The organism is Microvirga ossetica (assembly GCF_002741015.1).
GTDB classification, from domain to species: Bacteria; Pseudomonadota; Alphaproteobacteria; order Rhizobiales; family Beijerinckiaceae; genus Microvirga; species Microvirga ossetica.
In genome coordinates this window covers 911333-968806 of record NZ_CP016619.1, presented here as the reverse complement: position 1 = coordinate 968806, position 57474 = coordinate 911333, and the positions used below count along the sequence as shown (strand labels likewise).

Here is a 57474-nt window from a genome sequence, read left to right as displayed (position 1 = left end):
GATATCCAATCCACGAGCGGCGCAGTCCTGCAAGACGACAGCCCCGTTGCTGCGAGCGCCCTGTGCCAGAACAGGGGCGGCGAGTGACGGCTCAGCCTTTCCGTCAGTGGGGGAATAGACGCCTCCGATCCAGTTTGCCGTGCTTCCCGGTGTCATGGCCTTGGCTTCGGCCGCACTCAGCATCCTGGTGTCGACGCCGAACTGACGTGCGACTGTTCTCCAGCGCTCCCATTGGGCCATGTTCTCGGGCAACGTCGTCGCGTAAACGAGACCGCTGCGGCGGAAGCCCAGGTCCTGGCCGATTTCCTCCCCCAACCGATCCCACAACTGCATCCCCTTCATGGCGAGGGGAAGTTCCCGGGGATCACGATTCTGCTGCCGGCACCATCCCCAGTTCCGGCTCGACTGCTCGCCACCAATCCAGCCTTTCTCGACGAGCGCGACCGTGAGCTTCCGCTTCGACAGGAAATATGCGGCAGCAGCGCCGATGATGCCCCCGCCGATCACGGCGACATCAACTGTCTCGGGGAGCGTTTCGTCGCTGGGGATTCGGTGAACGAGAGGAGACATGACTTTACTTATCCTGATATCCAATGCTGCGACGATATCCTTACCGCCATTTCCGGCATGATCCGCGAGTGCTTTGCGGAGCCGCTGTCCGGTTCATTGCGACTGCGACACTTGCCTTCTTCCGGTTCTCCAACGGGCTGCCTGTAGGGGCAGATCGATAGCGTCCTGGTTCGAGACCGGGTCAACATAGGCGTTCTGCCAGCCTCTCGAGAACCGCCTGACACTCGGCCAACTCGCTTTCCAGGATAAATTCGTTGGCCCGGTGTGCCCTGGCAATATCACCAGGACCACAAACGACCGCTGGGATGCCAGCCTGCTGGTAAAGTCCAGCCTCCGTCCCGAAGCTGACGGCTCCCGCATTGGGCTTACCGCTGATGCTCTCCGCCAATTCGACGAGCGGATCATCGTCGCGCAGATCGAGGCCCGGGTAGTTCGACAGGATCGTTGTCTCGACCTCGTAGCCCCCCTCGGCGACCAAACGCTTGGCCGTTCGCTCGACAGGCCCAAACAAAGACATCGGATCGACACCTGGGATCGCCCGAATCTCCATGTCCAACGTGCAATCCGCAGGGATGATGTTCACCGCAGAGCCGCCGGAAATAACCCCCGCCTGAAGTGTCGAGCATGAAGGCTCAAACATAGGGTTGAACGGACCGTCCTTTGTGTGCCGTGTGGCTTCGTCTCGGATGCAGGCAATGATGTCGGCCATCCCGTGAATCGCATTCAGTCCAAGCTCAGGCCTGGACGAGTGCCCGGATCGTCCGGTGATGGACAGGCGCGCCGCCATTTTGCCCTTGTGCCGCAGCACGGCTCGCATGCTCGTGGGCTCGCCGACGATGCATCCAGCCGGTGGGGCGCACAGCGAAGGCAGCCGCTCAATCAGGTGCGGCATGCCGCGGCACCCCGCTTCCTCATCATAGGAGAATGCAAGATGGAGCGGCTTATCCAGGCGCTTTTCCAAAAATCTGGGCACGGCAGCCAGCATGCAGGACACAAAGCCCTTCATGTCCACGGCCCCTCGTCCGATCAGCCGCTCGCCTTCTTGTTTGAGGGCAAACGGATCGCCCGTCCACGTGGCTTCCTGTGCGGGTACCACATCCGTGTGCCCCGAAAGGACATAGCCGCCAGCAACAGAAGGATCGCCTATCGTGGCAAAAAGATTGAAGCGATCGCCCTCCGGACCGGCGATGATGGTGGATGAGACATTGCGCTCTCCGAGCCAACGGCGAATGAAGTCCACGATCGCGCCGTTTGGGGTTCCGACGACCGACGGAATGGCGACAAGCTGCGCGAGTATTTCTTTTGCATTCATCCGGACATCCTCCAGCACACCTCGCTACTGTGTGAGGTTGATACAGTGTAGTGCGTTCGTGCGGCAAACGATGCTGAAGTGTCGCTTATGAACGGTAGGATATGCTTCTGCCAATATGTGAGAAGAGAAGCGCATTCCGGCTGACGCCGATTTGATCCTGTGCAGCGCCTCGTCGAGACGCTCGGCACTCCCAAATCACCGTGAAAAAAGCACTGTGTATCCCTCGCGATAGTCTAGGAGTTCAGGGCAGATGGTGCCCGCGCAACTCGGGAAGGGGAGGCCGGAACGACCGCATCGGGACCACGCTGAAGTTTGCGCATCGCAGCCCCTGCAAGGGAGGCCAATCATCCGTCGGCGCTGTAGAGCGATGTCAGCGGGTAGTACTGCTTGATGAAGGGTGACTTGATGACAACATAGCTGAAGTACTTCTCGATGCCGATATTCATCTCCAGAAGCCGCTCGACGATCTCCTGATAGTGCCCCACACCACGGGTGATGAATTTCAACAAGTAGTCGTAGCCTCCGCTCACAAGATGACATTCAACGATCTCATCGACGCGTTGAATGGCCGCCTCGAAGGTGCTGAAGTCGGTATGCCGGTGGTCCTTAAGCGTGACCTCCGTGAAGACCATCAGCGTGTCGCCGAGCTTCGCAAGGTTGAGGTGGGCGTGATAGCCGGTGATGAAGCCCGCTTGCTGCAGCCGCTTCACCCGCATGAGGCACGGGCTCGGCGAAAGGTTTACAGCTTCGGCGAGTTCGACGTTGGTAATTCGCCCGTTTTTCTGCAGCTCCGCCAAGATCTTGATATCGATACGGTCGAGACCATGCGACGGAGGCATCCAGATACCTTTCAGTGACGGCACGCCAGAGACGGAACCCGTTTCTAGCCGGGGTTCCGGGTCTCGTCAAAGGGACGAAACCCGAACTGGTGCCATATTCTGATAGGATCTACGTCCTGCCCTGAATCAGGCTGCCGCCTTGCGGATCTCGCTGACGGCAAGGAGGTCATCCAACGTCTTTCTCGTCCGCTCCAGGAGCAGAGCGATATCATCCTGCGTGCAGCAGAGCGGAGGCGCAAAGCCCAGGGTGCCGTCGGCGAAGGCGCGAATGATCAGACCGTTGGCATAGGCTGTTTCGAACAGCTTCTCGCCAACTTTGACAGAAGGATCGAACTTGGCCTTCGTGTTCTTGTTGCTGACGATTTCCAGTGCCGCAAGCATGCCGCGCCCCCTGGCCTCGCCCACAAGCGGGTGGTCCTCAAGAGCCTTCAACCCGGCAATCAGCGCTTCTCCCGACTGGCGGCCCTGCTCCATCAACCCACCTTCCGTGTAGAGCGCGATCGCCGCGAGCCCAGCTGCCGCGCTCACCGGGTGGCCGGAATAGGTAAATCCGTGGCCGACCGCCATGCCGCTGCGGGCCGAAGCATCCGCAATGACCGAATAGATGGACTCCCGCATCATCACGGCACCCATGGGCAAATAGCCTGAGGTGAGACCCTTGGCCATGGTCATCAGATCCGGCACGATGCCCTCGTGCTCGCACGCGAAGATGGGGCCGGTGCGTCCGAAGCCGGTGATCACCTCGTCGGCAACGAAGAGGATGTCGAGCTCGGCGCAAAGATCGCGCATGGCCTTGACCCACCCGTCGGGCGGAGCGATCACCCCGCCCGAGCCTTGGATCGGCTCGCAGTAGAAGGCGGCCACCTTCTCGGGGCCTCCGAGCTCGGCGACCTTCGCCTTGAGCGCCGCCAGTGACGCCGCGATGATGGTGGTGCCGTCGCTTCCAACCGGATTGCGGTAGGGATACGGCGAAGGGATGCGGTGCTGCCAAGCGAGCGGAACGTCGAAGCCGGCGTGGAACAGCGGGAGCGCGGTCAGTCCGGAGCCGGTCGATGATGAGCCGTGGTAGCCCTGCTCAAGGGTGATGAACTGCTTCTTCTCCGGCTTGCCCAGTGCGTTGAAGTAGTAGCGGATGAAGCGGATCGTCGTGTCAACGGCGTCTGATCCGCCAAGAGTGAAATACACGCGGTTGAGATCACCCGGTGCCAACTCCGCCAGCCGCGCGGCAAGCCGGATCGGAGTTTCCGCGCCGAAGTGGAAGTAGCCAGTTGCGTATTGGAGCTCCTGGAGCTGGCGGTTGATGGCCTCGATGATGGTGGGCTGGCCATAGCCGGCATTGACGCACCATAGGCCGGCGAAGCCGTCGAGCAGGCGGTTGCCGGCGGCATCACGCACGTAGGCGCCTTCGCCGGACGCAATGACGGTTACGCCTCGCGCCTCATGCACCCGGTAGGGCGCGACAGGGTGGATGAGATGCTGACGATCGAGTTCGACAAGAGAGTTGCTGAGCATGGGATCTGATTTCTGTGAGAATGACGCTTGGTGGGATCAGCCGAGCGCCTGGTTGATTAGGGAAAAGACGCGTGGCCCGTTTTCTTTACGATGAGGCTTGTGTCCCCGTACCATGGTGACGACCTCGTCGACCTTCGGCAGGCCCTGTTCGGAAAGCCATTCGGACAGGCCGGTCTCCACCGGGACATCCACCCGCAGGAACTCCGTGTGGTGCTCGTTCAGGAAAGAGCCGATCAACGCCTTGGCGTCGTCGATTCCGGTCGCAATCGTCGGGCCAATGGCATAGCCCCGGCCGAAGCGCCGGAAGAACGAGAAGCCCACGACCTGTCCATCCCGCTCCAGCACCAGGCCGACAGCGCTTTCGAGGAGGGCATCGAGGGCGGCCGTTCGATCCATGCCCGTAGCACGGGTATCGAGCCGTTGGAGCGCAGGTCGATCGTCTTTGGCCAGCGGGCGCAGCCGGGACCCTGCGGGAACCAAGACGTCCTGCGGCCTGCTGCCGGCGATCTGATGTTGGCGCACGGCGCCGACCGCTTCAAAGCCCAGTTTTTCATAGAGCGGCAGGCCTGCCTGCGTTGCGTTGAGGACGAGCGACCGCTCTCCCGCATTGCTCAAGGCGCGGTCCATGAGAACGCGGCCGATGCCGCGGCCCTGCAACTCGGGCGAAACGATGATCATCCCCACGGTTGCGAATGCATCGCCCTGGGGCCACCAGCACCCGGTCCCGTGCAGACGACCGTCCTCAATGGCGCCGATGCCGGATCCGAGTTGCATGACGAACTTCCAGTCTTCCAGCCTGTGCGGCCACCCGACAGCCTTGGACAGCGCATGGGCTTCCTCCAGGTCTGTGGGTCCAAGGGCGCGATAGGTCAGATTCGCCATATGTCGGGACCTTTCTCCTCATAAGGGCAGTTCCCCAGATCATACGAAATGGCTGAAAAAGATTCTTCCGGAGTTCAGGCAACAAAAGCATTTTTCGTGCCGGCGGACCGGAGCCACCGCATATTCTGCCAGCACTCGCGCCTTGAAATCCGACCGATGGCTGGGGTGTTGCCCTCATAAGGCCAACGGCGTGCCGGGGGAGGTGATCTGCTGTCTGCTGCGGCGCCTTAAGCCCGGGCGCGGCAAGCCTTAGATTCTGGACCGTGTTGCAGGAGGAGCGGACGCCTCAGGGCGGGACATCAGCGCGTGCGCTGATGTCCCGATGATTGGCGGCCGATGATCAGGCCGTCTTGAGCGACACCTGCACCTGCGGCGGCTGGGCGGGAGTTTTCTCCCGCCATGTGCCAAAGAAGCCGAGGAGGCGTAGGGCATTCAAGGTGACCAAAACCGTTCCGCCCGTATCGGCCACGATCGCCATCCAGAGCCCGGTTGTCCCGGTCACGGTCGTCACCAGGAAGATCGCCTTCAGGCCCAGAGCGATGCCGATGTTCTGGCGGATATTGGCCATCGTGGCCCGGGAGAGGCGAACGAGGGTGGCAATGTCGATGACACGGTTGCGCAACAAAGCGGCATCCGCAGCCTCCAGAGCCACATCAGTCCCGGAGCCCATGGCGACGCCAACGTGAGCCGCCGCAAGGGCAGGCGCATCGTTGATGCCGTCGCCCACCATCACAACATGCCGGCTCTGCGCGATCTTGCGGACTGTTTCGGACTTGTCGCTGGGCATCATCTCGGCCTGGACGTTCACGCCAAGAGTGCGGCCGATAGCCTGACCGGTGCGGATGTTGTCACCCGTCAGCATGAGGACGTCGACGCCGAGGCCTTTGAGTTCGGCCAGACCCTTCTGTGCGTCGGCGCGAGGCTCATCGCGGAAGGCAAGAAGGCCGGTGATGGCCCGTCCCTTCACTACGACCGCGACAGTCTTACCCTGCTCTTCCAGGTCGGAGATACGCCGCGCCAAGGCAGCATCGACGGCGGCGCGCTCGGCGGCAAAACGCGGCGCTCCGATGAAGACGGTTTCGGACCCGACGGAGCCCTCCATGCCTCGTCCCGGCAGGGCGCGGACATTGGCGGCTTCGACGAGCGAGATCCCGTCCTTCTCAGCCCGTGCTGCGACGGCTTGGGCAAGGGGATGGTTGGACTCGCGCTCGATGGCTCCCGCGAGGGCGAGGACCTCGGTTTCCGTGGAGCCCACAGGCACGACATCGGTCACGAACGGGCGGCCCAGGGTCAGGGTTCCGGTCTTGTCGAAGGCGACAACCTGGGCCTTGGCCAGGCTTTCCACGATGGCGCCACCCTTCACGAGGAGGCCGTGGCGAGCCGCGGTCGAAAGGCTCGACGCGATCGCGGCTGGCACCGAGATGACGAGGGCGCAGGGGCAGCCGATCAGCAGCAAGGTGAGCCCGCGATAGACCCAGCTCGCCCAGTCGCCGTCGAGAAGCAGGGGAGGGGCAACGGCCACGAGGGCGGAGAACCCGACGATGAAAGGCATGTAGATCCGGGAGAACTTGTCGATGAACCGCTCGGTCGGCGCCTTCGCTTCCTGAGCCTCTTCGACCAGAGCGATGATGCGCGCGATCATGTTGTCCTGCGCCGTGCGCTCCACCCGCACGCGGATCGCCGCGTCGTGATTGATCGATCCGGAGAAGATCTCGGCGCCCGGCTCCTTGAGCTTCGGAACTGACTCGCCGGTGATCGGCGATTCGTCCACGCTCGAGATCCCGTCGATCACCGTGCCGTCCGCCGGCACCCGGTCGCCGGGCCGCACCAGGACGACCTGCCCAATCTGCAGGGCTTCCGCGGAGACCTCGCGCAGCTGACCAGCGTCTTCGACGACGGCGGTCTTGGGCACAAGGGCGCCAAGCGCCTTGATGCCAGCCCGGGCCTTGTTGGCGGCGACGCCTTCGAGCACTTCGCCGACGGCAAAGAGGAACACGACGATGGCGGCCTCTTCCGCAGCGCCGATGAAGAGGGCACCGATCGCAGCGATGGTCAGCAGCATCTGGATCGTGAAGGGTGCGCCAGCCATGGCCGCCATGACGGCGCGCTTGGCGACGGGCGCGGTGGCGACGACGGTCGCGAGAATGAAGACCCAGTAGGATGCCTGCGGCACCACCACGCTTGCCGCATAGGCCATCACGACCAGCAGACCCGAGGTCGCGGCGACTTGAGCCTTCGGACTTTGCCACCAGCGCGGGGCGGGCTTTTCCTTACCCTTCGGAGCGATGGATTCGGCTGGAGCCGAGGCGCTACGAAGGAGGCTCGGCTGGTAGCCTAGATTCCTGATCTGGCTTTCAATGAGGGCGCTTTGTGTCCTGGTTTCGTCGAGTATCAGCGACAAGGTTTCGTTGGTGATCGAGACCTTGAGGCCGGAGACGCCCGGCAGACGCTCCAGGGCGGTGCGGATCGTGGCGGCGCAGCTGCCGCAATCCATGCCGCCGACTTTCCAGACCTGTGCATCCGCAGGTGACGCTTCATCGTGAGCATGCTCTTGTGCGGCATGGTGGTCGTGCCCGCACGTGCCATGGTCATGGCTATGATGATGGTGGCCACGATCGTGCTTCTGCTGTCCGTGACCGTGATGATCGTGTCCGCACGCCGAATGGTCGTGGTGATCATGGCCATGGGCGGCATGAGTATGAGAGGTTGGAGCCGTCTTCTTAGCCTGCACACGGCTGGGAGTGTAGCCAAGCTTGGACACGCGCTTCTCGATCTCGGCGACTTTGGTCTTCGTCTCGTCGAGTGCCAGCGTCAACGTCTCATTTGTGACGGACAAGGAAATCCCGGAGACACCCGGTAGACGCTCGATGGCGGTGCGAATTGTCGCAGCGCAGCTGCCGCAATCCATTCCCTCAACCTTCCATATCGCCGAATCCGCGGCAGGAGCAGCATGATCCTTGTGATGGGCGTGGCCGTGGTGGTCATGATGCTCGTGGTCATCGTGGCCGCAGCACGTGCCGTGGGCATCATCATGCTTGTGGGCGGCGGCGTGATCGTGAGGGGCTTTCATCCGATTCCTCATGCATGCGATAGGTTGCGGGTTGACATCGGATGCCCAACCTAATTCCTCTAGTAACTTCAGGTTCAAGAGGGAATTTCATGCCGGAGCGAACTTTTTCAATCGGCCATGTCTCGTCGGTGACCGGATGCAAGGTAGAAACGATCCGTTTCTATGAAGGTATCGGCCTGCTGCCTGAACCTGAGCGCACACAAGGCAACCAGCGCCGCTATCTTAACAGGCATATCAACCGCCTGAGATTCATCCTCCATGCGAGGGAGCTAGGCCTGGCTGTTGATGCGATTCGTCAGCTCATCTCGCTCAGCGAAAATCCTGCCGCACCCTGTGAGCAGGTGGATGAAATCGCGCGTCAGCAGCTTCTGTTGGTTCGGACCAAAATCGCGCGGCTCACGCAGTTGGCGGAGGAGTTGGAGCGCATCGTGGCAAGCTGCAGCGGAGAGCGGATCGCGGATTGCCGCGTCATGGAGGTACTGGCCGATCATAGCCACTGCGATCATGGAGATGGGGGTGGCAGGGTTCAGACCCAGGCATAAAAAAGCTGCAGGCCTTGGCCTGCAGCAAGTCACCCGATTGGGTCTCAGAGGACCAAACCGCCCCGCGAAACTAGCGGAACTGCCACCTGGAAGGCGGAGCGATAGGGTAGCGTGATCAGGCGTGAGCCGGGGTCGGAGTGTAGCCAGCGACCGTAATGATGTTGCTGATCTCGGCCAGATCGGCGGCGCCCTCGACGGAGACGAGGCGGGCCTCCGGATCGGCCGTCACCTTCGTGCCTGGGATCGAGCTCTCAATGGCGCTCTTGATCGTTCCAGCGCAGTGGCCGCAGGTCATGTCTTCAACCCGGACGGACAGGCCAGCGCTGGTCGCGGCCGTAGAAACTTGGTCGTTGGAATGCTGATGGCTGCTGCACATAGGGATGCTCCTTTGCGAGGTTGATGCCGGGACACTGCAGGTTTCCCACATGGGAAGGTCAAGCGTCTTTTCGTCGTTGCGGGCCGAAAATTTTCGGTGTGCCGAATTCCGTCTATTGGCGCTTGACCTTCCCCTGGTGGGAAGCTTTATGGATGTGTCCGTCCCGTGATCAAAGGATTATGCCCGTGGCGGACAAGCTGTCATCCCTCCCTGTCTCGACCTCGCAAACCCTAGGCATTCCCATTTCGGGAATGACCTGTGCCTCGTGCGTGGGACGCGTGGAAAAAGCCATCCGCGCCGTCGAGGGCGTCCAGAGCGTTGCGGTTAATCTCGCCACTGAGCGGGCCCAAGTGACCGCAACGCCAGGCATCAAGCCCGAGGCTGTCTTGAAGGCCATCCGGAACGCGGGCTACGAACCGCGCGAGGAGAACGCTGACCTGTCGGTTCATGGGATGTCATGCGCGTCCTGCGTTGGGCGCGTCGAGCGCGCTCTGAACGCAGTGCCGGGCGTGCTGGGAGCGTCCGTTAATCTCGCAACGGAGCGGGCGCATGTCCGCTACGCGGGTGGCACCGACGTGCTGGCCGCTGTTATCGCGGCGGCCGAGAAGGCCGGTTATCCCGCCGAGCCGGTCCGCACCGACGCCGCTCAAGGCGACCGGGAACAGGAAGCCCGCGCCGCCGAAATCACGCGTTTGCAGCGCTCTCTCATCGTGGCCGCCATCGCGACCCTCCCACTGCTCGTCTTTGAGATGGGCTCGCATCTGATTGAGGAACTACACCACTTCCTGGCCGGCAACATCGGCGAGGACAACATCAAGCTCATCTGCTTCGTCCTCGCCACTGTCGTTCAGTTCGGTCCTGGACGCATCTTCTATGTGAAGGGCTGGCCCGCGCTGCTGCGCGGGGCTCCGGACATGAACTCCCTGGTCATGCTGGGCACCAGCACAGCCTACGGCTACTCCGTGGTCTCGACCTTCGCACCTTCCGTGCTGCCGATCGGCATGGACTACACCTACTACGAGGCCGGTGCGGTCATCGTCACCCTGATCCTGCTCGGGCGCTTCTTCGAAGCGCGGGCGAAAGGCCGCACCGGCGATGCCATCCGGCGTCTCATGACCCTGCAGGCCAAGACCGCGCGAGTGATCAAAGATGGCCAGGAGCAGGACGTGCCGGTCGATGTCGTTCGCGTGGGCGACATCGTGGTGGTTCGCCCGGGAGAGCGCGTGCCGGTGGATGGCGAAGTGATCTCCGGCTCTTCTTTCGTGGACGAGTCCATGATCACCGGTGAGCCCATCCCGGCCCAGAAGGATGTCGGCGCCAGCGTCGTCGGCGGCACGGTCAACAAGACCGGCGCGTTCCAGTTCCGAGCCGCGAAGGTGGGCCGCGATACGGTGCTGGCCCAGATCGTGCGCACCGTCGAGGCCGCACAAGGCGCCAAGTTGCCGATCCAGGCCATCGTCGACAAGGTGACGATGTGGTTCGTCCCGGTGGTCATGGCGCTGGCCGTCGTCACCTTCCTGGTCTGGCTTGCTTTCGGTCCTGAGCCGGCTCTCAGCTTCGCGCTGGTCAACGCGGTTGCCGTCCTGATCATCGCCTGCCCCTGCGCCATGGGGCTGGCGACACCAACCTCGATCATGGTGGGTACCGGCAAGGCCGCGGAGTTGGGCATCCTGTTCCGCCGAGGCGAGGCCCTTCAGGCCCTGCGCAACACGAAGGTGATTGCCCTCGACAAGACCGGGACCCTCACCAAGGGCCGTCCGGAGCTGACGGACCTTCAGGCGGCCGCTGGCTTCACCGAGAACGACGTGCTGACGCTTGTCGCCTCCGTGGAGACCCGCTCCGAGCACCCCATTGCCGAGGCGATCGTCGCCGAGGCACATCGGCGTGGCCTTGCTCTCGTCGAGCCCCAAACCTTCGAGGGCAAGCCCGGCTTCGGCGTCGTGGCGAAAGTCGGCGGACGCGAGGTGGTGGTCGGCGCGGATCGGCTCATGGTTCAGCGCGGGCACGACCTCAGCACCTTTGCCGCAACGGCGGAGCGGTTGGCCGGGCACGGCAAGTCGCCTCTCTACGCGGCTGTGGATGGGCGCCTTGCTGCCATCATCGCCGTGTCCGATCCCATCAAGGAGACCACCCCGGCGGCCCTTGAGGCGCTCCGCGGGCTTGGTCTGCGGATCGTCATGATCACCGGCGACAACCGCCGCACGGCTGATGCTATCGCCCGGACCTTGGGCGTGGACGAAGTCGTCGCCGAGGTGCTGCCGACCGATAAGGCTGATGTGGTCAAGCGCCTGCAGAGCGGCGGCGCGACGGTCGCCTTCGTGGGCGACGGCATCAACGATGCGCCTGCGCTCGCGCAGGCTGATGTGGGCCTCGCCATCGGCACCGGCACCGACATCGCCATCGAAAGTGCGGATGTGGTGCTCATGTCGGGCGACCTGCGCAACGTGCCCAACGCCATCGCCCTCTCGCAGGCGACGATCCGCAACATCGGACAGAACCTGTTCTGGGCCTTCGGCTACAACGCCGTGCTGATCCCTGTGGCCGCAGGGGCGCTCTATCCCACCTTTGGGATTCTGCTCTCCCCAATGGTGGCGGGCCTTGCCATGGCGCTCTCCAGCGTGAGCGTGCTCAGCAACGCCCTGCGCTTGCGCAGCTTCTCCCCGCCGGTGAAGACCGGGGAGGAGCGGCGGGTGGTCTTGCGCCCAGTGCCGGCAGAGTGAGGGGAGAGATCGTCATGAGTTTCACCGTCACCGTCGCGAACACCTCGTCAACGTTGGAGGTTGCCGAGGACACCACGATCATCCAGGCCGCCGTAACCTCCGGTGTCGCCTATCCGTACGGATGCCAGGTTGGCCGCTGCGGGACTTGCAAGTCCCGCCTCATCGCGGGCGAGGTCGATCACCTTCCGCATACGCCCTTTTCGCTGACCGAGAAGGACAAACAATCGGGCTTCATTCTGGCCTGCCGGGCCCGACCGCGCTCCGACTGCACCGTTGCTTGGCTCGGGAGCGACACGGCCAACCATCCCCTGCGCCAGGAGGCGGGACGGGTGGTGACTCTGGAGCGGGCAGCGCCGGACATCACAATTGTCCACATCCGGCTCGAGTCAGCAGCTCCGCTCCGGTTCTCCGCAGGACAGTACGCCGAACTGACGTTCCCGGGCTGTCCGCCACGGCACTACTCCATGGCCAACCAGCCGGGCTCGGACACGCTCGAGTTCCACGTACGGCATGTCCCGGACGGTTCAGCCAGCAGCTACGTGGCTCGAGGCCTGACGGCGGGCGATCCGGTCTTCGTGCGCGGTCCTATCGGGACTGCTCACCTGCGTCCACGTCAGACCGGGCCCATCGTTGCGGTGGCCGGCGGGTCGGGGCTGGCGCCGATCCTGTCGATCCTTGGGTCAGCCGCCTCCCTGCGGCTCACCCAATCAATCCATTTGTATTTTGCGGCTCGGACAAGAGAGGACCTCTACCGAGAGGAGCAGATCCGCGCTCTGACAGAGAGTCATCCGAACATCGCCTATACGCCAGTCGTGGCCAACGAGGGCGAGGGCGGAAACCGGGAGCGCCTGCGGCGCGCCCTCGAGAAGGATCTGGCAGACCTCGGAGGATGGCAAGCTTACCTCGCCGGTTCGCCGCAACTGGTTGACGGTGTCACGGAAATTCTCGTGGGCCGAGGACTCTCCCCTGAGCACTGCCATGCGGATGCCTTCTTCACAGCGGCCGAGAAGGCAAGCATTCTACAGGCCTCCTAACGTCTGATCACGAGCATATACGATGAACATCGGTGAAGCAGCGCAAGCCTCCGGCATATCGGCCAAAATGGTGCGGTATTATGAGAGGATCGGGCTCATCCGCGCCGCGACGCGGACGGAGAGCGGCTACAGAGTCTACAGCGATGAGGATGTCCATACCCTGCGGTTCATCCGCCGATCGCGGGGTCTTGGCTTCTCCATAGAGGAGACGGCAGAGCTTCTGGCCCTCTGGCGCGACAGAGAGCGCGCGAGCGCGGACGTGAAGTCGTTTGCGCTCAAACACGTGAGGGATCTGGAGGCCAAGATCGAATCCCTGCAGTCCATGTGCCGGACGCTCCGGCATCTGGCAGGCAACTGCCACGGAGATGGGCGGCCCGACTGCCCGATCCTGGACGACATCGCAGCATTCGGACCCGGCGACAAGAAGGAGGCCAAGCGCACGAAGGCCATGACCACCTGCAACCATTCGCACTGACTCGCCTGCCGCCACTTTCGGGCGGCAGGAAGCGCCTCTGGCGGCCCTTCCGCTGGATGCGTGAGAACCGAGCAGGACAGTCCGCATGGTGATGTTGAGCCCCCTGCTGCGGCGATCACTGCGTGCCATGCGCGCAAGAGATGTAATGTTGATTCAGCGGGAAACCTGCGATCCTCTACTGCGCTCGACACGAATTACCTTTGCCGATGGGAGACGCTGCAGCAGCGGATCACGGGTAATAGGAGCAAGGTCATCTCCACCCGCGTCAGCGACAAATTCACTGTGCCGAAAGAGAGCGAGACCTGTTATCTCCTTCCACCACACAGACCGTGCATCAGTCTGCCTGTGGGCCTCACACATCTCGGCAGGACCCGGCAGAACAGGCGCAGACCCGTCTGCTATCCGAGAGCCCCAATCTGCTGAAAATTTAAGCGGCTTTCGCCCGTGTGCCTAAATTGTCCAAGCCATGTGCTGCTTGCATAAGCAAGCCGCATCCTGAGCGCTTCTTTTTTGCACTGCAGCGATTAGATCTCTGACCAGCAATTATCCACTCCAGGTCGGCAGTCCCGAATGCCCTATCCGGTGTTCCCGCAAGGCCGGCCAACAGTCATACAGCGTTATCAAAGGCAGCAGACATTATGTTTCTATCGGTCATCCTCGGCAGGATCCTCGCTTCGGCAAAGCGCTGGAAGGCGGCTCGCGAGCTGCGCAGCCTCAACTGCCGTGAACTGTCGGAACTCGGCCTCACGCGGGGGGACCATCAGGCCTCCGCGGGAGGCGCTGCATGGAAGAGCCTGCATCAGATCGTGCTGGAAAGCCGCTGATCCGGCCATTTGAGTTCGGCTCCCGGGGAGCCAACTTGTTAGAACGTTAGGGACACAACGAGTGGGAGGCTGCTTCGTCATCAGCCTCCCACTTCGTTTCTGTACCTTCCGAAAGTTCGCGGCGTCCTTATGAGATGCCGCCGATGTGGAAGGTTTTGGTCGCAAGATATTCCTCGATCCCGAGGTGGGATCCTTCGCGTCCGATGCCGGACTGCTTGACTCCCCCGAACGGCGCGACCTCCATTGAGACGGAGCCCGTGTTGAGGCCCACCATGCCGACCTCGATGCGCTCGGCGACGCGCCAGGAGCGGTTGAGATCGTTGGTGTAGAAATAGGAGGCCAAGCCGTAGGGTGTGTTGTTCGCCATGCGGATTGCCTCGTCCTCCGTCTCGAAGCGGAACAGCGGCGCAACGGGCCCGAAGGTTTCCTCCTGCGCCAACCTCATGTCCCATCCGGCATCCGTGAGGACAGTGGGCTCGAAGAACCGGCCACCGAGCGGATGGCTCCTGCCGCCGACCACAGCGCGAGCTCCCTTGTCCAGCGCATCCGCGACGTGCTCCCGAACCTTGGTCACGGCGGCGCCGTTGATCAGCGGACCGATTGTAATATCCTTGGCAAGACCCTGGCCCACCTGAAGGCCCTTGACGGCCTCGCTCACACGCTCGGCGAAGGCATCATAAATCTTGGCATGAACGAGAATCCGGTTTGCGCAGACGCAGGTCTGCCCACCATTCCTGAATTTGCTTGCCATCAGACCCGCCACAGCCGCATCCAGATTGGCGTCATCGAACACGATGAAGGCGGCATTACCGCCGAGTTCGAGGCTCACGCGCTGAATGTTGTGCGCGGCCTGCTCCATCAGCAGCCGGCCGATCTTGGTTGAACCGGTGAATGAGATTTTGCGCACCGTCGGATTGCCCGTCAGCTCCGCGCCGATCTCCTGCGGCATGCCGGTGACCACGTTGAAGACGCCGGCCGGAATGCCTGCCTGCTCAGCCAGGGCAGCAAGAGCCAGGGCCGAGAAGGGCGTGAGCTCCGACGGCTTCACGATGATGCTGCAGCCTGCCGCCAGGGCAGGTGCGCACTTGCGCGTGATCATCGCATTGGGGAAATTCCAGGGCGTAATCGCGGCGCAGACGCCCACCGGCTGCTTGAGCATGATGATGCGGCGGTCGGCGGTGGGGGCGGGGATGGTTTCGCCATAGACGCGGCGCGCCTCCTCGGCAAACCAGCGCACGAAGCTGGCGCCGTACTGGATCTCGCCGCGCGCCTCGGAAATGGGCTTGCCCTGCTCCAGGGTCATGATGGCGGCCAGCTCCTCGGCATTGTCGAGGATGAGCTGATTCCAGCGCAACAGCAGGTCCGCCCGCTCCGCTGCACTCGTTCCCCGCCAGCGGTCTAAGGCCACCTCGGCAGCGCTGATGGCGTCGCGGGTGTCGGCGCCGGAAAGGTCGGGAACATGCCCGACGATCTCTCCTGTGGCCGGATTATCGACGGGGATCGTGCGGCCTGATTTCGCTGAGATCCACTGTCCGCCGACATAAGCCTGGGTTCGGAATAGGGGCGTGTGCGTGATATCCATGTCGTTCCCGCTCCTCGAGGTCTCCCTATGCTACCGAGGTCGGACGAAAGAGAATTCTTAATTTGACCGTATGACAGTAGGAACACGACGAAATCACCGTCACTTCAGCAGATTCAGAAACTGCCAAGACGCGATCATGCGCGATCGGGTGGAATGTCCATGAACCACAGGATGACAATTCAATCACGGCAGGTCGAGGCCTTCCGTGCGGTTATGCTCACTGGCAGCATGACCGCCGCGGCCGACATGCTCTACGTCACTCAATCCGCCGTCAGTCGTCTCATTCGCGATTTCGAGGCCCATCTTGCCCTCCGGCTCTTCGAGAGGAGAGGATACCAGGTCATCCCCACGCCCGACGCCGTCACGCTCTTCGCGGAAGTCGAGCGATCCTTTGTTGGCCTGTCGCGCATTGCGGACATGGCCAAGGCGATCAAAGCCAACCAGGCCGGATCGTTGCGCATCGCCGCGATGCCTGTCCTGATGAGCGGCGCACTGCCTCGGTTCGTCGCTGCTTTCATGCGCAACAGACCGAATGTGCATGTCTCGCTGGTTGGTCTGCCATCTCATCTCGTCGTCGAAGCCGTGACGGCGGGCCGGGTGGATCTCGGATATGCGGACAAGCCAATCGACCAGCCGCTTCACGATATTGAGAGCTTCGAGGCTGCGGCGGTCGTGATCATGCCCGAGCATCACAGACTTGCGGCGCAGGAGATTATCGCGCCCGCCGATCTTGCCGGCGAGGCCCTGATTAGCGTCTCGACGAGAACGCTGTTCCGGTCGCGTATTGATGCGGCTCTCGCGGACGTCCCCTATCGCATCGTCGCGGAGGTGACACTCGCGCAGATCGCCTGCCTGCTGGTGAGCGAAGGGACGGGGCTCAGCATCGTCAGCCCATACGCGGCCGAGGAGTTCCTCGGACGGGGACTGGTGGCGCGGCCGTTCACTACACGGATCGAGGCGGGTTTTATCTCCCTGCGCTCGCAGCAGCGTCCCGCCTCGGCTCTCGCCAGTACCTTTCAAGCCGAGTTCGCAGCCCACGCCCGCCGGTGGCGGCCCTAGGAGTGGACGTGCCGGTCATCACATTCACGCATGCATGCAGAAGCAAATGAAAATTGACGGAATGCACGCGCGATGGGAACACAATGGACCATGGCACTTCAGGAGGGCGAACGCATGACCGACAGGGACGTTTTGGTCGTCGGCGGTGGTCTTTTGGGCGCATCCATCGCCTGGGGGCTCGCCCGCTTGGGGTTGCGCGTCGCCGTGCTCGACGAGGGTGACACCGCCTTCCGCGCCGCTCGGGCCAATTTCGGGCTGGTTTGGGTGCAAGGCAAAGGCTTGGGCAAGCCGGAATATTCGAACTGGACCCAAGCCTCAGCGGCGCTTTGGCCAGCTCTTTCCGATGAGCTGAAGCGGGAGACGGGAATCGATCCAGGCTTCAGTCAGCCCGGGGGTTTCTCCATCCGCCTCACCGAATTGGAACTGCAGCGTGGCATCGATGCCATGAACAACCTGCAGAGCCAGCCGAACATTGCCCGGTACCCGTACGAGATCCTGGACCATCGCGAGACGAAAGCCCGCCTGCTTGCGATCGGCCCCACCGTGGCGGGCTCGATCTACAGCCCGCTTGACGGCCATGCCAATCCCTTGCGCCTGTATCGCGCCTTCCACGCGGCGCTGCACAGGATGGGAGCCGCCTATCTGCCCGAACACCATGTCGAGCGGATCAGCCATCAGGACGGCGTCTTCACCGTAGAGGGGCCATGGGGCGCCCTGTCGGCGGGACGGATCGTGCTCGCGGCCGGCATCGGCAATACTCGTCTCGCGCCGATGGTCGGCCTCTTCGTGCCGCTGGTGCCGAGCCGTGGCCAGATCATCGTGACGGAAAAGACGGTGCCGTTCCTGCACCATCCGGTCGGCAACATCCGGCAGGTGGACGAGGGCGGCGTGATCATCGGGGAGAGCAAGGAGGCGACGATGGATCACCAGCGTCCGCGGGCCTCCGTCACAGCCGTGTTGGCCGACCGGGCCATGCGCATGTTCCCGATCATCGGCGAACTCAACGTGGTGCGGATCTGGGCGGCGTTCCGGATCATCACGCCTGATGGGTTTCCGATCTACGAGCAGTCCCGCAGCTGCCCGGGAGCCTTCGCGGTGGCCTGCCATTCCGGCGTCACCCTCGCCGCCAACCATGCCTTCACCATCGCGGGACACATCGCCCAAGGCGAAATCCCCGCGAGCTTGGCCACGTTCTCCTCGGAGCGGTTCGATGTTTCGGCGGCTGCCTGATCACCAAGGTGATCTCGTCACCTTCACGTTCGACGGGACGCCCCTCACGGCCTTCAAGGGCGACACTGTCGCCACCGCACTTCTCGCAGCAGGTGTCATGCGGTTCCGCACAACGCCGGTCTCGGGAGCCGAGCGCGGTCCCTATTGCATGATGGGGGTCTGCTTCGAGTGCCTCGTGGCGATCGATGGGCGCGGCAACCGACAGGCGTGCCTCACACCGGTCGAGGAGGGGATGCGGGTGGAGACGCAGCACGGAGCCGCCACTTATTCGATAGGGATTTCCGCATGAGCGTGCAACGCGTCAACACCGTGTCCGACTTGGCGGAGGTCTATGATCTGCTGGTCGTCGGAGCCGGTCCCGCCGGCCTCAGCGCGGCCGCCACCGCCGCGGAGTACGGCCTGAGCGTCCTTCTCTGCGACGAGAACGGAAGTCCCGGCGGCCAGATCTACCGGGGCATCACGGAGGCAAGCGCTGCCACCAAGGCGCGCCTGGGCAAGGACTACGCCGCCGGCGCGGGGCTCGTCACCCGGTTTCTGGCGTCGTCCGCGGAGTACGCCGCGCGGGCGAGCGTGTGGAGCATTGCACCACACGAGCCTGAAGTGGGCGAGGCTTCCGGCCTCGAGGTGGGCATTTCCCTCGCGGGGGCCGCGCGGATGATCCAGGCTCGCCGAGCCGTCCTCGCGACCGGCGCGTTGGAGCGGCCTTTTCCGATCCCGGGCTGGACGCTGCCCGGCGTCATGACCGCGGGCAGCGTCCAGATCGCCCTGAAGACGGCTGGACTGGTGCCAAGCGGACGCACCGTCATCGCAGGCACAGGCCCGCTCCTGTATCTTCTCGCCGCCCAGTTGATTGGCGCAGGCGCCTCCGTGATCGCGGTGATCGATACCACCCCGAACGGCAACAAGCGGCGCGCTCTGGCGCATGCCTTCGATTTTGCCCGCTCCGCCTACGGACTGAAGGGCGCGAGGCTGCTCGCACAGGTTCACCGCCAGGCCCGTGTGATCCGCAACGTCATCGCACTCGAGGCAGCCGGCGATGGCGGTCTGGCGGAGGTGGTGGTAACCCATCGCGGAGGAACCGAGCGCCTGCCGGCGGATCTCCTGCTGTTGCATCAGGGCATCGTTCCCAACCTCAACCTGTCCCTGGCCTCAGGCTGCGCGTCTGGATGGAACGAGCGTCAGGCAACGTTCACGCCTACGGTCGACGAATGGTGCCAGACCTCAATGCCGGACATCGCGATCGCAGGCGACGCCGGCGGGATCATCGGAGCGGAAGGCTCTGCTCTGCATGGCGCCCTCGCTGGCGTGGCGGCAGCCTGGCGCTTGGGCCGATTGAGCGAGGCCGAGCGGGACGAGCGCGCCGCGCCGGTCCGCGCCAGACTGCGGACGGCGCTTCGCGGGCGGCCATTCATCGATGAGTTGTTTAGGCCTGGTGACGATTTCCGCATACCAGCGCGCCCTGAGACGATCGTCTGCCGCTGCGAAGAAGTGACTGCCGGTGCGATCAGGGCGACGATGCCCCTCGGAGTGCGTGGCCCCAATCAGATGAAGGCCTACCTCCGGTGCGGCATGGGGCCGTGCCAAGGCCGTCTGTGCGGGCTCACCGTCACCGAGATCATCGCGCAGGAGCGCGGCGTCGCGCCAGGGGAGGTGGGGTACTACAACGTGAGGACACCCATCAAACCCGTGACGCTCAAGGAACTCGCGGCTCTGCCCCAGTCGGACAGCGCGATCAAGGCAGTGGCCGGCTTCGTGGAGCAGTCGGTCTCGGCAAGTCATCCTCAATCCCGTGGATAGAAAATGATCAACCGGCACATTCAAACACCCATCATGCACCGTGTCGTCGAGAAGGACGGCCTCGTATTCATCGCAGGGACGACGGCGGATGACGTGTCCGTCGGCATGCGAGGACAGACGGAGCAGATCCTCGCCAAGTTCGACGGATTCCTGGCCGAGGCTGGAACGGACAAGTCACGTCTTCTGTCAGTCACGATCTTCATCACGGAATTCGATCAGAAGCCGGATATGGATCTGGCCTGGAAGGCTTGGTTGGCGCCCGAGAATTTTCCCACGCGCGCGACCGTCGGCGTGTCGAATCTGGGAAAGGGCACCCTGATCGAAATGACCGCGACGGCCGCGAAGTAGACCGCCCGTGAAAGAGGCTGCATCAGGCATTCCTGATGCAGCCTGCTGCCCTTGCAAGTATCGAAGTGTCAGACCATCAGGGCCGCAATCACGGCCTGCGCGACTTCCTGCGTTGTGGCTTGGCCCCCAAGATCAGGGGTGCGCACCAGTCTCTGGCGAGTCACATCCTCAATCGCCTTGACGATCGCTTGCGCGGCGGAGGATTCTCCGAGGTGCTCGAGCATGAGAGCGCCGGCCCAGATCGTGGCCAGGGGGTTGGCAATCCCGCGCCCGGCGATATCCGGCGCGGATCCATGCACCGGCTCGAACATGGACGGGACGCCCCCTTCCGGATTGACGTTCGCCGACGCCGCGAAGCCCAAACCGCCCTGAATGGCAGCTCCGATATCCGTCAGGATGTCGCCGAACAGGTTGGAGGCAACGACCACGTCGAGGGTCTGCGGATGGGTGACGAACCGCGCTGCGATCGCGTCCACGTGGTAGCGCGTGACCTCCACGTCCGGGTACTCGGCCGCAAGGGCGTCCGTCACCTCGTCCCAGAACACCATGGAGTATTTTTGAGCGTTGGACTTGGTGACCGACGCAAGGCGCCTCTTGCGGGTGCGCGCCATTTCGAAGCCGTACCGGATGATCCGCTCCACGCCACGGCGCGTGAACACGGATGTCTCCACCGCCACCTCGTTCGGCGTGGCCACATGAACTCGGCCGCCGGCGCCGCTGTATTCGCCTTCCGTGTTCTCACGGATGCACAGGATGTCGAAGGATCCCGCGCGCAGGGGGCCTGCCACGCCGTCGAGAAGACGGTGCGGGCGGGAGTTGACGTACAGGTCGAAGGCCTTGCGGATCGGCAGGAGCAATCCGTGCAGCGAGACCGAGTCCGGCACCCGCGCGGGCCAGCCCACCGCGCCGAGATAGATGGCGTCGAACGCGCGCAGTTGCTCAATGCCGTCATCCGGCATCATGCGGCCGTGCTGGAGATAGTAATCGCAGGACCAGGGGAAGGTCTGGCTCTGCAATCGGAAGCCGAACCTATCCGACGCGGCTGTCAGGACGCGCCAGCCGCTATCGAGGACCTCCGTGCCAATTCCGTCTCCCGGAATGAGCGCGATCTTATGAGACTTCATTCGGCTTCTCTTAGCATTACGAGGGGATTCTCAGAATTCCCCAGACTTTGCGGACATGCTCTTCACTGAGCCAGCTGCACGTTGCGCCCTTCGGGACGAGGAAAATGGAATCCTGTCCGAACGTGGTTGCCCGTCCCTGGTCATCCGTGATGCGGACGCTGCCCTCAAGGATGTGCATCAGTTCGTAATGCGCTTAGACCATCGGCGCCCGGTGGTAGGGCGTCGAATCCCAAACTCCCGCGCTCCAGTGGCGCGTCGGCGTGGCGTAGAGCGTGTTGTTGCGGCAGGATGGGGTTTCGCTCAAGAGAAGCTCCGCCGCCGGGCTACCGGAAGGGGAGAGCGGGACATCCGGATCAACAAAGACCAGGTCGGCGCCGTCCTGCGCATCCTCAGCGCGATAGCGCATGAAAACAAGTTTCGCTTGGTCCGCTACGCTCCAGCGAAAGGATCCACCCTTCGGCACGATCAGACTGCTGCCAGCCCGCAAACTTGCGCCACCCTCCTTTCCCTCGATATCGATCTTGCCCTCGAGCACGACCAGCAACTCGTGCTGCGGGACATCATCGGACGCGCCTTCGCCTGCCGGAAGCAGGCACCAGCCCACGTCGAGATTCGGATCGCCGATGGCCAGGCTCTGACGGAAGGGAGCGAAGGAATCCGCTCGATTGGCGGGGTCATTCCGGGCGATCGTCGATGGATTGGGCGCCGATGCGCGAAGGTCGGTGTAGGTGGGATGCATGGCGGTGCGACTCGGGAACGTGGGGCGATGTGAAAGCGCCCGCGAGCGCGGGCGCCGGTTCAAGATCATGGGCACCGGCAGCACCAGAGAGTGCCGCCGGCCGATTAGCATGCTCGATCAGTTAAGCGACAAGGATGGAGTGAGCACATAGTAGTTGAGCGGGTGCGACTTGAAGTTCTTCACCTTGGTCGAATACGCGTCGTAGGAGGTCTCGTGAATGAGGAAGACCGTCAGCGCCTCCGACTGGACCTTCTTGGCGATGTCAGCATACATCGGTAGCCGCTTCTCTGGCTCGGGGGTCGCGTAAATCGCCTCGAGCTTTGCATCCATTTCCGGGGTGCAGTATTGCGAGATGTTGAAAGCGCCCTTGCATTTGTAGTCTGCGTTCAGGTAGCTCGCTGGCTCGGCCGCATCGGTCAGATAACCGCGGGACATCAGGCCCATGTCATAGTTGCCGGACATCATGTCGGGCTCGATGGCATTATATTCCGCAACCTTGATGTCGACCTGAATGCCGATGTTCTTGAGCATCTCCTGGATGACCGCGGCCACATCCTTCAACTCGGTCTTGTTCGAGTAGGCGAGGAGATTGAGCTTGAGGGTGCCAGGCTTCACCCCGGCTTCCTCGAGGAGCGCCTTGGCCTTCTTGACGTCAAAGGCTGGCTTCAGGTCCTTCGGCGCCCAGGGGTCGGTGGAGACGAACGGTCCTACGGCCGGTTGCACCGCACCTTCGTACACGGCGGCCGCGAGGCTGGCATTGTCAATGGCAGCCTGAACCGCCTGGCGCACCTTGATGTTGTCGAAGGGCGCCTTCTTGTTGTTCATTAACAGCATGGTGGTCCGCGGGGCGTTGACCGCCTCAAGCTTCACCCCCGGCGTAGTCTTCAGCTTGCTCACGATCCAGGGCGGGATCAAGCGAGCGATATCCGTTTCACCGGTGCGTATTTGCGTAGCACGGGTATTCGCATCCGAGATAAAGCGGATTTCCGCACCGTCCAGAGTGGGCTTCCCGCCCCAGTAGTTCTCGTTGCGCTTAACGGTCGCGCGGGTCGGATCCACCTCGGTGATGACAAACGGCCCCGTGCAGGCGTTGATCGGGTTGATCTTTCCGTCCTTGTAGGCAGACGGGGAGAGGATTGATGTAGCGGGGCTTGCCATCTGCAGGGGCAGCAGGACCGAGGGTTCGAGGGTGGTGATCTTGACGACCTTGTCGCCGACCGCCTCGACTGACTTGATCACCTTGGGCGAGAAGGCGCGGGCCGGCATGGCGGCCTTCAGGAGATTGTTGAGCGCGTTGGCCGCACTCTCCGCGTTCAGGGGCAGTCCGTCCTGGAACTTCACGTTGTCCCGAAGGGTAAACTCCCAAGTGGTCGGAGAGGTCTGGGTCCACGATGTTGCGAGGGACGGCTGAAGGGTGTTGTCGAAGCCGATCCGCGCAAGGCTCTCGTAACAGCCCGAGCGACTGCCGACGAAGGCATCGTCAGAGGCCATCTCCCAGCCCGTTTTGGGACTCCACCAGTCGACCATGCGGATCGTGTTGGCGCCGGCTGCCTGAGCAAAGGCCGATGTTGAGAGCGTTGCCGCACAGAGTGCGAATGTTAGGCGATGATTGCGCATGTTCCCCATTCCTTGTGTCGCTCCGGCAGATGCCCAGAGGCACCGTCCGGCGTAAGTGAACCGCATCGCTTCCACGTTCTGGCGCGTCCGTGTTGATCGGACCGTCTGTTCACCGAGGCTCCCGCCGCAGGTCGGCACCTGCACGGATGCGGGGGCGCACCGGATGACAGGTTCTTCGCAGAACTTCTATCTCTCCCGACGATGCGAACCGCCACTATTGAGCGACCTTCCCCTTTGGGAATGTCAAGTAACTTCAGCATCGTCTTCTTAATTCGGTCGAATCTGCTGCTGAGAGCTGCGTTCTAAGGCAGTTGTGCTAAAATATACCGCTGCCAAAGAGCACAAATACTTGATTGGCAGACCCCGAATGCGATCCGCCCTCGTCAACTCTGATGCAGTGGGCGCTCCGAACGGACCACCCAATCCGGCCGCCGCTTATGCCGACATCGCGTGTACAACAGGCTCCTTGCTCCTATCGTCGCTCAATCGAGCCGACTGCTGCGGAACCTCGTCCAAGTGGTCCCAGAACTGGCAACGCACCGAGTGGCTGTCTCCCGCTTGGAGGAGATCCTGTACGTTCTCCGAACAGGCCTGCCGGGCATAGATGCACCGGGTATGGAATCGGCATCCAGACGGTGGATTGAGCGGGCTCGGCGCTTCGCCTTTCAGGAGGCTCGCGGATGACTTCAGTCCTGTCTCCTCAAGCATCGAGGAAGCGATGAGCGCGCGCGTGTAGGGATGCCGTGGGTGCTCGAACAGTTCATCCCGCTCGGCGACCTCGACGATCTGTCCGAGATACATCACGGCGATCCGGTCACACATGTACCGCATCACGCGAAGATCGTGCGAGATCATGAGAATCGTGAGCGAGAAGCGCCGCTTGAGGTCCATGAGCAGGTTCAGGATCTGAGTGCGCATGGAAGCGTCCAACGCGGACGTGGGCTCGTCACAGACGAGAAACCAGGGTTTGAGCAGAAGCGCGCGGCCGATCACGACACGCTGCAACTGGCCGCCGGAGCACTGCTTCGGATAGCGGCCGTAGAACGAGGCATCCAAGCCTACGTCGTTCAACATCCGTAGGACGAGGTCACGGCGCTCCCGCGCGTGACCGATGCCGTGCTGCGCCAGAGGAACCTCCATGCTCTCGCCGATCGTCATGCGAGGATCGAGGGCAGCAAACGGATCCTGGAACACGAGTTGCATGGTGCGCCGCATGCGCCGCAACTCTTCGCCTTTCATCGCGAGGATGTTGCGGGCGTCTACCCTGGCGACGCCGCTCGTGGGTGGGGTCAGACGCATGAGCACCCGCGCGATCGTGCTTTTGCCGCAGCCGGACTCCCCGACGAGGCCGAGAATTTCGCCCTCGTTGATCGTGAAGGAGACGCCGTCGACGGACTTGACGGAGCGGCCTCTCGGAAAGCCGGGAACCGGATAGTGCTTAACCAGATCCTGCACCACGACGAAGGGTTCGCTCTGGTCGGTCCCTTTGTCTCGCGAGAGATTGCGCTCGATGGGATCATACAAGGTCATGGTCTGCGTTCCTCGTGGACGTCGGAATGGGCGCCATCGGGTCTGACGGCCCAGCATCGGGCCTTGCAGCAGTCGTTGTAGGAATCGAGTGCCGGCTCGAGACCGGTGCACCGCTCGTGAAGATTGCCTGACGCGGCAGTGCCGCACCGGGGAAGGAACCGGCACCCCTTGTGGAGGTCGCGTGCTTGGGCCGCGCCGCCTGGGATTGAGAAAAGATTGCCTTCCTCATCCGCCTTCAAGAGAGAGCACTGAATCAACGCCTTGGTATAGGGATGCTGAGGAGACTTCAAAATCCGCTGGGTTGGCCCTTCCTCGACGATCCGACCCGAGTACATGACCGCAACCCGATCGGCCAAGGCGGACACGATCGAGAGATCGTGGGTGATGAGCAGGACTGCCAGCTTACGCTTGCGCCGCTCGTCGTCCAGGAGCTTGAGAATCTGAGCCTGAACGGTGACGTCGAGCGCGGTCGTCGGCTCATCCGCGATCAGAAGATCGGGATTGGCGCTCAGAGCGGCGGCGATCATGACGCGCTGAGCCATGCCGCCTGACAGCTCGTAAGAGAAGCAATCCACGCGGGCGCGGGGGTCGGGGATGCCGACCTCGCCCAGGAGCTCCAAAACGCGCGCCTTGGCCGTGGTGCGGTCCACGTGGCGATGGATCCGCATGGGCTCGGCGACCTGCGTTCCGATGCGGGAGGTCGGATCGAGCATCGCCTGAGGCTGCTGAAACAGCATCGCGACCCGGCCGCCGCGGAGATGGTTCAGCTGCCGCTGAGACATCGTGAGGATGTCTTCACCGTCGAACATGATCGTGCCCGCGGTCGCCTTGAGGCCTGTGGGAAGGAGCTGCATCAGCGAAAGCGCGGTCATGCTCTTGCCGGACCCCGACTCGCCCACCAGCGCGACGACCTCTCCGGCGTTGATGCGCAGGCTGATCCCGTCGATGATCGGCTCGACGTTCGGAGCGTCGGGCACCGACACCTGAAGATTGCTGATCTCCAGCAACGGTTGGCCTGGACGAGGATGGGCCTCGGCAGCCGAAGTGCTCTTTTCCATAATCACGAAAGCCTCCTCTGGTTTGCTTTCGGGCGGTGGGTCGGTCAGGCGGCCTCTGATCCTTGCCTAACTGCATTTGCTTTGCGCAGGATGCGAATGGGATCCCCGAAGTGACGGGAGAGCTCCCGCAACGTTGCGGCGACATCATCGCCCGCGATGAGGTTCGCCAGAAGCTCGTGCTCCTCGACCAAAGCCTTGCTGCTCCGGTAGCCCCCCATGAGCATGTGCATGCACAGCTTCGTCTCCGCCTGAACCGTAGCGTACATCCGCGACAGGCGAAAACTTCCAGCGGCCTCGACGAGCTCACGGTGGAAGGCGAGATCGATGTCAGCCACCTGCATCCAGCTTCCCTGGGTGACCGTCTTCTCCATCTGCTTGGCGATCTTCATCAGAGCGAGATGGATATCCTTTCGGTCCTGACGAGCCATGATCCTTTGGACGGCCGCACCCTCAATCGCCTCCCGAACGTAGTAGACATCGGACAGGTCCGTATCGGTAAGCTCCGGCACGAACACACCGCGGTGCGGTTCGCTGTGGAGGAGCCCCTCCTGGATCAGGCGCTGCATCGCCTCCCTGACCGGACCACGGCTGACGCCGAACCTCTCCGCCAAGTCCATCTCGTTCAGCTGAGATCCCAGCGGGAAGGCTCCCGACAGAACCGCTTCCCGGATCTCCTCCGCGATGCGGCCAGACAGGGTTACCCGCGGCAGGCGCTTGATCCCCTTGCTGTCAGCTTTCATGGTTCCATCTTTCATCGTTACGGCCTTGAAAGCCATTATTGAGCCACCTTGGAGGCCTTGCGTCCCATCATTTCCAGGCCCTGGCCGATCCAGGTGACGCTGAGCGCGGTCAGGAAGATCGCGAGTCCCGGGGCGACGACCAGGAGCGGCGCACGCTCTGCGTAGGCCTGCGACTCCGCCAGCATCAGCGCCCAGTCTGCGTTCGGCGGCTGCACGCCGAGGCCGAGAAACGACAGGCCGCCGACCGTGATCAGCTTGTGGCCAAAGCGCAGGAAGCTGATGGCCGCGATGGGTCGGATTGCGTTGGGAATGACATGGCGGAAGATGATGAACGTCTTCGTACAGCCGAGGACCTCCGCCGCCCTGATGTACTCACGCGAGTTGATCTCGAGAGTCAGGCCTCGGGCCATACGTGCAAACGGCGTCCAGCCGACGATCGTCAGTGAGGCGATCAGCGTGGTGTAGCCGGGGCCGAAGATCGCGATCATGAAGATCGCGACGATCACGTCCGGGAACGAGATCAGCAGGTCGACGACGCGCATGATGATCTCGTCCACGAGCCCGCCTGTGCGGGCGCTGACGACGCCAAGGAGGGTGCCGATCACCGCACACAGGATGAGTGTGACCGCAGCGATCGCGACGGAGAAACGCCCGCCGATCAGCAACCGGCTCAGCAGATCGCGCCCGAGATGGTCAGTGCCGAGCCAGTGCTGGGCGCTGGGACCGGCCAGGCGGCGCACCAAGCTCTGTGCGGCGGGATCATGCGGGATGATCCAGGGCGAGATGATCAGAAGCACTGCGATGGTCAGGAACAGCAGCGACCCGACGGCAAACGACCAGTGCCTTTGGCGGATGAAGCGGATGGCCTGTGCCAGGGCCGACGGTTCGGTCCGCCGGGCCGGCTCGAGGATTGTTGGGGCCGAGGGGGCAAGATGATTAATGGACATGGCGGATCCGCACGGCTGGGTTCAGCAGGATGTAGAGGGCGTCGGCGAGCGTGTTGATCAGGACCGACAGAGCGACGATGCACACGAAACTGCCTTGAAGCGTCGGCACGTCCTTGTTGACGACGGCCTCGTAGATCAGCCGACCCATGCCCGGAATGGCGAAGATTACTTCGACCACGACGGAGCCGCCCAGCAGGCCTGCAAGCCACAGGGCGAAGAGGGTCACGACCGGCATCGCCCCGTTGCGGATGCCATGATGGACGACGGTCTGGTTCATGTTCAGGCCGCGGCTGCGCGCGGCCGTGATGTAGGGGGCCTGCAGCACGTCCATCATGGCCGCACGGCTCACACGGGTGAAGTAGGCCAGCGGACGCAGGCTGAGCACGACAGCCGGGAGGACCAGCGAGGCGGGCCCTTCCCAACCGGCGGAGGGCAAGAGGCCCAGATAAAGGGAGAAGACCAGGACAGCCATCGGCGCGAACCAGTACTCAGGCACCGCCACGAAGGTCTGGGTAACGAAGGTCGCCACGGTGTCGACGGCCTTGCCGGGCCTCATGGCGCTGAGCGTTCCCAGGGGCAGGGCGACGGCGAGCGCGATGCCCAGCGCACTCATGGCCAGGGTGAACGAGACGACCAGGGCGCGCGCCACTTCCGGGCCAACGGGGGAACGGCTGACGAAGGAGTAGCCGAAATCCCCGTGGAGAGCGTTCCACAACCAGCCCAGATATTGCACGGAGAGAGGCTGGTCGAGGCCGAGTTGCACCCGCATCGCTTCGACGGAAGCCGGATCGACGGCCATGTCGCCGACGCGCGACTGCACGATCGTGCGCACCGGATCGCCCCCGCTCATGTAGGGAACGAGGAAGGCCAGAAGCGAGATGATCACCAATGTCAGGCAGAGGATCAGGAAGCGTTGTAGGGCTATCATCCACATGGTCTTGTCCTCTCCCCGTTCGCCTCAGTGCAGGATGTCTTGCAAGCGGTAATAGGCTCCCACGAAGGGAAGGAACCAGGGCGGGCCGAAATGCCCCGGGATGGCCGGCCATTCCATGTCGCGCCAGATGTTGGCTTCAGGCTTGCCGCTCATGACCTCACCCATCACGACGCCCATATGCGTGGACATTTGGGTACCGTGGCCGCTGTAGCCCATCGAATAGAACACGCCGTCATGCTCACCGGCGCGCGGCAGGCGATCGGCGGTCATGTCCACCAGGCCGCCCCAGCAGTAATCGATGCGCACGCCGCGCAGGCTGGGAAACACGGTGAGCATGATCTGCTCGAGGATCTTGCCGCTCTTGGCGTCCGAGAGCGGGTTCGACATGGCGAAGCGGGCCCGCCCTCCGAACAGCAGGCGATTGTCCGGCGTGATGCGGAAGTAGGAGCCGACGTTCTTCGAGTCGGTTGCCATTCGCCGGGTCGGCATGAGAGCGTCGACGGTTTCGATCGGCAGCGGCTCGGTTACGATGATGAAGCTGCCGATGGGCACGATGCGCCGGCGGTAGTGAAAGAAGGGACCGACCGTCGAGGTGCCGGTGGCGAGCAGGACCTGCGACGCCCTGACCGTACCACGGTGCGTGACGACGTCATGCTCGTATCCGTGGATGCGGTTCAGCTTCGTGACGGGAGCGTTCTCGTAGATGCGCACGCCGTGCCGCGCGGCTGCACTGGCCAAGCCATGCACGAACTTTCCCATGTGCATGCTGGCGCTTTTGCCGAAGACGAGGCCGCCGTGATAGCGATCCGTGCCGACTTCCGAGCGCATCGCCGAGGCCGGCACCAGCTTGGTGTCCGGATCCACCTCCCGGGCGAGCACTTCGTGGGTGCGGGCCAGCTTTTCATAATGCTCGGGCTTGGCCGCAAGCTTGATCTTGCCCGTCCGGCCGAAGTCGCACTCGATTGCTTCCTCTCTGACGAGCCGCTCGACCGTATCGACCGCCGCGTCGTAGGCGCGATAGAGCGTGCGGGCCTGGGCGAGCCCGAGCTGCTCCACGGTGCTGCGGAAATCGGCCGCGAGACCGTTGTTGCACTGCCCTCCATTGCGCCCCGAAGCGCCGGCGCCGACGCGGTTTGCATCGATCAGAACGACGTCGGCACCATTCTTCGCGAGCGCGATGGCTGCCGAGAGCCCGGTAAAGCCGCCGCCGATGACCGCAACGTCAGCCCGGCCGGCGAGGGCACCTGAGGTCTCGCCGGCGAAGGGCGGCGCCGTATCGAGCCAATATGATGCAAGTTTCATGATCCGGCTTTCTGAAGATCGGCCTGTGCTATCGTCGGCGAGTCCATGAGACCGAGGAGCGCTGCGGATGCCATCCATGCCTTCATGATGACCCTAGTTGTATGATTGTCAACAATCATAACATCGACAATTGCATATTTCTTCGGCCAAGCTCTGCAAACAATCTAAGCAGATGGGCGCTTCCGGCGGGCTATCGATAGAATATTCTGTATCGATAGCCGCACCGTCTAAAGAGGGGCGAAAGAGCCATCTCGCCTGTCGCATGAGCAAAGCTCTGCTTCGTTCGGCTTCAAGGCCGGTGACACCCCTTACAGGCCGAGCAGGCCCGGCAATCCGGAGATGTCCTTGATCTCATGGTAACCGTAGTACGGATTTGGCGGCTCGTGCCCGCGGTTCACCCATACCTTGTTCGTGATGTGCAGATCGTGTGCCGTCATGAGGTCGTATCGGAAGCTCGACGAGACATGCAACAGGTCTTCCGGACCACAGCCCAGTTTGTCCATCATGTATTCGAAACCCCGCATGCGCGGCTTGTAGGATTGGGCATCCTCCGCCGTGAACACCGCATGGAAGGGCGCTCCGAGCTTCTCCACATTGGAGCGGATCTGGCTATTGTCAGCGTTCGAGAGGATGACCAGGGGAAAGTGCTTGGCAACCTGAGCGAGTGCGACAGGCACGTCCGGATGAGGTCCCCAAGTGGGCACCGAGTTGTAGATGAATTCGGCATCGCTGTCCCGGAATTCGACATTCCAGAGTTTACAGGTCCGGGCAATCGAGTTGCGCACCACCTCGGAATAGGGCTTCCATGCCCCGAGAACCTCGTCCAGCCGGTACGAGGAGAAGTCACGGGTGAAGGCATCCAACTTGTCTGCGCTCACCCGGTCCGCATAAACCTTCCGCGCCACCGGAGCCATCTCGTAGTAGATGAGCGTGCCGTGGCAGTCGAACGAGATGTACTTTGGCCTGAGTGTGGTCATGAGGGTCAGCCCTTGTTTGTTCCTGGCGGCGTGGAATGGATCAGTGTGAGCGGCACTCGCCCCCGGACACCCGCTTTCGTGGAACGGCTGCGCTCGTTGCAGTCGGTCTCGGAAGTGGCACGCCCAGTGGCATCTCCTGAACTGTAGGATCGTCGAAGAAGAAAGCGTTGCGCTTTGTGCCGTGTCCGGAGGAACATCCTGCCGATTGATGCGGCCTCTGCAGCATGGATTGCTGGTGCGGTTCGCAGCGCGACGACACGGACTAAGCGGTGGACGGAACAGCCTGTCTCGCTCATGGCGTCACGCGGCGAAGTCGATGAGGGCACTCTTGAGCCGCATGTTGGCCTCCACCGCCTGACGGCCTAGGTCCTTGCCAATGCCGGAACTCTTGTAGCCGCCCGTCGGAATGATGTAGTCCGCGGTGCGCCCGTAGCGGTTCACCCAGACTGTGCCAGCCTTGATGGTGCGCACTGCGCGCAGGGCCTTGCTCACATCGCCTGTGTAGACACCGGCCGCCAGGCCGTAGACCGGATGGTCGGCGAGGGTAAGACCCTCTTCCTCATCGTCGAAGCTCTGGACCGTCAGGACGGGACCGAACACCTCCTCGCGCACTGCTTCCATTTGAGACGAAGCGCCGGTGAGAATGGTGGGTTCGTAGAAGGCGCCATCTTGGATCGACATCACCCGCCGCCCGCCGATGACCGCTTCGGCCCCCTCCGCGATGGTCCGCCGGACAATTCCGTCGATGCGGTCGAGCTGAGGCGTGGAGATAATGGGAGCAAACGACGTGTCTGAGCGCCAGGTCGGTCCAGGGCGCACGTCCTTCGCCAGGGCGATGAGCCGGTCGAGGAGCTGGTCCTGCACCTTGCGCTGCACGACCAGCCGTGAGCCCGCTACGCAGACTTGCCCAGCATTGCCGAGAATGGAGTTGGAGATGGCGCGCGCCACCCGGCCAAGATCGGGCACGTCGGCGAACACGAGCTGCGGGCTCTTGCCGCCCAGCTCCAGGGTGAGCGGTTTGACACCGCTCTCAGCACTCGCCGCCATGATGGCGGCGCCAGTGTGCGTGGAGCCGGTGAAGGAGATCTTGCCGACCAGTGGGTGACGGCACATGGCGTCACCCGTCACGGCGCCAGTGCCCTGGACGACGTTGAGAATGCCTGGCGGCATGCCCGCCTCAATGGCCAATTCAGCCAGACGCACTGCGGAGAACGGCGTCATTTCGGAGGGCTTGAGGACCACGGCATTGCCCGCCGCAAGAGCCGGTCCGATTTTGGTGAGAGCCTGCGTGATGGGGAAGTTCCAGGGTGCGATGCAGGCCACGACGCCATAGGGCTCGGCAATCACGAGGCCCAGATGGTCGGACCGGGTAGCCGCCACGTCGCCCCCGAGCTTGTCTGCCCACTCGGCGAAGAACCGAATGCTGTCCGCACCATAGGGGAGGTCGACCGCGAGCACATCCTTGATCGGCCGCGTGGAACCCAAGGCCTCAAGCTTGGCCAATTCCTCTCTGTTGGCCTCCATGAGGTCCGCCCAGCGCCGCATGATGCGGGCCCGGTGGCGTGGGGCGCCGGAGGCCCAGTCCGATGTTTCGAAGGCGCGCTGCGCCGACAACACGGCCCGGTCGACCATCTCGGCGGACGCAATCGGCAGGTCCGCATAGACATGGTTGTCCGACGGACGGCGGACCGAAAGCGTGTCGCCGCACTCGGTGACGAGCGTCCCGTCGATGAAGTGACCGTTGGGAACGGAAACGGTATTCGGATCGAAGTCGAGCATGGCGGTTGTCCTATCGCGGAGTTCAGTGGCCGGCGGCCCAGCGGGAGAGGTCGGCAGCGGATTCAGTTCCCTCGAACATGCCGACGATGCGCTCGCCCAGAAGCGGGCCGAATTTGAACATCTGGCCATCGCAGTTCGTCACCACGAGGCCACGCCCGAATTGGTCGAGCTTGAAGCGGCGCGAGGGGTCAAGAACGTAAAAGCCCACCTGGATCCGCGTCGGCCGGTAGCTGTCCGGTTCGTTGAAATAGGGCTTGAACGCCCCCAGGATCGCCGCGCTCTCAGTCTCCAAATCGGAGTCGAAGCCGTGCTGCTCCGGCCGTGCGAGCCTGCGATGAGCACTATAGCCGATCTTCAGGCCGGCGCCGCGGCGATCGGGCAAGGTATAGCCCGTATGGTCACCCAAGGAGGCAATGGCGGGGGCGTTGCGCCACGAGTCTTTGTAGCGGGCCGGCGGCTCCACATAGCAAAGCCCCTGGCGGTAGACCGCGTTGTCCCCGTAGCGGTCGGGCAGCAAGCCGGGAAGCCAGGCTCCCGCGGCGATGACGAGGAGATCGCCCGCCACCGTCGTCCCGTCTGCCCGCTCGGCGATACCGTTCTCGGGGTCCACGCGAACTACCTTGCAGTTCGCCTCGATCTCGGCTCCGTGATCCACCACCCATTGCGCGAGGTCGGTGACGATCCGGCTGGCGAAGAGGGGCCCGCCGCGCGCGGAAACGACGCCCCAAGCGCCCTCCGGTAGGGTCAGGTGTGGGCACAGGCGCTCCACATCCTCGCGGTTCAAGACCTCGTGATCGAGGCCGATGGCCTGGAACGTCTTCAGGGATTTTTCCGCGTAGTCGTTGGGCGCCAGGGAGATGGCGATGCTGCCGGTATTCTCGAAGTGATCGGTACCTAGATCGTCCCAGAGCCGATCCCACGCGTCGAAGGCGCTCGTGACCATGCGGGTATAGCCTTCGGCAGACCCATACTGGTACCGGATCATCCGATGCAGGTCGAACGAGGCGGCGTGAGGATTCGGGACTGGACCCTGCTCCAGGATGATGGCCTCATGGCCCTTCTTCAGGGCGGCACGAGCCACCGATAGTCCGACGATCCCTGCGCCAATGATGACGATGCGCGCCATGGATGAACCTGCCCCTTCGCTGTTGCAGCCTCAAGCGTAGGCCCGAGCGCGGAGCAGATGTTACGGAGGTGACCGGGGCATTCGGCAAAAGATATTCGCCAGGGCGGGGTCCACAGCGCATTCTGCTTCACGGGGCAGGCAGGATGAGCAACGCCGGAGGGAAGGGCGGTCCGCCGATAGGGCAACGGGTGGCCGGCATTGCGGCAGAAACTGCTGGCGGTTCGGGTATCTCCGCAATAATCGCCTCGCTGGGGCTGTGACAGAGGCGAAGAATCTCGGCCGACTCGCCCTAAACTGTCGTCATCGTTGACATGAGAGGTGCGATGCCCGCGCGCTTTATCCGGGTTGCCGAGCAGGATCGGGGACCAATCGAGAACGACGGCGTTCGCCATATGGCGCTCGAAGGAGATACCCTCCTGGTCGCCGTGCTCATCCATGCTGGGCGCCTGCGGCAATCGGAGTTCGGTGACGGCTCCGGGGCTTGCCGGGCCTATGTGGATCCCGGGAACACCCTCAACCAGTTGCCCCAGCTGCGCGTCCGCGGCCCGGCATTGCCGCGGCCCGCATCATCCGGGTCTGGAGCGGCATCGAGAGCTATCTGCCAGACGATCTGCCCATCATGGGTTCGAGCGAGAAGGTCCCCGGGCTGTTCTACGCGTTCGGCTTGTGCGGTGCAGGCTTCCAGGTCGGGCCGGCAGTGGGCGATGTGATGGCCGAACTCATTGACACGGGCCGCTCGAGCCTTTCGCTCGATATCTATGGCATCGGGCGCTTCGCCCAACAGAAAGCAGCATGATGAGCCAGAGCACCGGAATGGCCGAAAGCGATGTCGAGCGGACCGGCGGGCCTCGGCCCCCGGCGGGGCAGCAGGCCGCATCGCAACCCATTGTGGTGGCCTACAAGTCCGATCCTGTCAGGGGCGCGGTCTGGAGCGCGGTGTTCCGGTCGGAGCTGCCCCAAGCTTCGTTCCATATGTGGCCGGAGATAGAGGCCGGGGAGGAGGTGGAATACCTTGTTGCCTGGGTTGCGCCCCCGGACTTGGAGCGCGTGTTGCCGAATCTAAAGGTCCTTTTCAGCATCGGGGCAGGAATTGACCAGCTCAACTTGGACGCGATCCCGCCGCATGTAACGATCGTGCGGATGCTTGATCCTGATCTGACACGGGGCATGATCGAATATGCCACCTTCGCGGTCTTGGCTCTGCACAGAGACATTCCGCACTATGTTTCCGATCAGCAGGCCAGCCGCTGGAGCTACCGCCCGCTGCAGCGAGCGGAGGAGCGCCGCGTCGGCATCATGGGCCTCGGTGTCCTCGGGCAGGCGTTGGCGGAATCTCTAAAGTTCTTCGGTTTTCCGCTAAGGGGTTGGAGCGCTTCGCCCAAAACCATCGAGGGAGTCGAAACCTTTTCCGGTCCCGAGCAGCTCGGAGCCTTCCTGTCGGGCTGCGACATCCTCGTGTGCTTGTTGCCGCTCACGGAGGACACGCGGGGCATTCTTTGCCACGCCACCTTTGAGCAGTTGCCCAAGGGGGCACGGCTGCTCAACGCGGCTCGCGGCGGCCATCTTGTCGAGGACGATCTGATCGCAGCGCTCGCGAGCGGCCGCGTCGATTGCGCCATTTTGGATGTTCTGCAGAGTGAGCCTCCTGCGGCGGACCATGCCCTCTTCAAGCATCCACGGGTCATGATCACCCCGCATATCGCGAGCGCAACCCTTCCCCAGGCGGCTGCCCAGCGTGTCTGTCGGCTCATCGAGCGGCATCGCTCGGGACTTCCGATGGAGGGCGTGATCGACCGTCGGCGAGGGTACTAGGGAGAAACATTCAAACGATGACCGGAATTTCACGCGTCAGCATGACATCCACCTGTGGCGGTGGGGTCCAAGGCAATCGGACTCAGGCCAGCCGGCCGACCATGCTTGGCACCCGGAGGCGAGACCGCAGCCGGCCAACAACCGTCGGAATGCGTATAGCACTCACCATCCAGCGCTCACGTCCAACGCGTGAAACCTAAGTCGAGGAATACCCGTCCTTATGCTCTCGATCTTCGCCAACAAAACCTTTCGCTCCCTCTTCATCGCGCAGCTCGTGGCGGTGCTCGGGACGGGTCTTGCCACGGTTGCGCTGAGCCTGATGGCGTACGACATCGCGGGCGCCCAGGCCGGATCTGTTTTGGGAACAGCGCTCGCCATCAAGATGATCGCCAGCGTCAGCCTCGCGCCCGTCGCAGCTGCATTGGCCGAGCGCTTTTCGCGCAAGAGTATTCTCGTCGGGCTCGACCTGATTCGCGCAGCCGTCATGGTCGCATTTCCGTTCGTGACGGAGGTCTGGCAGATCTACTGCCTGATCTTCTTGCTCCAGGCGGCGTCCGCCGGCTTCACGCCGACAATGCGGGCCACCATTCCAGATGTGCTGCCGGATGAGCGAGACTACACGCGCGCGCTCTCGCTGACACAGTTGACCTATGATCTGGAAAGCGTCGCCAGCCCCGTGATCGCGGCATTGCTGCTCACGTTCTTCAACTTTCACGAACTCTTCGCAGGAACCGTGCTTGGCTTCCTGGCGTCGGCGGCATTCATTGCCGTGACGATCCTTCCGTCGCGCCGGATCATCACGCAGGACAAGATTGCAAAAAGAACCCTTACAGGAATGCGCATCTATATCGGGACGCCGAGGCTGAGAGGACTACTGGCCTTTTCCCTTGTTGCCTCCTGCGGCAGTGCGATGATCATCGTCAACACAGTGGTCCTTGTCCAGGCGAACATGGGTCTGACCCAAACCGCGACCGCTCTAGCCCTCGCCACATACGGCGCAGGGTCCATGATGGCCGCGCTGTGCGTCCCGCGCCTGCTCGAAGTTATCCAAGATCGGGCCGCCATGCTGATCGGGGCAAGCTTCATCGTCGTGGGGATGCTTGCAGCAGGCTTCATCGAAAACTTCGCTCCGATTCTTGCTGTCATGCTGATCCTTGGAATGGGCTACGGCCTCATCCAGACCCCAGCGGGACGGCTCATCCGCCGTTCATCCGGCGAGGCTGACCGCGCGACCGTCTTTGCGGCGCAGTTCTCATTCACTCACGTGTGCTGGTTGATCAATTATCCGTTGGCTGGCTGGCTCGGAGCCGCAATCGGCCTGCCGAACACCTTCTGGCTGCTCGGCGGTCTTGCCTTACTGGCGACCGTGTCTGCCCTGCGGCTTTGGCCGAGCAAGGATCCAGATGTCCTGCCTCACGTTCATGACAACCTCGCACCAGACCACCAACACCTGCACGATGGGCGCACACACGGGCGAACAATCAGGCATGCCCATGCTTTCGTGCTCGACGAGCTCCACGAGCGCTGGCCGACCGACCGGTGAACCCAATCCGGCGATGGACCGGAGATCAACGCCGATCCGGCGTATCTGGCAGGTCCAATACAGCCAAAGGTGACATCAGCTTTTGGCGGAAGAGCACGGGCGCGCACGGCTCCGACTCCGCGCTGCTTCAGTGCAACGTCCCGGGTGTGTGCGTTCGCTTTTGGCCCATCGGCAGGGAGGCGCCATAAGGCGGGACGACGAGCGTTCCTCTGTACGATCACGAATGCGTGCAGGCCGCCTCTCGCGCCGCTGGGAGCGTTGACGGGGGAGCCTATTCGGCGCTCGATGAGGAATCCGGCACCACGGCTTAGAGCCTTTGGAGGCATCCATGCGATCATCCTTGATGGGAGTGCTCAGCGTTCTTGCCATTCTCCCGGCGCTCGCCCAGACACCGGACGGAGCGCCCACGCGCATCCGCGGGACCGTCGACCGACTCGACGGGCAGGCCCTGGTCATCCGGACCCTCTCAGGGCAAAGCGTCCCAGTCACCATGGCAGCGGATTTCGCAGTCAGCGGCGTGGTGAAGCGCAGCCTCTCCGACATCAAGGCCGGCGACTACATCGCCTCAACTTCAGTGCGAGGGCCGGACGGCAAATTGCGGGCGCTTGAGGTCCATTTCCTACCGCCGGGAGCCAATGAAGGGCAGTTTGCCTGGGATTTGGCTCCCGACAGCCTGATGACTAACGCCACCGTTGCCGGGGTGGCCGCCGCCCCACAGGGGCAGGTGTTGAAGGTGACCTACAAGGGCCAGGAGGCGGACATCGCCGTTCCGCCTGACGTTCCAGTCGTCGCCTTCGTGCCCGGCGATATCAGCCTCGTGAAACCCGGCGCGGCGATTTTCATCTTCGGCCGCCGACATGCCGATGGCTCTGTATCGGCAACCCGCGCCACCCTGGAGAAGGATGGCGTCAAACCGCCGATGTAAGCAGGACGGGATCGGCTCGCTTGCGGCACCGCGGACAGGCTTGGCCGCCGGCAGCTGCCTTCGGGCGACTGACCTGTTCGCAGTTGCCAGGTGAGCCGTTTGGACCTGAGCCCGCGCGTTCAGCCCCTGCACCGGCGGGAGCGGCATGCGTGCGGAACTCCGGGTTACCCGAGAAGCTCAGGCGTGTAGGATGCGGCGCAACCCCGGATGATGGCAGGATCGCGAGACCTTGCGGCGAACGGTTAACGTGCCAGCACGTGCCCCAAGAATTTGATGGCCTGGGGTGTTGTGGGGCAGGAGAAAAAGTCGCTGGGCTGGCCGGTTTCACAGACACAGCCGTCCGTCAGAAAGACGACCCGATCGGCGACGTTGCGCGCGAACCCCATTTCATGGGTTACACAGATCATCGTCATGCCTGAGGCAGCAAGCTCGCGCATCACGTCAAGCACTTCCTTCACCATCTCCGGGTCGAGCGCGGACGTTGGCTCATCGAAGAGCATGACCTTCGGCCTCATCGCGAGAGCCCGCGCAATCGCCACCCTCTGCTGCTGTCCTCCCGACAACTCGTGGGGATATTTTTGTGTATGGCCCGAGAGTCCGACGCGCTCGAGCAGTTCGTGTCCGATCGTGGCAGCCTTCGTGCTCGGCTCTTTCAGCAGGACGCGGGGTCCGAGCGCAACATTGTCGAGGACCGTCAGGTGAGGAAACAGGTTAAAGTCCTGGAACACCATGCCGACCAGCTGGCCAATGTGCCCCCGCCGGTGTGCGTTTGCAGCAATGTCAACGCCGTCAACGGTCACTTCGCCGGAATTCCAGCCCTCAAGACCGTTGATGCAGCGGAGCAGCGTCGATTTGCCGGACCCCGACGGCCCGCATAGGACGACGCACTCGCCGCGTGCAACCTGGAAGCTGATACCCGTGAGCACTTCCTGCGAGCGGTAGCGCTTGCACAGATTGCTGACGTGAACCAAGGCCGAGCCAGACATGTCGATTCTCCTCATGATCTGACGACCCCACGCGCTCTTGCGCTCCTGATTTCAATGCTCCGGCCCCAGCGCGACAATCCGAAACAGACAACCCAATACACAGCAGCCACGAACAAGTAGGCCTCAGTCGGCGATCCAAGCCACTTCGGATCCGACAATGCTGCGGTCACGATGTTAATGAAGTCGAACAATCCGACAATCATGACGTAGCTGGTATCTTTAACCAGCGCGATCGCCGAGTTGACAATGCCCGGTAAGACCTTGCCGAGGGCCTGCGGCAGCGTGATGTACGCCAGCGTCCGCCAATATCCGAACCCAAGTGCGCTTGCCGCCCTCAACTGCCCCACCGGAACTGCTTGGAGTCCTCCCCGCACGACCTCTGCTAGATAGGCAGCGGAGTAGATCGTCAGAGCCGTAATCGCCATCTCAACCCGGCCGATCTGAAACCCTGGCGGCATGACGAGCGGAAGCAAAATCACGGCCATAAAGAGGATTGCCACGAGCGGGAGCCCACGCCAAAGCTCAATGAAGCCGGTGGCGAGCACGCTAATCACAGGCATCTGGGAGCGCCTGGCCAGTGCAAGAAGAACCGCAAAGGGCATTGAGGCGACAAAACTCGTCTCTGCGATGACGATCGTCAGCGCCAGTCCACCCCACTTGTCCGCCGACACATGCGGCAAGCCGGGAATGCCACCGACCAGGAGGGCAAGGCTGGCTATGGGCACGAGAACGATGGCAGCACCCATCATCTGCCTTTGGCTTTGAAAGCGATCAGAGACCGCAACCGCAAACAGGGCCAACGGAAGGACGAGAACGAGTGCCGGTCGCCAGTGCTCGTCCGGCGGATAGAAGCCGAACAGGAACTGGTCGATCCGAGCCACCACAAAGGCCCAGCAAGCTCCGCCGGACGCACAGCCGGAACGGTCTTGCGCGATCCACGTTGCATCGAGGATCGCCCACTTAAAGACCGCCCAGGCTGCCCATACCCAGAACGTTACGAGCAGCACACTTAAGAGACCTCGACCAGGGCTGCCGAAATAGCGCCGAAGCAGCGGCGAGACGACCGATCCTGGCGAAACCGACTTGGAGGAAGAGTCCGTCACGATCCCCATGTTACCGCTCCACTAAGGCCACTCTGGCATTGAACCACGAGGTGAATCCAGCCACGAGAGCGCTCAGAACCAGGTACACCGCCATGGTCATCGTGACGATCTCGATGGCTCGACCGGTCTGGTTCAGTGTCGTGCCGAGGAACACGTTCACAAGATCTGGGTAGCCGATCACCGTCGCGAGGGAGGATGCCTTGAGCAAGTGCGAGTATTGGTTCGCGAGTGGGGGGATGACGACGCGCATCGCTTGGGGCAGAACGATCAGGCGCATCGTCAGACGCGGCGGGAGCCCAAGTGCGGCGGCGGCCTCCCGCTGGCCTTTGTTCACCGATTCGATGCCGGCACGGACGATCTCAGCGATGAAGGCCGCGTTATAAATCGTCAGTGCGACGACCAGCGCGACGAACTCTGGGACGAGAACCACGCCGTTCCGGAAGTTAAAGCCGGTTAGGGCAGGGCGGCTCCAGTCAACGGTCAGCGTTGCCAACAAGACCTCGAGGGCGAGCAGTGCCCCGAGACCCCAGACGGCGACTTGCCGCCGACGTGACGGTTCAGCCCGCCGGAGCGCGATCACGATGAGGCCAATGAGCGTCGCAGCAATGATGGCTGCCATCGACGATGGTGGCACGGGAAGTGCCCCGGCCGAAACATCGGGAAGGACGAGACCCCGGTTGTTGAGGAAAACCCATCCTCCGAGATTGAGGCTCTGGCGCACACTGGGCAGCCCATTGATCAGAAGCTGCTGCCAGAACAGGACCTGCAGCAGCAACGGGATGTTGCGGAGACCTTCGACGTAGACAAGAGCCGCGGCAGCCGTCGGCGGATGCTTCGACACCCGTGCCACCCCGATGATAGTTCCCAGCACAGTCGCCAGGATCATGGACACAAACGCAACGAAGATCGTGTTCAACAGGCCGACAATGAAGGCGCGCCCGTAGGTATCTGTTTCGGTGAAAGGAATTAGGGAGAACCCGATCGCAAAGCCGGCTTCTTTCGAGAGAAAATCGAATCCCGAAGCCAGGCCGCGAGCCTTCAGATTCAGCGCAATATTATGTCCAAGAAACGCCAGCAGAGCGACGACGGTATTGTCAACTTAGCGCCGAGGAGGCAAAGCTGCCGTGGGCGCAGCCGTCGGGTCAGTCCACATCAGCCTACCAAGGCAGCACCGGTGGCCTCGCGCCACGTGGCAAAGGCGTGGTCACGCGCAGCCCGGTACTCACTGGCGGAAAGACGATGACGGCGGAGTTGGAAGTGGTTGTGGATCTGAGCGTGGATGGCGAGAAATTGCTGGGCATGCCGGACTGATTTGAACCGCCGCATGTGGCGCTCCCGCCTTCGGGTGGGTTGGTGCGAGACCTCGCAGCGGTTGTTCAAGTATCGGCTCTGCCGATGCTCAACACTCGGCAGGATCTCGCGTTTGGCGGCACCATAGGATCCAAGTTTATCCGTCACGATGGCTCTGGGCACGTAGCACAAACCCTTCAGCAGCTTGCGGAAGAAGCGCTTCGCTGCCTTTTTGTTGCGACGATCCTGAACCAGTACATCGAGCACGTTTCCGTGCTGATCAACGGCCCGCCAGAGATAGTGCAGTTTACCTCCGATGCGGACAAACACCTCATCCAGAAACCATTTGTCGCCGGGCCGCGGCCGGCGCCGCTTGAGCGTGTTGGCGTAGGTTCGTCCGAAGCGCAGGCCCCACTCACGGATGGTCTCGTAGCTGACCACGACGCCCCGCGCCGCGAGGATCAGTTCGACCTCCCGTAAGCTCAGGCTGAAGCAGTGATACAACCAGACGGCTTGGTTGATGATTTCGGCCGGGAAGCGGAAGCCGCGGTACGGGTTGGGCGTCGTGGTCATGCCCGAGACTCTGCCATAGACGCCGAACTTTCGCCAACCTGACAATACCCTCCAGAGAGGCGATATACGTATCACGGGACGGATTGAGGTGGTCCCGGCAAAGCTGAACCAGCTTCTCCCGGCCGGAGGCTTTGATTGCCTCAATCATCGCCCAATGCTCGTCTCTCGCCTTCGCTAGATGCATGGGGCTGGCTGCCGTGAAAGATCGCGCACCATGAACCTTTTGGGCAAGGCTCTGGATGATCTCAACGAGATGCGGGTTACCACAGGCACTGAAGAGCGCGCTGTGGAAGGCCATGTTCGCCCGAAATGCGGCCCGAGAATCTCCCCGCTCGACGGCGGCGGCATGCTGTTCCTGGATTTCAATTAACGTGGTGATCGTCTCTGGCAATGGCGGCAATGGGATCTGCTGCGCCGCCAAAGTCTCCAGGGCTTCTCGTACGGAATAGATCTGACGAACCTCGGTTGGACTTAGCATGCGCACAGCCGCGCCCTTGTTCTGCACACGTTCGACCAGGCCCATGCGCTCAAGCTCGGCAATGGCCTCCCGCACCACATGCCGTTTGACCTCAAACCGGGACGCGATGTCCTCCTCGATCAGCCTCTCCCGGGGCTGCAGCCATCCAAGGGCGATCTCCTCCTCGAGGGCATTCGCCACCTGCTTCACTCGGGCTGCCGATGCCTGACGCTCCACACTGTCCATACCGACCCCGCTCAGCTTCTAGCATTATTGTTGACAATCATGGTAACGCACCGATGATCGCTCATCATGAGCAATGATCCTAAATCATCCCCGTCGGGCCTGCGCCGCAATCTCACCAGCTACGGCGACCCTGGTTTCTCTCTTTTTCTGCGCAAGGCGTTCATCAAGGCCGCAGGCTTTTCCGATGACGCCTTGGATCGGCCGATTGTCGGCATCACTAACACCTTCAGCGACTTCAATCCGTGCCACGGCAACGTGCCCCGCCTGATCGAGGCGGTGAAGCGGGGCGTCATGCTGGCTGGCGGGCTCCCGATGGAGTTCCCCACGATCTCCATCCACGAGTCCTTCGCCAGTCCAACCAGCATGTTCCTGCGCAACCTCATGGCCATGGACACGGAGGAGATGATCCGGGCCCAGCCGATGGATGCAGTCGTGTTGATCGGCGGTTGCGACAAGACTGTGCCGGCGCAGCTGATGGCGGCGGTGAGTGCTGACGTGCCGGCGATCCAGCTGATCACAGGCCCAATGCTTGTCGGCTACCACAAGGGCGAGATGCTCGGCGCCTGCACCGACTGCCGCCGGCTTTGGGGACACCACCGCGCCGGAGCCATGGACCAGGATGAGGTGGAGGTTGTCAGTGGACGTTTGGCTCCGACCCAGGGCACCTGCATGGTCATGGGCACGGCGAGCACCATGGGCTGCCTTGTCGAGGCGCTCGGCATCGCCCTGCCAGGGACCGGCTCGATTCCAGCCACCCATGCGGATCGGATCCGGGCGGCTGAGGCGAGCGGCCGCCAAGCAGTCATGCTGGCAAAGAGCGGAACCCGCCCGAGCGAGGTGCTGACCGAGGCGGCCTTCCGCAATGCCATGGTGGTGCTGCAGGCGATCGGCGGCTCGACCAATGGCTTGGTTCATCTGGCCGCTATTGCCCGCCGTCGTGGGATCAGGATCGATCTCGAGGAGTTCGACCAGATCGGGCGCGAGGTTCCAGTCCTTGTCGATCTGAAGCCTTCGGGCGCCCAGTACATGGAGCATTTCCACTGGGCCGGCGGGGTTCCCCGCCTGCTGCAGGAACTGCGCGATCATCTCGTTCTAGACGCCGTGACGGTCACGGGCGAGACCATCGGAGCCATTGCCGACGGCGCTGAGGACGTGCCTGGACAGACGACGATCCGTCGTCGGGACAATCCCCTGAAAACCACTGGCGCCATGGCGGTCCTGCGCGGGAACCTGGCTCCATCGGGTGCGGTGATCAAGCACTCGGCGGCATCGCCTGAGCTTCTTCAGCATACCGGCCGGGCGGTGGTGTTCGAGTCGGTTGAGGATCTGGTGACCCGGATCGACGATCCCGATCTCGATGTGACAGCGGACGATATCCTGGTTCTGCGTAATGCCGGCCCGAAGGGTGCTCCCGGCATGCCGGAGGCCGGTTACCTGCCGATCCCGAAGAAGCTCGCACAAGCCGGTGTGAAGGACATGGTCCGTATCTCCGACGCGCGCATGAGCGGCACTGCCTTTGGAACGATCGTTCTGCACATTGCTCCGGAGTCGGCAACTGGTGGCCCCCTGGGCCTTGTGCGGAATGGCGATCAGATCCAGTTGGATGTGCCCGAGCGCCGTCTCGAGCTCCTGGTGGATAAGGACGAGCTGGAGCGCCGCGCCAAAGAATGGCAGCCGCCAGCCCATCTTACTGAGGAGGCCCGCGGCTACCGTGGCCTTTACCTCAGGAGCGTGTTGCAGGCCGACGAGGGCTGCGACTTCGACTTCAGCTGATGGGCGGCAAGACCCAGGCGAACTCAAAACAAACATCATGGAGGAAACACCATGCTTCGCAGAACGCTTCTCATCGGCGCCGCAGCCCTCGTCGGAGCGGGTATGTCGGTCGGAGCCGGCGCCTTCGCCCAGGAGAACTACCCAACCCGTCCCATCACGCTGGTCGTGCCCTATGCGCCCGGTGGTGCAACGGACATCATCGGCCGCGTCGTTGCCGAGGAGGTGTCGAACACCATTGGGCAGCGTGTGGTCGTCGAGAACCGGCCAGGCGCTGCCGGAAGCCTGGGAGCCGCGGCCGTCTCGCGGGCGGAGCCCGACGGCTATACCCTGCTGATGGGAGCGCTCACGAGCCACTCCATCAACATGAGCCTGCAGGCCAAGCCCGGCTTCGATCTGAAGAAGAACTTCGCCCCCATCACCCTGGCCGGCAATGTCGGGCTCGCGCTGGTCGTCAATCCCGCTGTCGAGGCCAAGTCGGTCCAGGAGTTGATTGCCCTGGCGAAGGCGCAGCCCGGGAAGCTCACCTATGCGTCAGCGGGGGCCGGTTCGCCTCAGCATCTCGCCGGCGAGATGTTCAATTCCATGGCCGGCACCAAGCTCGTTCATGCGCCATACCGCGGCAGCGGGCCAGCGATGACGGACATGATCGGCGGGCATGTGCAGGTGATGTTCGACACGATTCCGTCCATCCTGCCCCATGTGCAGGGAGGCAAACTACGGGCCTTGGGGGTCACCACCCAGGAGCCATCCGAGTTCATGCCGGGGGTGCCCACCGTGGCATCTCAGGGCTTGAGCGGGTTCGAGGTCGGTTCGTGGTTTGGTATCCTCGCGCCGGCCGGAATGCCGGAGCCGATTCTACAGAAGCTCAATCACGAGGTCGTCAAGGCTCTCAAGGCACCCAAGGTCATTGACGCCATGCGCGTTCAGGGCGTCACGCCGAAGCCCGGAACGCCTGAAGACGCGTCTCGTCTGATCGACAGTGAGATGCAGAAATGGTCTGAGCTCATCAAGACCACGGGTGTTAAGGCGGCCGAGTAGAAAGGTCAGTAGCCCGCCGGCTGAACGGGCCGGCGGGCTGTTCGCTCAGCTTCATCAGGAGATCTCAGGTGACAACGATCAAACGGGTGGCCGTGATCGGCTGCGGAACCGTCGGCGCCAGTTGGGCCGCGCTCTTTCTGGCCCACGGTTTAGATGTCGCGGCCTACGATCCGAGCCCGGGCGCCGAGGAGCGACTGCGCTCGTTTGTCGATCACGCTCGTGACCAACTCGCCGAACTCGGCATCCGTGAGAAGGGCGAGCTTCGGATCACGAGTGATCTTGCTGATGCACTAAGAGCTGCTGACTTCGTCCAGGAGAACGTTCCCGAGGACGAAGCCTTGAAGCGGAGGATGCTGGCCGACATCGATGCGCACACGACGGAGGGCGTGATCGTCGCCAGCAGTACGTCGGCTCTCCTGCGAAGCAGCATTGTCGCGGAGTGCAAGACCCCGCACCGGTTCATCGTCGCGCATCCCTTCAATCCGCCACACCTTGTTCCGCTCGTGGAACTCATTGGGGAGGACCAAAGCATTGTTCAGCAGGCAGCCGAGTTCTATCGAACCCTCGGTCGCCGGCCTGTTGTCCTGAGGCGGGAGATGCCGGGGCACATCGCGAACAGGCTCTCGTCAGCCCTTTATCGGGAAGCTGTCTACCTGGTGGAGCAGGGCGTGGCGAGTGTGGCTGACATCGACGCAGCCCTGTGCAACGGGCCGGGCTTGCGCTGGGCCGTGATGGGCCCGCACATGACCTATCATCTTGGCGGGGGTTCTGGTGGCATTGAGCATTACCTTTCCCACTTAGGCCCAAGCCAGGTCAGACGATGGGCCTCACTGGGGAACCCGTCGTTGAGCCCCGAGGTGCAAAAACAGATTGTGGAAGGCGTCGCTGAAGAAGCCGGCAGCCGTTCGATCCAGGAACTGGAGGAACGACGGGATCGGGCTCTCCTTGAGATCCTGAAGTCCCGGACCGAGGTTGCGGGGGACCCATGATGGACCCGCTGATCATTACGGTTGCTCCCAATGGCGCACGCCGTGGGAAGGCCGATCATCCGGCTATCCCGCTCACCCCAGCCGAGATCGGAATCGAGGCGGCCCGATGCCAGGAGGCAGGGGCTGCAATGATCCACCTGCACGTCCGCGATGCCGAGGGGCGGCATTCCCTCGATCCGGACCTGTATCGGGCGGCCATCGCGGCTGTCCGGAATGAAGCAGGCTCTGATCTGATTGTCCAGGTGACAACTGAAGCGGTTGGAGTCTTCACGCCCGATCAGCAGATTGCCGCCATGCAGGAGCTTAAGCCGGAGGCCTTCTCCGTCGCGGTTCGTGAGCTCATTCCTGATGAAGCATCTGAGACAGCGGCTGCCCGGTTCCTGACGGAGCAGGCCGAGCGCGGGGTGTTCGTTCAGCACATCCTCTATGATGAGAACGATGTGCGGCGGTTCAGTGATCTCCTCGATCGCGGGGTCATTCCCCGCACTAGGGCAAGCGGGTTGTTCGTCCTCGGACGCTATACGCAGGGACAGCAGTCATCACCGAACGATCTCCTGCCTTTCCTGAACGCCTGGGCTCTCGACCTGCCTTGGGCCTTGTGTGCGTTCGGCCAACGCGAAGCAGTTTGCGCGATCACGGCGGCCTGCTTGGGCGGGCATGTTCGGGTCGGGTTTGAAAACAATCTTCACCTGCCGGACGGGATCTTGGCGCCTGACAATGCAGCTTTGGTCCGCGGCGTTGCGGAAACGGCCAAATCATTAGGGTTGGCAGTCGCGACACCTGAGGAGGCCAGGTACCTGTTCTCGCGTTAGCTTCCACTTAACTCAATAACATCATAGCTGGGCTTAAAGAGCGCCTTTGATCCTATGGTCAAGCAGCGTGACCGCCGATCTCGACCTCGCCAGAAGGATGTCTTCCAAGCCGGTGATTAGGCGCAGCAAGGTGGACTTTCCGCAGCAGACGGGCGGACGAGGATCACGAACTCGCTATCGGCAATGTCGATGGACACATCCTTTCGCTTTGAAGGCACCATAGTCCTGAGTGCTTGCCCGCATTGTTGGTCGTCACGCTTGCCATCGACCATCTCCCTCCTCGTCTGCTAAGCTCTTGATCGGAGAAGTCCGCGCGGCACTCATCACGCGCGGCGCACGGCTTCCGAGCGGCGCCTGGCCTTGGTTGGGACTGTTCCAGTCGACTGGCGCACTGTGAGATGGGCGGAGACTTTCTCGTGCTGGCGTGGCAACGGCAGGCCAAGTAGTCTTGTGAGCAGCATGTCGGTTGCAATCCGGGCGACCTGGTCAATCGGGGCCGTCAAGGTCGTCAGTGGCGGATTGCAAAAATCGGCCCCAAAAATGTCGTCGCAGCCGACCACGCTGATGTCGCGCGGCACGACAACACCGCGTTCCGCGAATCTCCTCAGGGCACCAATGGCCAGCATGTCGTTGAAGAACAGGCAGGCAGTCGCTCCGTGATGCAGCGCCGCATCGGCCGCGGCCGCGCCCGACTGCATGTCCATATACGGGCCGATATGAACGCAATCGATCTTGAGCTGAGCCGCAGCCCGCTGCAAGGCCTCCCAACGCCGGCGGCTGGACCAAGAGTCGGAAGGGCCGCCCAGAAAAACCGTTCGCGTGTGGCCGAGTGATGCGAGATAGGTGAGCGCCTGCGCGACCGCGGCCGAGGTGTCCACCACGACGCTCTGTACCCCTTCAATCTCCCGGTTGACGACAACGAGGGGAATGCGCCGTGATACCTCCAGCAGCTGGCTATCGGTAAGCCGGGAGCCCGTGAGCACAACCCCGTCGACAACCCTCGGCAATTCCGCCAGTGCCGTAGCCTCAATCTCGGCGGACGCCTCTGTATCAACGAGCATGTGCCGGTAGCCGCGAACCTTCGCCTCTGTCTGCGTGCCGCGGATAAGGTCAAAAAAATAGGGGTTTGTTGCGCCTGGGATGAGCAGCGCCATGCTCTGCGTGCGGCCCGAGGTCAGGGAACGCGCCTGCGGATTGGGCGAGTATCCAAGCTCAATTGCCACGCTCTCAACACGCTTGCGCATGATTTCGCTGACGCGCCCAGGTTGGGTAAGCGCCCGCGATACTGTGGAGGTCGCCACTCCGACCGCCTTGGCAACATCCGAGATTGTCACCATAGACTTTGTCGCCTCTCCGCGCCGCCTCATTCAAATTCCTCTGAGTAACTTATCTGAACCGTCGTCGAGCGTTGTCACATACCGCTCCAAGTCTCCGTGTCATGGCAATGCAACCTACTTCACGGCGGTGAGCGTTGGCAACCCATTGCCAACGTGTTTTGCCATGTCAGGGTGCGCTATTCCATAACATTGGCTGCTCAACAGGGAAGGCTGCGGCTAAGATTGACACTGGATGTCATAAACGAGGAAGCTAATTTTAGTCTATTTACCAAATCTTTAGCCGGGCATCCTGTCTGCATGAACCGATCCATGTTTATTCTACATTGCTCCTCGCCAGGTTGAGGTTCTCTCTTTCGGCCGCACGAAAAGAGTTGACAAGGTTTGGCAATCGGTTGCAGCCTGTCAAAAAGGAAATCCTCTGTTGAAACGTGAGGATTAGCACCCAGCGTAGAAGGGGCATCGGGAGGAGAACGACATGACAAGCATGCTCGGAGCGGTGCTGCATCCGCTTGCCGGCGCGACGTTGGCAGTGACGTTAGCCTTGAGCGGTGCCGGGAACGCACAAGCTCAGTCGGGCGGCAAGGTGACCATATGGGTAGGCAGCTGGTGGGAACCGCAAGTCGCCTTGGTCAAGCAAATGTGGATCAAGGACCATCCCGATATCGCTCTCGACATCCAGCCGTTGCCGATCAACGGCTATCTCGACAAATTCACCACCGCCGCTCTCGGCGGCTCCCCGCCGGATGTCATTGATCTTGACACAACCTGGGTATCGACGGTTGCGGCGCTGGGCTTGCTGGAGCCGCTCGCCGACGTCGCCGCGAAACTACCAGTGGCGGACATATCGCCGGCAGCATGGAATGCAAGCCAATTCAAGGGCGTGCAATACGCTATTCCGAACCGGAGCGGGCCCGGGGTCTATTACTACAACAAGACGGTCTTCGACAAAGCCGGAGTGCCCTATCCGGCTAACGATTGGACCTATGACGACTTCCTCAAGATTGCACAGAAGCTGACTATCCCGGGACAGCAGTATGGGGTTGGCGTCCCAGCGGATGTCAGTGATCCATCCAATGTCACCACGATGTTTGCCCCGATCCTCTGGGCCATGGGAGGCGACTTCCTGACTCCTGATGGCAGCGCGCCGGCCATCAACAGCCCGACAAGTGTCAAGGCCATCACGTTCTGGGCCGATCTGTATCTCAAGCACCATGTCACACCGGAGGGAACGCCGAACTTTACGACGACGCGCGATATTCAGCCGCTCTTCGAGGCCAACAAGGTTGGCATGCTGACCGCCTCGTCCAATGCCTTCGATAATTTCTCAAAGAACCCGGAGCTCAAGTGGGACGTGGTGCTGTCTCCCGAGAAGGTCAACCGGGGTGGCGGCTGGACTATGGGCGTACCCGTCGGCGCGACCAATCCCAATGGCGCCAAGACGTTCCTCCTGTGGCTGTCCCAGCCTGAGATCATGGCCAAGGCGATGAACCGCTTCCCGGCCAACAAGAAAGCGCTGGATCTGCCGCCGTGGAATGACCCGGCCAAGGCTATCTTCAAGCAGGCGGAAGCCGACGGGCGCTCGGTGCCATCGGTGGCCGGCTGGTTCAAGATGCAGGAGGCCATCATCGTCGAGTTGCAGCGGATCCTGGTTGGTCAGAAGACCCCGCAGCAGGCTGCCGATACTGCGGCCGCGCGGATTTCCGAGATCATAGCCGAAAGCAAGTAAGCGCCTCGCTGGAACGCGCTGAGGAGGAGCCCTACCCATGATCTCGTTCGGTTTCAGCACCATCGGGTGTCCCGACTACAGCATCGATCAGGTCATCGCCATGGCGAAGGAGAACGGATATTCCGGTGTCGAAATCCGCTTCCTTCGAGGCACCGTCGACTTGGCCTCTCTCGACGAATTCTCTCCCCGGAAGATCGGCGAGACGCGGCGGCGTTTCGAAGATGCGGGCATTGAAATCGTCGGCATCAATACCGGGGTTCGCATGGCGTCGCTCGACGAAGCCGTGCGGTCCCAGCAAAGGGACACAGCCCGGGCCAATCTCGCCATCGCCGAAGCCTTGGGCGCGAACTATCTTCGGGTCTTCGGAGGTCCGCTGCCATCGGAGCAGGATCCCGAAGACACGCTGGATGCCATTGCCGCCGGATTGGGCGAGATCGCGGACATGACGTCCGAGCGGGGCGTGACGAGCCTCATCGAGACCCATGATGCATTCTGTCTCTCTCCCAGCATTCTCGACCTTTACCGGCGTGGTGCCAGCGACAAGCTCGGCGTTCTCTGGGATACGTTGCACACCTACCGCCATGGCGAGGATGGTGAGGAGACTTGGGCCCGGCTCGGCGACCGCATCAAATTGGTTCACGTCAAGGATTCCATGAAGGCAACGGCGGAGGGCTTCGATTTCGCGCTCACTGGCGAGGGTACGGTGCCCGTTATGTCCTTTGTCGACCTTCTCGAGCGGAAAGGCTTCGATGGCTACGTAAATTTTGAATGGGAGAAAGGCTGGCATCGGGAAATCCCTGAGCCAGAAGTCGCGCTGCCGCACTTCTCCCGCTTCATGATCCACAACAGGAGCTGAGCGCGTGGCCTGGGATAGCGAAGGGACGTTGGCGGCACTCGGTGAAGCATCTGTACCTCGCTCGACGACCCAGCGGAGGAAGCGCCGCAGTGTCGCCCTGCGCAGATGGAGCGCCGGCTATATTCTAATTGCACCGGCGATCCTGTTGATCATCCTGATGATGGTCTATCCCGTCTTCCAGACGATCTACTTCAGTTTCAGCAAGGTGCAGCTTCCGGCGCTCAGGACGACTTTTGTCGGCTTCGACAACTTCGTGCGCATCCTCCGCGATCCAGAGACCGGACCGCTATTCTATCGCACGCTCGTTTGGGTCATCGGCGGCGTTGCGCTCAGGATGATCCTGGGCCTTGGTGCCGCCCTTGTGTTCAATGCCAAGGTGCGCGGCACGGTTTGGATGCGTGTGCTCGTTATCCTTCCTTGGGCGATTCCCTCAGTGGTCGGCGCCAATCTCTGGCGTTGGATCGTGCAGGCCGATGCCGGCGTGCTGAACCAGACGCTGCGCAGCTGGGGCCTTGGACACTGGGCCCTCAACTGGCTTGGCAGCCCCGATACGGCAATGTGGACTGTCATTGTAGCTTATGCTTGGGGCGGGTTCCCGTTCGTGATGCTGCTCATCCTGGCCCGTCTGCAGGGACTGCCGGAAGAAATCAACGAGGCCGCCAAGGTCGATGGTGCCAATTGGTGGCAGATCTTCCGGTACATTACCTTGCCGTCGCTGTCCGGGGTGCTCATGATCGCGCTGATCCTTGAGATCGTTAGCGGGATCAACTCCTTCGACACACTGATGATCATGACGGGCGGAGGCCCGGCCAATGCGACGATGATCTGGGGCATCAAGATCTACAAAACTGGCTTCACCGAATTCAACCTGGGTGGGGCCGCCGCCCTCAGTGTTCTCATGTTCGTCGGCATGCTGGCCGTCTTCGCGGTCTACGGAATTGCGAACGCACGGGTGCGGAAGCGCCAGGAGGATGCCCTATGACAATGACCAATGCCTTGGCAGGTCCTGGCCGCATGATCCGCCGCAGGAGCTTTCTCACGAGGCGGAGCTTGGGCACAACCGGCAGGTATGTGCTCGTCTACGGGCTGGGAATGCTCTTTGTCCTTTTCAGCATTCTGCCGCTTCTGTGGGGCGTCACCACCGCGCTGAAGGTGCCGAGCGAGATCTATGCGTTCCCGCCGACTTGGATTCCAAAGACGTTCACTTTCGATAACTTCATCGCGGTCTTCCATAACAAGTCTCTGATCCGAGCCTTCTTCAACACCCTTCTTATCGCCAGCGCAACGACGGTCGTTGCCTTGATCGTCGGCATGCTCGGTGGGTATGGCTTTTCCCGGTACAGGATCCCCGGCAGAAACACGCTCCTGTGGTCGGTGCTGCTGACGAAGCTGTTCCCGCGCGTGGTCGTGATCGTCCCGTTCTTTGTGACCCTGCGCAACCTGCAGATCATGAACACCTACCAGGGCCTGATCCTGGTCTATCTGATGGTGACCTTTCCGGTGGCCATCTGGCTGCTCAAGGGCTTCTTCGACAAGATCCCCAAGGAGATCGAGGAGGCGGCCATCGTCGACGGCTGCTCTCTGCCGCAACTGCTCTGGCTGGTCGTGCTGCCGATGGCCCGGCCGGCATTAGTCGCGGTGGCCATGTATTCCTTCATCCTTGCCTGGAACGAGTTTCTGTTCGCGCTGGTGTTCACCAACGGCTTGGAACGGCGGCCGCTTTCGGTCGCACTCGCTTTCTTCATCGATGAGAACGGCATTCAATGGGGTCAGCTCATGGCCGCCTCCGTGATCATGAGCCTGCCGGCAATCCTCGTCTTCACGCTCGCGCAGCGAATGCTTGTGCGCGGCCTCAGTGACGGAGCCGTGAAGGGATGACCTCGGATCCACGCGTAGCTATCGTGACCGGCGGAAGCCAGGGAATTGGTCTTGCAACCGTCAAGGCCTTTGTGGCCCGTGGCATGAGCGTCGTTGCCGCCGCCCGGGGCCGCACTCGTCTCGACGATGCCATCGCGGCCCTCGATCCCGCCCATTGCGACAGAGCGGTGGGGATCGTCGCCGACGTGAGCAAGGAAGCGGACGTCCAATCCTTGGTGCGCGAGACGGCGGAACGGTTCGGCCGCATCGATGTGCTGGTCAACAGCGCCGGCGTCAGCATGTCCGCCCGCCCGCGGCTCGTCGATACGACCTCGGCGGAATGGCACAAGCTCATCGACACCAACCTGACCGGCACCTACCTGATGTGCCGCGAGACGCTACCGCACCTGGAGAAGATGCAGGACTCCTATATCCTCAATATCCAGTCGACCGCCTCCTACGCCAGCCAGCCGGGCGTCAGCCTCTATGCCGCCTCCAAATACGGAGTTCGGGCGCTGACCGAGGCTCTGATCGAGGAATATCGCAACTCGGGTATTCGCGTGACGTCCGTCAGCCCTGGCCCGGTCGATACAACGATTTGGACCCACAAGCTGGAACCACCTTCGGCCGACCGGCGGGCGATGATGCTTCGGCCTTCAGACATCTCCGACATCCTCGTGTGGCTGTTGGACCGGCCCCGCCACATGCACATCCCCAACATCACCGTGACCCCATGGACGGGGATCTGACGACCATAGGCAGTCTCATGAAAATGATTTCCGTAGGCTTCATCGGTGCCGGCTTTTCGGCCCATCTTCACGTGGAGGGCCTGAAGAAGGTTCATGGCGTCAATGTCCGCTTTGCCGGCGTTACTGCCTCCCGGTCTGAGCGCGCCGCCGCTTTCGCCACGGCCCATCGGGTCGAGAACACCTTTGCCAACTGGCAGGAGTTGCTGGCAGACCGCTCCATCGACGTGGTCTCGATCTGCGTCCCCAATGCGATGCATGCCGAGATCGCTGTGGCGGCAGCTCGGGCCGGCAAGCACGTCATCTGCGAAAAGCCGTTGACAGGTGCCTTTGGGGATTCGGGTGGATTGGTGGGCGTCGAGCGGGCCCGCAATGAGCTTGAGCGGGCCCGGACATCGGTGGGGGAGGTCGCCCGCGCGGTGAGAGAGAGTGGAGTGCTCTTTCTCTATGCCGAGAACTGGGTCTATGCGCCAGCCATGCTCAAAACCAAGCGCCTGCTCGAAACCTCGAAGGGCGCGATCATCGATATCCGCGCCGAGGAGAGCCACAGCGGTTCGCACGCCTTGCGCTCCCGACGGCGGCAAACCGCCGGTGGGGGTTCTCTGCTGATGCTGGGCTCACACCCGATTGGGGCCGCCATCCACCTCAAGGAGTATGAGGCACAGTTGGCCGGCATTGATCCAATCCGGGTCACGTCCGTGACTGCGACAACGGCTGCCCTCTACGACACCGACGCCGTGAAGCGAGGCCACCACAGTTGGCTCGTCTCGGACTGGGGGGATGTCGAGACCTGGGCCAATCTCGTCATGGGCTTCAGCGATGGTTCGCAGGCGGTGATTGCCGCGTCGTTTGCCATGCTGGGCGGGGTGCGCAACACATTTGAGGTCTATACGACCAATTGCGTCTTTCGGGGAAACATGACACCCAATGACGGGCTCCTGGTCTACTCGCCGGACTCGAATGCTTTCGGCACCGAATATCTGCACGAAAAGATTGAAACCCGCACCGGCTGGATCACCGCTGCGCCCGACGAGGATTGGGTACGCGGGTACCCACAGGAGATGCAGGACTTCATGGAGGCGATCGCCGCGGGACGGGAACCGATCTCCGGGCTGCGCCTGGCGAGCGACGTCGTTGAGGTGATCTACAGCGCATACCTCTCGGCAGAGGAGGGCCGCCGGATCCCTCTTGCCCTCGGCTGATCCCGGCACAACCCGTATCTGGAGATATTTTGTCGTGATTCATGAACTCAACCATTTCGGAATTGTCGTCAGGGATCTGGAGAAGTCACTTGCCTTCTACCAAGATCTGCTGGGAGCAAAGATCGTCTACAAGGGCTTCATCCCTCCGACGAGGACGGATGTGGTCTACCTCTTAATCAGCGGTGGCATGATCGAGCTGCTCTACCGACCCGAGCCTCCTGCCGGTGAGACGTTCGGCATTACGCACGTTGCTTTCATGAGCGACGATCTGGACGCCGACTACGAGCGTCTCACGGGCCTAGGCTACAAGGGCCTTGTGGCTCCAAAAGTGGCCGGCAGCGGCGTGGGCCGATTGGCCTTCCTCAGCGATCCGAACGGAGCGCGGATCGAGCTCATTCAACGTGACCTGGAGATGCGTGCCGAGCCCGTGACACACGACGTCATCAAGTCGTTCGACCACTATTCGGTGCTTGCTAATGACCTTGATGCTGCACTGATACTCTATCGGGACGTGATGGGCATGAAGGTCCTCAAGGAGATGACGGTTCCGCATCCCACCAACCCGCTCTCGATCGTCTATCTCAACTGGGACTACGACGTGCTGGAGCTGCTTCACCGTCCGACGCCTGATACGACGAGCCCCATCTTCGGCCATTTTGCCCTGCGCGTCGACAGCGTCGACGAAGCGCTCACGAGGTTCGAAGCCCAGGGGGTCTCGCCCGAGCCGGGCACGCCCAAGCCCGCGGGCACGGGGATCGGTCGGATCGGGATCATCCGCGATCCGGATGGCGTCAAGGTCGAACTCGTGGACCGCGCCGACCTGCGCGATTTACCCTGATCCAGATACACTCATTTGTGATCCGGCGGCGGCTCGAAGGCCACACCCTCGGCGCCGAAAGCTGAGGCTGCAGCTTCCGATATTCGCAACACAGGTTTAGACCATGGCAAGTCATACAATATTTGATCTTAATGACGGCAACAAACTGCCACGCCTCGGGTTTGGCCTGTGGCAAGTACCGGATGAACAGGCTCCAGATGTCGTGCACCAAGCTATTCGAACCGGATATAGGTTGATTGATACGGCTGCGGGCTATGGAAACGAGGAAGGTGTCGGTGAGGGCATCAGTGCAGCTGGCGTGGCTCGCACAGATCTATTCGTTACAACGAAGCTGGCCAGTCAAGATCATGGGTACGATGAAGCTTTGAAGGCGTTCGACAAGAGTCTTGGACGTCTCGGACTCGCGTATGTTGACTTATATCTGATCCACTGGCCTCGCCCTTGGGAAAACCGTTACGTCGAGACCTGGCGGGCCTTCCAGCGGATCAAACAGGAAGGTCGTGCGCGGTCCATCGGGGTCTCTAACTTCACCCAAGCACATATTCAGCGTCTCATCGACGAGACTGGGGTTGTGCCAGCAGTCAATCAGATTGAGCTACATCCACGCTTCCAGCAAAAGGACATGAGGCAGTTTCATGACCAGCTTGGGATGGTTACACAGTCATGGAGCCCGTTGGGGCGTGGCCACCTCCAGGATAATGAAACAATTACAGAACTCGCGAGCAAGTACGGCAAGAGCTGGGCCCAGATCGTGATCCGCTGGCATCTGGATAACAATCTTTCGGTGATACCGAAGTCTATTACACTTGAGCGGATCCGCCAAAACTTCGACGTATTCGATTTTCAGCTCGCGCTCGAGGATGTTGCGCGCATCAATAAGCTTCAGTCCGATAAGGGCCGGATTGGAGCGCATCCAGATGACATTCGTTCCTGAGTGCTCCAAGGATGTAATGCAGAGCGGACAGGAAATATCAGCGACAGACAATCCTCTGTAGCCGCAAAGCTAGAATATCCTGATCCTGCAAAGTAGGAGTATCACACTCCTGGCCTCTGACGGATGCGGGAGAACGCGAATGGGACTGATTGCGTGAAGCTGGGAAGCATCGGTCTCGCGGGGCAGGCGATTGGAAGACTGGATCTGCACGGGGTAGACTACGGCCGCCAAATTGTTGTTCGGTTTAGCCCGAACTCTTCTCACCAAGCGGCGGCATAAGCCCTCACGCTTCGTCATCCTCCCCTCTAAAACGGCGGAAGGTGCTAGACTTTAGTCGGAAGCGCGGCCGCAAGTTTAAGAATTGACAAGCGGGCCGCTCTGCTAAA

General features: G+C 62.2%; 53 protein-coding genes and 1 pseudogene (1 of these 54 running past the window's edge). 27 read left to right on the top strand and 27 right to left on the bottom strand.

Annotated elements, in window-relative coordinates:
• From BB934_RS42840 to BB934_RS42815, 6 genes are all read right to left on the bottom strand, one after another.
• Positions 1–570, bottom strand: the beginning of a protein-coding gene (locus BB934_RS42840; RefSeq protein ID WP_099515613.1) for an NAD(P)/FAD-dependent oxidoreductase. Its footprint begins 759 nt before the window's first position; the window shows 570 of its 1329 coding nt (coding positions 1–570); its start codon is at positions 568–570; its stop codon lies off the left edge, out of view.
• Positions 571–751: 181 nt separating this feature from the next.
• Positions 752–1882 (bottom strand): acetylornithine deacetylase, encoded by a 1131-nt coding sequence (argE, locus tag BB934_RS42835; RefSeq protein WP_099515612.1) that lies wholly within the window; start codon positions 1880–1882, stop codon positions 752–754.
• Between the two features lie 344 nt (positions 1883–2226).
• On the bottom strand, positions 2227–2721 hold the full coding sequence (locus tag BB934_RS42830) for an Lrp/AsnC family transcriptional regulator (protein WP_099515611.1): 495 nt from the start codon (positions 2719–2721) through the stop codon (positions 2227–2229).
• A 126-nt stretch (positions 2722–2847) separates the two neighbouring features.
• On the bottom strand, positions 2848–4233 hold the full coding sequence (locus tag BB934_RS42825; RefSeq protein WP_099515610.1) for an aminotransferase class III-fold pyridoxal phosphate-dependent enzyme: 1386 nt from the start codon (positions 4231–4233) through the stop codon (positions 2848–2850).
• Between the two features lie 36 nt (positions 4234–4269).
• Positions 4270–5115, bottom strand: a complete 846-nt coding sequence (locus BB934_RS42820) for a GNAT family N-acetyltransferase (RefSeq protein WP_099515609.1) — start codon at positions 5113–5115, stop codon at positions 4270–4272.
• Positions 5116–5455: 340 nt separating this feature from the next.
• Positions 5456–8023, bottom strand: coding sequence for a heavy metal translocating P-type ATPase (locus BB934_RS42815; RefSeq protein WP_099515608.1), 2568 nt, complete (start codon positions 8021–8023; stop codon positions 5456–5458).
• A 42-nt stretch (positions 8024–8065) separates the two neighbouring features.
• Between BB934_RS42815 and BB934_RS48785 the strand changes: the two genes are divergently transcribed.
• Both BB934_RS48785 and BB934_RS42810 read left to right on the top strand, forming a co-directional pair.
• Positions 8066–8239, top strand: a complete 174-nt coding sequence (locus BB934_RS48785; protein ID WP_178005154.1) for a hypothetical protein — start codon at positions 8066–8068, stop codon at positions 8237–8239.
• Positions 8240–8274: 35 nt separating this feature from the next.
• On the top strand, positions 8275–8727 hold the full coding sequence (locus BB934_RS42810) for a MerR family transcriptional regulator (RefSeq protein ID WP_099515607.1): 453 nt from the start codon (positions 8275–8277) through the stop codon (positions 8725–8727).
• Positions 8728–8842: 115 nt separating this feature from the next.
• Here the strand turns inward: BB934_RS42810 and BB934_RS42805 are convergent, their stop codons facing one another.
• Positions 8843–9103, bottom strand: a complete 261-nt coding sequence (locus BB934_RS42805; RefSeq protein WP_099515606.1) for a heavy-metal-associated domain-containing protein — start codon at positions 9101–9103, stop codon at positions 8843–8845.
• Between the two features lie 179 nt (positions 9104–9282).
• Between BB934_RS42805 and BB934_RS42800 the strand changes: the two genes are divergently transcribed.
• The 4 genes from BB934_RS42800 (at position 9283) to BB934_RS42785 (ending at position 14156) form a co-directional block, all read left to right on the top strand.
• The gene (locus BB934_RS42800; RefSeq protein WP_162299281.1) at positions 9283–11823 is read left to right on the top strand and encodes a heavy metal translocating P-type ATPase; all 2541 of its coding nucleotides are present in this window, start codon (positions 9283–9285) and stop codon (positions 11821–11823) included.
• Positions 11824–11837: 14 nt separating this feature from the next.
• Positions 11838–12857 carry a 2Fe-2S iron-sulfur cluster-binding protein gene (locus tag BB934_RS42795; protein WP_099515605.1) on the top strand — a complete coding sequence of 340 codons (1020 nt, stop codon included), beginning with the start codon at positions 11838–11840 and terminating at the stop codon, positions 12855–12857.
• Positions 12858–12879: 22 nt separating this feature from the next.
• Positions 12880–13332, top strand: coding sequence for a Cu(I)-responsive transcriptional regulator (gene cueR, locus BB934_RS42790; RefSeq protein WP_099515604.1), 453 nt, complete (start codon positions 12880–12882; stop codon positions 13330–13332).
• Positions 13333–13970: 638 nt separating this feature from the next.
• Entirely contained in the window at positions 13971–14156 is a 186-nt protein-coding gene (locus BB934_RS42785; RefSeq protein WP_099515603.1) for a DUF1127 domain-containing protein, read from the top strand.
• Positions 14157–14283: 127 nt separating this feature from the next.
• On the opposite strand, the gene BB934_RS42780 is transcribed toward BB934_RS42785, so the two are convergent.
• Positions 14284–15738 (bottom strand): NAD-dependent succinate-semialdehyde dehydrogenase, encoded by a 1455-nt coding sequence (locus BB934_RS42780; protein WP_099515602.1) that lies wholly within the window; start codon positions 15736–15738, stop codon positions 14284–14286.
• A 171-nt stretch (positions 15739–15909) separates the two neighbouring features.
• Here BB934_RS42780 and BB934_RS42775 point away from each other — a divergent pair, with 171 nt between their 5' ends.
• From BB934_RS42775 to BB934_RS42755, 5 genes are all read left to right on the top strand, one after another.
• Positions 15910–16797, top strand: coding sequence for a LysR substrate-binding domain-containing protein (locus BB934_RS42775; RefSeq protein ID WP_237050694.1), 888 nt, complete (start codon positions 15910–15912; stop codon positions 16795–16797).
• Positions 16798–16911: 114 nt separating this feature from the next.
• Positions 16912–18027 carry an NAD(P)/FAD-dependent oxidoreductase gene (locus tag BB934_RS42770; RefSeq protein WP_237050693.1) on the top strand — a complete coding sequence of 372 codons (1116 nt, stop codon included), beginning with the start codon at positions 16912–16914 and terminating at the stop codon, positions 18025–18027.
• Entirely contained in the window at positions 18008–18316 is a 309-nt protein-coding gene (locus BB934_RS42765; protein ID WP_099515600.1) for a (2Fe-2S)-binding protein, read from the top strand. Before BB934_RS42770 ends, BB934_RS42765 begins: the two co-directional genes overlap by 20 nt.
• The gene (locus BB934_RS42760) at positions 18313–19824 is read left to right on the top strand and encodes an FAD/NAD(P)-dependent oxidoreductase (protein WP_099515599.1); all 1512 of its coding nucleotides are present in this window, start codon (positions 18313–18315) and stop codon (positions 19822–19824) included. The genes BB934_RS42765 and BB934_RS42760 overlap by 4 nt, the downstream gene beginning before the upstream one ends.
• 3 nt (positions 19825–19827) lie before the next feature.
• The gene (locus BB934_RS42755; protein ID WP_099515598.1) at positions 19828–20172 is read left to right on the top strand and encodes a RidA family protein; all 345 of its coding nucleotides are present in this window, start codon (positions 19828–19830) and stop codon (positions 20170–20172) included.
• A gap of 68 nt (positions 20173–20240) precedes the next feature.
• Here the strand turns inward: BB934_RS42755 and BB934_RS42750 are convergent, their stop codons facing one another.
• The 13 genes from BB934_RS42750 to BB934_RS42690 all read right to left on the bottom strand — a co-directional run bounded on the left by BB934_RS42750 (position 20241) and on the right by BB934_RS42690 (position 34045).
• A complete protein-coding gene (locus BB934_RS42750; protein ID WP_099515597.1) occupies positions 20241–21296 on the bottom strand; it encodes a tartrate dehydrogenase in 1056 nt (351 codons plus the stop codon).
• Between the two features lie 16 nt (positions 21297–21312).
• Positions 21313–21474: a cupin domain-containing protein gene (locus tag BB934_RS51370; protein ID WP_099515596.1), complete on the bottom strand. Its 162-nt coding sequence runs from the start codon at positions 21472–21474 to the stop codon at positions 21313–21315.
• Between the two features lie 15 nt (positions 21475–21489).
• Complete coding sequence (locus BB934_RS42740) at positions 21490–22146, bottom strand: cupin domain-containing protein (RefSeq protein ID WP_099515595.1); 657 nt, start codon at positions 22144–22146, stop codon at positions 21490–21492.
• A 6-nt stretch (positions 22147–22152) separates the two neighbouring features.
• On the bottom strand, positions 22153–23652 hold the full coding sequence (locus tag BB934_RS42735) for an ABC transporter substrate-binding protein (RefSeq protein ID WP_099515695.1): 1500 nt from the start codon (positions 23650–23652) through the stop codon (positions 22153–22155).
• A gap of 435 nt (positions 23653–24087) precedes the next feature.
• Positions 24088–25182 carry an ABC transporter ATP-binding protein gene (locus tag BB934_RS42730; RefSeq protein WP_099515594.1) on the bottom strand — a complete coding sequence of 365 codons (1095 nt, stop codon included), beginning with the start codon at positions 25180–25182 and terminating at the stop codon, positions 24088–24090.
• Positions 25179–26246 carry an ABC transporter ATP-binding protein gene (locus tag BB934_RS42725; RefSeq protein ID WP_418294825.1) on the bottom strand — a complete coding sequence of 356 codons (1068 nt, stop codon included), beginning with the start codon at positions 26244–26246 and terminating at the stop codon, positions 25179–25181. The genes BB934_RS42730 and BB934_RS42725 overlap by 4 nt, the downstream gene beginning before the upstream one ends.
• Before the next feature lie 38 nt (positions 26247–26284).
• The gene (locus BB934_RS42720) at positions 26285–26980 is read right to left on the bottom strand and encodes a GntR family transcriptional regulator (protein WP_099515694.1); all 696 of its coding nucleotides are present in this window, start codon (positions 26978–26980) and stop codon (positions 26285–26287) included.
• A 35-nt stretch (positions 26981–27015) separates the two neighbouring features.
• On the bottom strand, positions 27016–27927 hold the full coding sequence (locus tag BB934_RS42715; protein WP_099515592.1) for an ABC transporter permease: 912 nt from the start codon (positions 27925–27927) through the stop codon (positions 27016–27018).
• Positions 27917–28861 (bottom strand): ABC transporter permease, encoded by a 945-nt coding sequence (locus BB934_RS42710; RefSeq protein ID WP_099515591.1) that lies wholly within the window; start codon positions 28859–28861, stop codon positions 27917–27919. The genes BB934_RS42715 and BB934_RS42710 overlap by 11 nt, the downstream gene beginning before the upstream one ends.
• Before the next feature lie 24 nt (positions 28862–28885).
• On the bottom strand, positions 28886–30163 hold the full coding sequence (locus BB934_RS42705) for an NAD(P)/FAD-dependent oxidoreductase (protein WP_099515590.1): 1278 nt from the start codon (positions 30161–30163) through the stop codon (positions 28886–28888).
• A 308-nt stretch (positions 30164–30471) separates the two neighbouring features.
• Positions 30472–31140: a haloacid dehalogenase type II gene (locus BB934_RS42700; protein WP_099515589.1), complete on the bottom strand. Its 669-nt coding sequence runs from the start codon at positions 31138–31140 to the stop codon at positions 30472–30474.
• Positions 31141–31440: 300 nt separating this feature from the next.
• On the bottom strand, positions 31441–32919 hold the full coding sequence (locus BB934_RS42695) for an aldehyde dehydrogenase family protein (protein WP_099515588.1): 1479 nt from the start codon (positions 32917–32919) through the stop codon (positions 31441–31443).
• 22 nt (positions 32920–32941) lie between these two features.
• Positions 32942–34045 (bottom strand): NAD(P)/FAD-dependent oxidoreductase, encoded by a 1104-nt coding sequence (locus BB934_RS42690; protein WP_099515587.1) that lies wholly within the window; start codon positions 34043–34045, stop codon positions 32942–32944.
• 485 nt (positions 34046–34530) lie between these two features.
• Here BB934_RS42690 and BB934_RS42685 point away from each other — a divergent pair.
• The 4 genes and pseudogenes from BB934_RS42685 to BB934_RS42670 form a co-directional block, all read left to right on the top strand.
• Positions 34531–34841, top strand: a pseudogene (locus BB934_RS42685) (NAD(P)/FAD-dependent oxidoreductase); the annotation flags it as partial.
• 17 nt (positions 34842–34858) lie between these two features.
• Positions 34859–35857: a 2-hydroxyacid dehydrogenase gene (locus BB934_RS42680; RefSeq protein ID WP_335645677.1), complete on the top strand. Its 999-nt coding sequence runs from the start codon at positions 34859–34861 to the stop codon at positions 35855–35857.
• Positions 35858–36077: 220 nt separating this feature from the next.
• Positions 36078–37400 (top strand): MFS transporter, encoded by a 1323-nt coding sequence (locus BB934_RS42675; protein ID WP_099515586.1) that lies wholly within the window; start codon positions 36078–36080, stop codon positions 37398–37400.
• Between the two features lie 328 nt (positions 37401–37728).
• Positions 37729–38325, top strand: coding sequence for a hypothetical protein (locus BB934_RS42670; RefSeq protein WP_157934669.1), 597 nt, complete (start codon positions 37729–37731; stop codon positions 38323–38325).
• A 242-nt stretch (positions 38326–38567) separates the two neighbouring features.
• Here BB934_RS42670 and BB934_RS42665 read toward each other — a convergent pair whose 3' ends face one another.
• The 5 genes from BB934_RS42665 to BB934_RS42645 all read right to left on the bottom strand — a co-directional run bounded on the left by BB934_RS42665 (position 38568) and on the right by BB934_RS42645 (position 42980).
• A complete protein-coding gene (locus tag BB934_RS42665; protein ID WP_099515584.1) occupies positions 38568–39311 on the bottom strand; it encodes an amino acid ABC transporter ATP-binding protein in 744 nt (247 codons plus the stop codon).
• An 11-nt stretch (positions 39312–39322) separates the two neighbouring features.
• Entirely contained in the window at positions 39323–40423 is a 1101-nt protein-coding gene (locus BB934_RS42660; RefSeq protein ID WP_099515583.1) for an amino acid ABC transporter permease, read from the bottom strand.
• Between the two features lies 1 nt (position 40424).
• Positions 40425–41300: an amino acid ABC transporter permease gene (locus BB934_RS42655; RefSeq protein ID WP_237050691.1), complete on the bottom strand. Its 876-nt coding sequence runs from the start codon at positions 41298–41300 to the stop codon at positions 40425–40427.
• Positions 41301–41566: 266 nt separating this feature from the next.
• The gene (locus tag BB934_RS42650) at positions 41567–42226 is read right to left on the bottom strand and encodes an IS6 family transposase (RefSeq protein ID WP_237050817.1); all 660 of its coding nucleotides are present in this window, start codon (positions 42224–42226) and stop codon (positions 41567–41569) included.
• Entirely contained in the window at positions 42120–42980 is an 861-nt protein-coding gene (locus BB934_RS42645; RefSeq protein ID WP_237050690.1) for a GntR family transcriptional regulator, read from the bottom strand. The genes BB934_RS42650 and BB934_RS42645 overlap by 107 nt, the downstream gene beginning before the upstream one ends.
• A 66-nt stretch (positions 42981–43046) precedes the next feature.
• Here BB934_RS42645 and BB934_RS42640 point away from each other — a divergent pair, with 66 nt between their 5' ends.
• The 4 genes from BB934_RS42640 (at position 43047) to BB934_RS42625 (ending at position 47592) form a co-directional block, all read left to right on the top strand.
• A complete protein-coding gene (locus BB934_RS42640; RefSeq protein ID WP_099515580.1) occupies positions 43047–44753 on the top strand; it encodes an IlvD/Edd family dehydratase in 1707 nt (568 codons plus the stop codon).
• A gap of 51 nt (positions 44754–44804) precedes the next feature.
• Entirely contained in the window at positions 44805–45791 is a 987-nt protein-coding gene (locus tag BB934_RS42635; protein ID WP_099515579.1) for a Bug family tripartite tricarboxylate transporter substrate binding protein, read from the top strand.
• A 68-nt stretch (positions 45792–45859) separates the two neighbouring features.
• Positions 45860–46780, top strand: a complete 921-nt coding sequence (locus tag BB934_RS42630) for a 3-hydroxyacyl-CoA dehydrogenase NAD-binding domain-containing protein (protein ID WP_099515578.1) — start codon at positions 45860–45862, stop codon at positions 46778–46780.
• Entirely contained in the window at positions 46777–47592 is an 816-nt protein-coding gene (locus BB934_RS42625) for a beta-keto acid cleavage family enzyme (protein ID WP_099515577.1), read from the top strand. Before BB934_RS42630 ends, BB934_RS42625 begins: the two co-directional genes overlap by 4 nt.
• A 323-nt stretch (positions 47593–47915) precedes the next feature.
• Here the strand turns inward: BB934_RS42625 and BB934_RS42620 are convergent, their stop codons facing one another.
• Complete coding sequence (locus BB934_RS42620; protein WP_099515576.1) at positions 47916–48959, bottom strand: LacI family DNA-binding transcriptional regulator; 1044 nt, start codon at positions 48957–48959, stop codon at positions 47916–47918.
• Between the two features lie 445 nt (positions 48960–49404).
• Between BB934_RS42620 and BB934_RS42615 the strand changes: the two genes are divergently transcribed.
• From BB934_RS42615 to BB934_RS42580, 8 genes are all read left to right on the top strand, one after another.
• Entirely contained in the window at positions 49405–50655 is a 1251-nt protein-coding gene (locus tag BB934_RS42615) for an ABC transporter substrate-binding protein (RefSeq protein ID WP_099515575.1), read from the top strand.
• A gap of 37 nt (positions 50656–50692) precedes the next feature.
• A complete protein-coding gene (locus tag BB934_RS42610; protein ID WP_099515574.1) occupies positions 50693–51511 on the top strand; it encodes a sugar phosphate isomerase/epimerase family protein in 819 nt (272 codons plus the stop codon).
• A gap of 4 nt (positions 51512–51515) precedes the next feature.
• Positions 51516–52493: a carbohydrate ABC transporter permease gene (locus BB934_RS42605; protein ID WP_157934668.1), complete on the top strand. Its 978-nt coding sequence runs from the start codon at positions 51516–51518 to the stop codon at positions 52491–52493.
• Entirely contained in the window at positions 52490–53389 is a 900-nt protein-coding gene (locus tag BB934_RS42600) for a carbohydrate ABC transporter permease (RefSeq protein WP_099515572.1), read from the top strand. Before BB934_RS42605 ends, BB934_RS42600 begins: the two co-directional genes overlap by 4 nt.
• Positions 53386–54117 carry an SDR family oxidoreductase gene (locus BB934_RS42595; RefSeq protein WP_099515571.1) on the top strand — a complete coding sequence of 244 codons (732 nt, stop codon included), beginning with the start codon at positions 53386–53388 and terminating at the stop codon, positions 54115–54117. The genes BB934_RS42600 and BB934_RS42595 overlap by 4 nt, the downstream gene beginning before the upstream one ends.
• A gap of 17 nt (positions 54118–54134) precedes the next feature.
• On the top strand, positions 54135–55316 hold the full coding sequence (locus BB934_RS42590; protein ID WP_157934667.1) for a Gfo/Idh/MocA family protein: 1182 nt from the start codon (positions 54135–54137) through the stop codon (positions 55314–55316).
• Positions 55317–55350: 34 nt separating this feature from the next.
• Complete coding sequence (locus BB934_RS42585) at positions 55351–56154, top strand: VOC family protein (protein ID WP_162299279.1); 804 nt, start codon at positions 55351–55353, stop codon at positions 56152–56154.
• 103 nt (positions 56155–56257) lie between these two features.
• Positions 56258–57088, top strand: coding sequence for an aldo/keto reductase (locus tag BB934_RS42580; protein ID WP_099515568.1), 831 nt, complete (start codon positions 56258–56260; stop codon positions 57086–57088).
• The last annotated feature ends 386 nt before the right edge of the window (positions 57089–57474 follow it).

Excerpts from the sequence above, each read along its gene's own strand:
- argE (WP_099515612.1), bottom strand. The coding sequence starts at position 1,882 with ATGAATGCAAAAGAAATACTCGCGCAGCTTGTCGCCATTCCGTCGGTC.
- BB934_RS42830 (WP_099515611.1), bottom strand. The coding sequence starts at position 2,721 with ATGCCTCCGTCGCATGGTCTCGACCGTATCGATATCAAGATCTTGGCG.
- BB934_RS42825 (WP_099515610.1), bottom strand. The coding sequence starts at position 4,233 with ATGCTCAGCAACTCTCTTGTCGAACTCGATCGTCAGCATCTCATCCAC.
- BB934_RS42820 (WP_099515609.1), bottom strand. The coding sequence starts at position 5,115 with ATGGCGAATCTGACCTATCGCGCCCTTGGACCCACAGACCTGGAGGAA.
- BB934_RS42815 (WP_099515608.1), bottom strand. The coding sequence starts at position 8,023 with ATGGATTGCGGCAGCTGCGCTGCGACAATTCGCACCGCCATCGAGCGT.
- BB934_RS48785 (WP_178005154.1), top strand. The coding sequence starts at position 8,066 with ATGATCCTTGTGATGGGCGTGGCCGTGGTGGTCATGATGCTCGTGGTC.
- BB934_RS42810 (WP_099515607.1), top strand. The coding sequence starts at position 8,275 with ATGCCGGAGCGAACTTTTTCAATCGGCCATGTCTCGTCGGTGACCGGA.
- BB934_RS42805 (WP_099515606.1), bottom strand. The coding sequence starts at position 9,103 with ATGTGCAGCAGCCATCAGCATTCCAACGACCAAGTTTCTACGGCCGCG.
- BB934_RS42800 (WP_162299281.1), top strand. The coding sequence starts at position 9,283 with ATGCCCGTGGCGGACAAGCTGTCATCCCTCCCTGTCTCGACCTCGCAA.
- BB934_RS42795 (WP_099515605.1), top strand. The coding sequence starts at position 11,838 with ATGAGTTTCACCGTCACCGTCGCGAACACCTCGTCAACGTTGGAGGTT.
- cueR (WP_099515604.1), top strand. The coding sequence starts at position 12,880 with ATGAACATCGGTGAAGCAGCGCAAGCCTCCGGCATATCGGCCAAAATG.
- BB934_RS42785 (WP_099515603.1), top strand. The coding sequence starts at position 13,971 with ATGTTTCTATCGGTCATCCTCGGCAGGATCCTCGCTTCGGCAAAGCGC.
- BB934_RS42780 (WP_099515602.1), bottom strand. The coding sequence starts at position 15,738 with ATGGATATCACGCACACGCCCCTATTCCGAACCCAGGCTTATGTCGGC.
- BB934_RS42775 (WP_237050694.1), top strand. The coding sequence starts at position 15,910 with ATGACAATTCAATCACGGCAGGTCGAGGCCTTCCGTGCGGTTATGCTC.
- BB934_RS42770 (WP_237050693.1), top strand. The coding sequence starts at position 16,912 with ATGACCGACAGGGACGTTTTGGTCGTCGGCGGTGGTCTTTTGGGCGCA.
- BB934_RS42765 (WP_099515600.1), top strand. The coding sequence starts at position 18,008 with ATGTTTCGGCGGCTGCCTGATCACCAAGGTGATCTCGTCACCTTCACG.
- BB934_RS42760 (WP_099515599.1), top strand. The coding sequence starts at position 18,313 with ATGAGCGTGCAACGCGTCAACACCGTGTCCGACTTGGCGGAGGTCTAT.
- BB934_RS42755 (WP_099515598.1), top strand. The coding sequence starts at position 19,828 with ATGATCAACCGGCACATTCAAACACCCATCATGCACCGTGTCGTCGAG.
- BB934_RS42750 (WP_099515597.1), bottom strand. The coding sequence starts at position 21,296 with ATGAAGTCTCATAAGATCGCGCTCATTCCGGGAGACGGAATTGGCACG.
- BB934_RS51370 (WP_099515596.1), bottom strand. The coding sequence starts at position 21,474 with ATGCACATCCTTGAGGGCAGCGTCCGCATCACGGATGACCAGGGACGG.
- BB934_RS42740 (WP_099515595.1), bottom strand. The coding sequence starts at position 22,146 with ATGCTAATCGGCCGGCGGCACTCTCTGGTGCTGCCGGTGCCCATGATC.
- BB934_RS42735 (WP_099515695.1), bottom strand. The coding sequence starts at position 23,652 with ATGCGCAATCATCGCCTAACATTCGCACTCTGTGCGGCAACGCTCTCA.
- BB934_RS42730 (WP_099515594.1), bottom strand. The coding sequence starts at position 25,182 with ATGACCTTGTATGATCCCATCGAGCGCAATCTCTCGCGAGACAAAGGG.
- BB934_RS42720 (WP_099515694.1), bottom strand. The coding sequence starts at position 26,980 with ATGAAAGCTGACAGCAAGGGGATCAAGCGCCTGCCGCGGGTAACCCTG.
- BB934_RS42715 (WP_099515592.1), bottom strand. The coding sequence starts at position 27,927 with ATGTCCATTAATCATCTTGCCCCCTCGGCCCCAACAATCCTCGAGCCG.
- BB934_RS42710 (WP_099515591.1), bottom strand. The coding sequence starts at position 28,861 with ATGTGGATGATAGCCCTACAACGCTTCCTGATCCTCTGCCTGACATTG.
- BB934_RS42705 (WP_099515590.1), bottom strand. The coding sequence starts at position 30,163 with ATGAAACTTGCATCATATTGGCTCGATACGGCGCCGCCCTTCGCCGGC.
- BB934_RS42700 (WP_099515589.1), bottom strand. The coding sequence starts at position 31,140 with ATGACCACACTCAGGCCAAAGTACATCTCGTTCGACTGCCACGGCACG.
- BB934_RS42695 (WP_099515588.1), bottom strand. The coding sequence starts at position 32,919 with ATGCTCGACTTCGATCCGAATACCGTTTCCGTTCCCAACGGTCACTTC.
- BB934_RS42690 (WP_099515587.1), bottom strand. The coding sequence starts at position 34,045 with ATGGCGCGCATCGTCATCATTGGCGCAGGGATCGTCGGACTATCGGTG.
- BB934_RS42680 (WP_335645677.1), top strand. The coding sequence starts at position 34,859 with ATGGCCGAAAGCGATGTCGAGCGGACCGGCGGGCCTCGGCCCCCGGCG.
- BB934_RS42675 (WP_099515586.1), top strand. The coding sequence starts at position 36,078 with ATGCTCTCGATCTTCGCCAACAAAACCTTTCGCTCCCTCTTCATCGCG.
- BB934_RS42670 (WP_157934669.1), top strand. The coding sequence starts at position 37,729 with ATGCGATCATCCTTGATGGGAGTGCTCAGCGTTCTTGCCATTCTCCCG.
- BB934_RS42665 (WP_099515584.1), bottom strand. The coding sequence starts at position 39,311 with ATGTCTGGCTCGGCCTTGGTTCACGTCAGCAATCTGTGCAAGCGCTAC.
- BB934_RS42660 (WP_099515583.1), bottom strand. The coding sequence starts at position 40,423 with ATGGGGATCGTGACGGACTCTTCCTCCAAGTCGGTTTCGCCAGGATCG.
- BB934_RS42655 (WP_237050691.1), bottom strand. The coding sequence starts at position 41,300 with ATGATCCTGGCGACTGTGCTGGGAACTATCATCGGGGTGGCACGGGTG.
- BB934_RS42645 (WP_237050690.1), bottom strand. The coding sequence starts at position 42,980 with ATGGACAGTGTGGAGCGTCAGGCATCGGCAGCCCGAGTGAAGCAGGTG.
- BB934_RS42640 (WP_099515580.1), top strand. The coding sequence starts at position 43,047 with ATGAGCAATGATCCTAAATCATCCCCGTCGGGCCTGCGCCGCAATCTC.
- BB934_RS42635 (WP_099515579.1), top strand. The coding sequence starts at position 44,805 with ATGCTTCGCAGAACGCTTCTCATCGGCGCCGCAGCCCTCGTCGGAGCG.
- BB934_RS42625 (WP_099515577.1), top strand. The coding sequence starts at position 46,777 with ATGATGGACCCGCTGATCATTACGGTTGCTCCCAATGGCGCACGCCGT.
- BB934_RS42620 (WP_099515576.1), bottom strand. The coding sequence starts at position 48,959 with ATGAGGCGGCGCGGAGAGGCGACAAAGTCTATGGTGACAATCTCGGAT.
- BB934_RS42615 (WP_099515575.1), top strand. The coding sequence starts at position 49,405 with ATGACAAGCATGCTCGGAGCGGTGCTGCATCCGCTTGCCGGCGCGACG.
- BB934_RS42610 (WP_099515574.1), top strand. The coding sequence starts at position 50,693 with ATGATCTCGTTCGGTTTCAGCACCATCGGGTGTCCCGACTACAGCATC.
- BB934_RS42600 (WP_099515572.1), top strand. The coding sequence starts at position 52,490 with ATGACAATGACCAATGCCTTGGCAGGTCCTGGCCGCATGATCCGCCGC.
- BB934_RS42595 (WP_099515571.1), top strand. The coding sequence starts at position 53,386 with ATGACCTCGGATCCACGCGTAGCTATCGTGACCGGCGGAAGCCAGGGA.
- BB934_RS42590 (WP_157934667.1), top strand. The coding sequence starts at position 54,135 with ATGAAAATGATTTCCGTAGGCTTCATCGGTGCCGGCTTTTCGGCCCAT.
- BB934_RS42580 (WP_099515568.1), top strand. The coding sequence starts at position 56,258 with ATGGCAAGTCATACAATATTTGATCTTAATGACGGCAACAAACTGCCA.